Here is a 56014-nt window from a genome sequence, read left to right on the forward strand (position 1 = left end):
ACCGCTACCCCTCATGGCCAGCCTCGCGTCTCCCCAGCGGGCAGTGATGCCCGTGATCGCCTCCCGCCAGCAGCGTCTGCTGCTGTGCATCCTGTTTCTGTTGCTGCTCTTGCCCGTCGCCAGCCTGATCCAGGGCTGGCAATGGGGGCTGTTCATCCCTGTCTGGGGGCTGGGCCTGTGGCGCGCGTTGCGTCGCCATCCGGCGGCGAGCGGCGTGCTCGTCTGGGACGGGGAGTGGCTCGAGTGGCAAGGGGCGCGCCATCGGCTGGATCCCCGCAGTCGCATCCTGCCCGGGGTGCTCTGGTTGCGGCTGAAGACGGTGGAGGGCTCCGAGGGGCAGCTCTGGCTCTTCTCCGATGCCCTGGCCCCTGCACACTACCGCGCCCTGGCCCGCGCCATCCACCTCGCTGTCCGCTAGGAGCGTCTCTCTCTACCTGCCACATCTGCCGCTCATAGCAGATGACCCCGCCTGGGCGGGGTCATCTGGGAGAGGGCATACGCCCGAATCGAACGCAACGGCCTTATTCCTGATCCGGCGTCATTCCCGATCCGGGGTCAGCACGGTCGGCTTGGAGTCCGGCTGCATGTCCGGATAATCCAGGTTGTAGTGCAAACCGCGAGACTCCTTGCGCTCCAGGGCGCAGTTGACGATGAGCTCGGCCACCTGCAACAGGTTGCGCAGCTCCAGCAGGTTGTTGGAGACCCGGAAGTTGGCGTAGTACTCCTGCACCTCCTGCTTGAGCAGATCGATGCGACGCTTGGCCCGGGCCAGGCGCTTGTTGGTGCGCACTATGCCCACGTAGTCCCACATCATCAGCCGCAGCTCGTGCCAGTTGTGCTGGATCACCACCTGCTCGTCCGAGTCATCCACCTGGCTCTCGTCCCAGGCCGGCAGGCTGGGGGGCGCCACGCTGGTGGGCAGCTTGGCCAGGATGTCGGCTCCCGCCTGGTGGGCATAGACCACGCATTCGAGCAGGGAGTTGGAGGCCATGCGATTGGCGCCGTGCAACCCGGTATAGGTCACCTCGCCGATGGCATAGAGGCCGGGGATGTCGGTCTGGCCGTTGTTGTCGATCATCACGCCGCCACAGGTGTAGTGGGCCGCCGGGACGATGGGCATCGCCTCCTTGGTGATGTCGATACCGACCGCGAGGCAGCGCTCATAAATGGTCGGGAAGTGCTTGATGATGAAATCCGCCGGCTTGTGGCTGATGTCCAGATACATGCAATCCGCCCCGAGGCGCTTCATCTCGTGGTCGATGGCGCGGGCGACGATGTCCCGCGGGGCCAGCTCGGCCCGCTCGTCAAACTCCGGCATGAAGCGGCTGCCGTCGGGACGGCGCAGGTAGGCCCCCTCGCCGCGCAGCGCCTCGGTCAGCAGGAAGTTGGGGTCGTCCGGGTGGAACAGGCTGGTGGGGTGGAACTGGTTGAACTCCAGGTTCGCCACCCGGCAGCCGGCGCGCCACGCCATGGCAATGCCGTCGCCGGAGCTCACATCGGGGTTGGAGGTGTACTGGTACACCTTGGAGGCCCCGCCGGTGGCCAGCGCCACGAAGCGGGCGCGGATCACCTCGACCTGCTCGGCGTTGCGATTCCAGACATAGGCTCCCAGTACCTTGTTGCCCGGCAGACCCAGCTTGCGGGTGGTGATGAGATCGACCGCGTTGAAGCGCTCCATCAGCTGGATGTTGGGGTGGGCGCGCACCTGGTCGATCAGGGTGAGCTGCACCGCCTTGCCGGTGGCATCGGCCGCGTGGAAGATGCGGCGATGGCTGTGGCCCCCTTCCCGGGTCAGGTGATAGTGGGATTCCCCCTCGGCATCCTCTTCCTGATCGAAGGGGACCCCTTGCTGAATGAGCCACTGGATGGAGTCGCGGGCGTTGCGGGCGGTGAACTCCACCACCGCCGGGTCGCACAACCCGGCGCCGGCGTTGAGCGTGTCGCTCACGTGGGATTCGATGCTGTCGGTCTCGTCGAACACGGCAGCGATGCCTCCTTGCGCATAGAGAGTGGCCCCCTCACTGATGGGCCCCTTGCTCAGAACCAGGACTTTGGCCTGGTCTGCCAATCGCAACGCGAGGGACAGACCGGCGGCACCGCTGCCAATGATGAGTACGTCGCAAAGGTATTCAACACTTGCTTTCATAAGTATCATTGGCCTGGATTAAGAACTGGCCCCATGGTAGCCCAAGGGGGGTTGTGATGCAGCCCGCATCACATTTTTTTCAATGCAAGCGAACTTTCCCTGATTCCTCCTGTCTGAACTTGTGCGCTTAGAAGGGGCCGGAAAAGAAAAACGATAACCTGATGGGGGTTTTACGGCTCTGATGAGCGACCAGAATCTACTGGACGAACAGCTGGTTGAACGGGTCCAGCGTGGCGATAAAAATGCATTCAACCTGTTGGTACGCAAGTACCAGCACAAGGTGGTCAACCTGGTGGCCAGGTATGTCAACAATCCGGGCGATGTACCGGATGTGGCGCAGGAGGCCTTCATCAAGGCCTACCGTGCGTTGCCGACATTCCGTGGCGAGAGCGCGTTTTACACCTGGTTGTACCGGATTGCCGTCAACACGGCCAAAAACTACCTGACGTCACAGGGGCGCAGACCGCCCAGCAGTGATGTTGAAGCGGACGAGGCTGAATATTATGGTGGTGGTGAAGCCCTGCAAGAGGTGGCCACCCCGGAAAACCTGGCGCTGACCGACGAGATCAAGCGTACCGTGTTTACCGCCATAGAAGCCTTGCCAGAAGATTTGAGAACGGCGATCACCCTTCGTGAAATGGAAGGGCTGAGCTACGAAGAGATTGCGGAGATCATGGATTGTCCGGTGGGTACGGTGAGATCCCGCATCTTCCGGGCGAGGGAAGCAATCGATAAAAAGCTGCAACCTCTGATCGAGCATTAACTGGGGAAAGACAGGCAAACTTATGGCAAATAAAGAGCAACTTTCAGCCCTGATGGATGGCGACCTCAGCGAAATCGAGGTACTGAACGAGCTGGGAACGGATCCCGCTCTGCAGGATACCTGGTCGCGTTACCATCTGATCGGTGATGCCATGCGGGGTGACCTGCCGGTCAATCTGCAACTGGATCTCAGCGACAGCATCATGCTGGCGCTGGAGGATGAACCCGCCATACTGGCGCCCAAGCCGGCACAGCCTGCTGCGCCCCAGGTGCAGCCCGCCGGCAAGGTGATCCCCTTCGTTCGCCGCTTTGGCCAGCAAGTGGGGCAGTATGCCATTGCCGCTTCCGTGGCTGCCGCCGTCATCTTCGGCGTGCAGCAGTACCAGGGCAAGGATGGTGTACCGACCAGTCCGGTGCTCAATACCATACCCGTGGGTGGCAGTGCTGCGCCGGTGAGCGTGCACTATCCCCAGGATGGCAGCCGGACCGGTGTGCGTCAGCAAGGTCTGAGCGAGCAGCAGATGCAGGAGCAGCGCGAGCGCATCAATGCCTTCCTGCGCGACCATCAACTGCAACAGCGTCTGCTGCAAGACAAGCAGATTCAGGAATAACGCATTTTTAGGGATCAGATCGTGCGCCAGTCCAGCCGTATCCTGCTGGCCTCTCTCCTGTTGATTTGTGCCAAGGCCTCGGCCGACGATCTGTCGGCCGAGGCCTTGTTGCAGCAGATGCAGAGTGCCGTTTCGCAACAAAACTTCGAATTGTCCATGGTCAAGGCCCGCCAGGGGCGCCTCGAGCCTATCCGTTTCAGCCACGGGATCATCGATGGCAAGGAGGTGGCTCACTTGAGCTATCTCGACGGCAAGGCCGTGGAGTTCCTGCAACGGCAGAACGAATACACCTTCTTCGAAAACACCCATGAACCCTACACCCTCAAGGGGGCGCGTTTCCCCGGGGTCTGGTCGAGCCTGGTGAGGATGCCGCTGCCCCGGGTGATGGAGAGTTATGACCCCGTGCTGGCGGGCCGCAGTCGGGTGGCCGGCCTGGTGGCACAAGTGGTACGGCTGGTGCCCAAGGAGGCGGACAAGTACGGCTTCGTGCTCTGGATTGACGAACAGAGCCATCTGCTGCTGCGGGTGGACATGGTGGATCGAGAGGGCAATCTGGTGGAGCAGGTGCTGGGGGTGGATCTGGACAGGCAATCTGCGCCGGCCCCCTGGCTGGTCACCCTGGCACGCAGCAAGCTGCCGGATGCGCTGGCGCTGGAAGATGCCTATCCCGCTCCCCAGCAGACCCTCAACTGGCACCTGACCTGGTTGCCCGATGGCTTCAAGGTGCTCTCTCAGGATCGGCATCAGCTGGTCAGCACCAGTCTGCCGGTGGATTACATGATGCTCTCCGACGGGCTGGTGGATCTCTCCGTCTACGTTTCCCGGGTCGATCCCAAGCAGGCGGTGCGCCAGCAGTTGATTCGCCAGGGGGCCACCTCGCTGGTGAGCTTCGTCAACGAGGTCGGGGTAGAGATCACCGTGGTGGGCGAGGTGCCCGCCGAAACCGCCAAGCGCATCGCCGAGGCCGTGCAGCCGCTGGCCCGCAACGAGGCGGTGCAGTGAGTCTTTGCCGTGAGACTTGCCCTGAGGGTGCCGCCGTGCTGAGATCCGGTGTATCCACCGCCCCCTGTGAGGAGTCATCAGGTGAGTAACATGAGTGAAGAGCTGGCCACAGTAGTGGCCATCGACGGCAATCACGCCTGGGTGGAGTGCGAGCGGCGATCCGCCTGCAGCGGTTGCCACCAACAATCCAGCTGCGGGACCGGCACCGTCGCCAAGGCCTTTCCCATGAAGGCGCAGCGGCTGCGGGTCGCCCTCACCGGCGATGTGGCGGTGGGCCAGCAGATCCGCCTGGGCATCCCTCAGGCCAGCATCCTGCGCGGTGCGGCCCTAGTGTACGTGCTGCCGCTCTTCTGTCTGCTGCTGGGCGCCCTGCTCGGCCAGCTCTGGCTGGTGCCGCTCTTGTCGGCGGGAGAGGGGGTGACCATCCTCTGCTGTCTGCTGGGCGGCGCCATCGGATTTTTACTGGTTCGTTACTTTTCTGACCGGCTCGAGCAGGGGGAATACGGTCCCCGCATGCTCGGGGTGGTGCTCAATACCCGTCATCTCTCTTGAGGGGCCGGGTCTGGCGGAGGGCATCCAGGTGCCCAACGCCCGCCAGACAAGGCGCTATTTGTGGGGCCCGCCGACTAAAGATTGGCCGTCGACCGGGTTATCCAGTAAAATCCTGCCCTCATATCCGACCCTAACTTAATTTTGAGTGATTCTTGCTCGATGAAACACATTCGTAACTTTTCGATTATTGCGCACATCGACCACGGTAAGTCGACCCTGTCGGACCGTCTGATCCAGACTTGCGGCGGCCTGTCCGATCGCGAGATGCAGGCCCAGGTGCTGGACTCCATGGATCTGGAGCGCGAGCGCGGCATTACCATCAAGGCACAGAGTGTGACCCTGAACTACCAGGCACAAGACGGTAACACCTATCAGCTGAACTTTATCGACACCCCGGGCCACGTGGATTTCTCCTACGAGGTTTCTCGCTCCCTGGCTGCCTGTGAAGGGGCACTGCTGGTGGTGGATGCCGGTCAGGGGGTTGAGGCACAGACTCTGGCCAACTGCTACACCGCCATGGAAATGGATCTGGAAGTGGTGCCGGTGCTGAACAAGATTGACCTGCCGGCCGCAGAGCCCGAGCGGGTTGCCGAGGAGATCGAGGACATCGTCGGCATCGACGCGGTGGACGCGGTGCGCTGCTCCGCCAAGACCGGCCTCGGTGTCGATCTGGTGCTGGAAGAGATCGTCGCCAAGATCCCGTCTCCGGAAGGGGATCCGGAGGCGCCGCTGCAGGCGCTGATCATCGACTCCTGGTTCGACTCCTATCTCGGGGTCGTGTCGCTCGTGCGGATCAAGAACGGTTCCCTGAAGAAGAACGACAAGATCAAGGTGATGAGCACCGGCCAGGTGTGGGGTGTGGATCGCATCGGTATCTTCACCCCCAAGCAGGTGGACACCGACGGCCTGGGTTGTGGCGAGGTAGGTTGGGTCGTCTGCGGCATCAAGGACATCCACGGTGCGCCAGTGGGGGATACCCTGACCCTGGCCAAGCACGGTGCCGAGAAGGCGCTGGCCGGCTTCAAGAAGGTGAAGCCCCAGGTCTATGCGGGCCTGTTCCCCATCTCCAGCGATGACTACGAGTCCTTCCGCGATGCGCTGGAGAAGCTCTCTCTCAACGATGCCTCCCTGTTCTACGAACCGGAGAGCTCCACGGCGCTGGGCTTCGGCTTCCGCTGCGGCTTCCTCGGGATGCTGCACATGGAGATCATCCAGGAGCGTCTGGAGCGTGAATACGATCTGGATCTCATCACCACCGCGCCGACCGTGGTCTACGAGATCGAGCTGAACGATGGCTCCACCATCCACATCGACAGCCCGGCCCAGATGCCCGCCATCAACAACATCAAGGAGATGCGCGAGCCCATCGCCGAGTGTCACATCCTGCTGCCGCAGGAGTACATGGGCAACGTCATCACCCTCTGCATCGAGAAGCGCGGTGTACAGACCAACATGGTCTACCACGGCAAGCAGGTGGCGCTGACCTACGAGATCCCGATGGCGGAAGTGGTGCTCGACTTCTTCGACCGTCTGAAGTCCACCAGTCGCGGCTACGCCTCCCTGGACTACGGCTTCAAGCGTTTCGAAACCTCCGACATGGTCCGTCTGGACATCATGATCAACGGCGAGCGGGTCGACGCCCTGGCCATCATCACCCACAAGGAGAACGCCCAGTATCGCGGTCGCCAGGTGGTGGAGAAGATGCGCGAGCTGATCCCGCGCCAGATGTTCGACATCGCCATTCAGGCCGCCATCGGCAACCAGATCATCGCCCGCAGCACCGTCAAGGCATTGCGTAAAGACGTCACCGCCAAGTGCTACGGTGGTGACGTGAGCCGGAAGAAGAAGCTCTTGAACAAGCAGAAAGAAGGCAAGAAGCGGATGAAGTCCCTGGGTCGTGTGGACGTGCCGCAAGAGGCCTTCCTCGCCATTCTCCACGTCGGAAAGGATTAATCGATGGCAAGCACCTTTTCCCTGATCCTCGTCGTCGTCACCCTGCTGACCGGCATCATCTGGACGCTCGACAAGCTGGTCTGGGCCAAGCAGCGGGCAGCCAAGATTGCCGCCGCCCGTGCCAATGCCGGTCCGGATGTGGACGAGAAGACACTGGCCAAGGTGGCCCCCATGCCGGTCTGGATCGAACAGACCGGCGGGGTTTTCCCGGTGATCGCGCTGGTGCTGATCCTGCGCTCCTTCATCTTCGAGCCATTCCAGATCCCGTCCGGCTCCATGATGCCGACCCTGCTGGTGGGCGACTTCATCCTGGTGGAGAAGTTTGCCTACGGCCTCAAGGACCCGGTGACCAACACCAAGTTCCTCGAGACCGGTGAGCCGAAGCGCGGTGATGTGGTGGTCTTCAAGTATCCGCTGGATACCCGGGTGGACTACATCAAGCGGGTGGTCGGCATGCCCGGCGATCGGGTCATCTATCGCAACAAGGAGCTGATGATCCGGCCCAAGTGCGATGAGCAGGAAGGGAAAACGTGCCCCGGCTTCCAGAAGCTGGACGTCAAGTTCGAGCAGCGCGGCGAGTTCAGCCAGATGGGGATCCCGCTGGATCGCTACACCGAACAGCTGGGTGATGTCTCCCACGAGACCTTGCGCAACCCGCTGATGCCGGACCTGGTGGACCGCTACTATCGCCAGCCCGGCACCTACCCCGACGAGTGGGTGGTGCCGGAAGGCCACTATTTCGTGATGGGTGACAACCGCGACAACAGCACCGACAGCCGTTTCTGGGGTTTCGTGCCCGAGCAGAACCTGGTGGGCAAGGCGGTCGCCATCTGGATCAGTTTCGAATTCGAGCGCGAGGAAGGATCCAGCTTGCCGAGCTGGGTGCCGACCGGTGTGCGCTTCAACCGCATTGGCGGAATCAAGTAAATGAATATCAAGATGAACAGACTGCAGTCCCGTCTCGGGCATGTCTTTCAGGATCCTGAGCTGCTGACCCGGGCACTGACCCATCGCAGCGCAGGGTCCCGTCACAACGAGCGCCTGGAATTTCTGGGGGACTCCATCCTGAGTTTGGTGATTGCCGATGATCTCTTCCACCGCTTCCCGCAGGCGGCGGAAGGGGATCTCAGCCGGATGCGCGCCACCCTGGTGCGCGAGAAGACGCTGGCCGAGCTGGGCCGGGAATTCGACCTCGGGGATCACCTGATCCTGGGGCCGGGGGAGCTGAAAAGCGGCGGTTTTCGCCGCGAGTCCATCCTGGCCGACACGGTCGAGGCGGTGATCGGCGCCATCTATCTGGACACGGATTTGGAGCGGGTGCGCAGCCTCCTGCTCGGCTGGTATGCCAGCCGCCTTGGCGAGATCAAGCCCGGGATCGAACAGAAGGATCCCAAGACCCGTCTGCAAGAGATCCTGCAGGGCAGCCGTAAATCCCTGCCGACCTACACGGTGACCAACGTCAAGGGCGAGGCCCACAACCAGGAGTTCACCGTCCAGTGCGAAGTGGATGGGCTGGATGGCCCCCTGGTCGGGATCGGCTCCAGCCGCCGCAAGGCCGAACAGGCCGCGGCGCAGCAAGCACTGGAACGGCTGTCATGAGCACCATGACGGATCCGGCACTGTGCGCTCATTTCACTCCATCAGCATTGGGAACGCGGTCATGACAGATACCACCTATTGCGGCTTTGTCGCCATCGTGGGCCGCCCCAACGTGGGCAAGTCCACCCTGCTCAACAAGTTGCTCGGCCAGAAGGTCAGCATCACCTCGAAGAAGCCCCAGACTACCCGTCACCGGATCCTGGGGATCGACACCGAGGAGAACCATCAGACCATCTATGTGGATACCCCGGGTCTGCACATCGAGGAGAAGCGGGCCATCAACCGTCTGATGAACCGCGCCGCCACCAGTTCCCTGGGGGACGTGGCCATGGTGGTGTTCGTGGTGGACGGCACCCACTGGACCAAGGATGACGAGATGGTGCTGGGCAAGCTGCGCCACCTCAAGTGCCCCGTGGTGCTGGCGGTCAACAAGATCGACAACGTCAAGGAGAAAGAGGATCTGCTGCCGCACCTCGAGTGGCTGGGTCAGCAGATGAACTTTGCCCACATCCTGCCCATCAGCGCCGAGAAGGGCACCAACGTGGAGAAGATCCGCGAGTGGGCCAAGGATCTGCTGCCGGAGAACGTCCACTTCTTCCCGGAAGATTACGTGACCGACCGCTCTTCCCGCTTCATGGCCTCCGAGATCATCCGCGAGAAGCTGATGCGCTTCACCGGCGAGGAGCTGCCCTATTCGGTGACGGTGGAGATCGAGCGCTTCAAGGTGGAGGAGACCGGTCTCTACCACATCCACGGGCTCATCCTGGTGGAGCGCGAAGGCCAGAAAAAGATGGTCATCGGCAACAAGGGCGAGAAGATCAAGACCATCGGCACAGAGGCGCGCATCGACATGGAACGGCTGTTCCAGAACAAGGTGCATCTCGAGCTGTGGGTCAAGGTCAAGTCCGGCTGGGCCGACGACGAGCGGGCCCTGCGCAGCCTCGGGTATGGCGACGACTGATTGCTGACCCCGGCTTTCGTCATCCACAGTCGGCCCTATCGGGAGACCAGCCAGCTGGTCGAGGTCTTCACCCAGGATAGCGGTCGATTCACCCTTGTGGCTCGCGGTTCCCGCGGGCCACGCTCCTCTCTGAAGGGGCTGCTTCAGCCCTTCACCCTGCTCACCATTGCCTGGCGCGGCAAGGGGGATCTCAAGAACCTCACCCAGGTGGAGTGCCCGGATCACTCGTTGCGCCTCGGGGGGGATCGTCTCTTCTACGGCCTCTATCTCAACGAGCTGGTCTACTACCTGCTGGAAGCGCACACCCCCTTCCCCGAGGTGTTCGACGCCTATGCCCGTGCCATCATGGCCCTGGCGGACGGCGAGACCCCGGAGCTGCCCCTGCGCCGCTTCGAGTTCCTGCTGCTGCAGGCCCTGGGCTACGCGGTGGACTTCGAATATGCCGCGGACGACGACTCCCCCATCGACCCCACCCTGCTCTACGGCTTCGAGCGGGAGCTCGGCTTTGTCGCTTGCGAGCGGGCGCCGGATCCCCGTACCCTGTTCCTCGGCGCCCACCTGCTGGCCTTCGCCGAGGGGCGTTTCGACACGCCTCCCTTGCTGCAGGCGGCCAAGCGTTTCAGCCGGCTGGCGCTGCAGCCCTATCTCGGCAAGCGTCAACTGAAGAGCAGGGAGCTCTTTTTGAAGCGAAAAGGCAGTGTTTCAAGCTGATTTTTATTATCTGGTGATGTTTTGTGTTTATGACATCGCCTTTCATGAACAATAATGCTGTCGCCGTGGCCAGAACCGGCCTGCGGCGGCACATGGACAGAGGAGCGGGCACCACCCGCTCCGGCATTCACAGATGACCTGTATCAAGGAGTAAGCAATGAGCGAGATCTACCTGGGTGTGAACATCGACCATATCGCCACCCTGCGCAACGCCCGCGGCACCCAGTATCCGGATCCGGTACAGGCCGCCTTCGTGGCCGAGCAGGCCGGTGCCGATGGCATCACGGTCCACCTGCGGGAAGATCGCCGCCACATCACCGACCGGGACGTGGAGATCCTGCGCCAGACCATCCAGACCAGGATGAACCTGGAGATGGCGGTGACCGAGGAGATGATCGGCATCGCCTGCCGCATCAAGCCCCACTTCGTCTGCCTGGTGCCGGAGAAGCGCACCGAGGTGACGACCGAGGGTGGCCTGGACGTGGCGGGCCAGCTGGACAAGGTGACCGATGCTGTGACCCGCCTGGCCGCCGTGGGCGCGCAGGTGTCGCTCTTCATCGATGCGGATCCGCTGCAGATCGATGCGGCCGCCGCGAGCGGTGCTCCCTTCATCGAGATCCACACCGGCCGCTACGCCGATGCCACCACGGATGCCGAGCGCAACGCCGAGTTCAAGCGTATCGCCGCCGGTGCTTCCTACGCCGCTGGCAAGGGCTTGAAGGTCAATGCGGGCCACGGCCTGCACTACCACAACGTCAAGGCTATCGCCGCCATCCCCGAGCTCTATGAGCTCAACATCGGTCACGCCATCATCGGTCGCGCCGCCTTCGACGGTCTGGCCAAGGCGGTCAGCGACATGCGTGCGCTGATGCAGGAAGCCCGTCAGGGGATCTGATGCCGCTGCGCAGGTATCGCAACCACAAGGGACGCTTCGGCGTCCCTTGTGGTTTTCAGGAGTGGAGGGCGGGATGAACCCCGTGCTCATCTGGCATGGGGCCGGGCATCCGTGTGCAGAGGGCGAAAGGGAAGGGGCGCCTCAGCCTGGTTCCGGGAAGTAGCGCTCCAGCAGGGCGGTGAGGATGGCCTGGCACTCGGCATCCGGCTCGCCGGTGACCAGGGCAGGGCGAAAGTGAAGCTGGAAGGCGCGCAGGACGGCGCGGCTCTGCTCATCCCAGGCGCCGTGCTGGGGTAGGCCGTAGCCGTAACGGGCAAGCTGCTGCTGCCATTGCAGCGCATCCCAGGGGATGAGCTGCGTCTGGCGCAGCTCGGCCACCCGGGCCTCGTCGGGCCAGGCGCCGACACCGTAGCGCAGGGCGAGCTCGCGCCAGGGGAACCGGGGGCCGGGATCCTGCTTGCGCTCGGGGGCGACATCGCTGTGGGCCAGCACCTGGGTGGGGGGGATCTGGTAGCGTTCGACCAGATCCCGGGCGAGGGCGCCGAGGGCGGCGATCTGGGCAGGAGGATAGGGTTGCCAGTGTCTCAGATGGGCGGGCAGGGCCGCGTCTTTCTCGTCATACCCGAGATTCACTATCTCGATACCGAGCGAACTGGCGTTGAGCCCGGCGTAGTGATGCCAGCGACTGCGTCCGGCGTGCCAGGCCCGCTGGCTGTCGGGCACCAGCTGGTAGACCGGGAACGGTTGCTCGTCGGTGTCGCGGGGGATCAGGTAGTGGGCGCTCACCTTGTGCTCCGGTTCGGTCAGCAGGCGCAGGGAGCGGGCATCCTCTTCATCCGTGTAGTGCAGGATGAGAAAGGCGATGCGTTCGTTCTGGCTGGCGCTCTGATGCTCCTGATTGAGACGATAGGGCGCAGGCTGGCAGGCGCCGAGCAGCAGGATGAGGGGCAGTGACCAGCGCCAGCGCGCCGCGAACCGGCACGCGCCGCCGCTCGTCGGGCGTGGAGCCAGCAGGCGGCGCCAGCTCATGGTCTAGCCTCGCACCTGGCCGGAGGCGGTCATCAGGGCCCGGGCCTGTATTTGGCGGTGAGGCCAATCAGGAAGTTGCGCAGGATCTGATCCCCGCAATCCTGATAGTGCTTGTGATCCCTGGCGCGGAACAGGGCGCTCAGCTCGGACTTGGAGAGGTTGAAGTTCGCGAGCTTGAGGGTGCCCAGCATCTCCTCTTCCTTGTAGTTGAGGCCGATGCGCAGCTTGCGCAGGATCAGGTTGTTGTTGATCCGGTTCGGGATCACCTGGGGCGGGGCATCTTCCCGCACACCGCGGCGCAGGGCGATGAAGCCGTCGAGGAACTGGCTCAGTGCCGAGTCCGGGCAGGCGGCGAAGCCCGCTTCCTGTGCCTCGCCCTCTTCGGCCTCTTTCATCAGCCAGCCGTGCAACTGGGCATGGGTGATGGCCAGATTGCCCTTGGCAAAGATCTCGACCATCTGGTCGTTACTGATGCTGAGGGCATAGCGCAGGCGGCGCAGAATATCGTTGTTGGTCATGTTGACTCCTGTGGAAACGGCGCAGATGTTACCACCTGCCGCCTGTCCAGTCAGAAAAAGCGCCTCAGTCGGTCAGGGCCAGGTAGCGGGGGGCCTCCTGCCTCACCTGCTCCAGGGCATCCTGCAGCTCCAGCAATTCGGGTTCCAGATCGCTCACGGCGACCCCGTCGCGCAGCTGCTGCTCGAGCTGGGAGAGCAGGCGTTGCAGACCCGGCACCCCGGAGTAGGCGCAGCCACCGTTGAGGCGGTGGAGCTGGGCCAGCACGTCTGCATCGTCGGCACTCCCTTCCAGCGCCGCCGCCAGGATGGGCTCCACCTCGTCGAAGCTGGCCAGCAGCATGGTCAGCATCTCCCGGGCGAGGGCTGGCTTGCCAGCGGCTTGACGCACGGCAAGGGGCCAGTCTATCTGCTGATCCCCGTGATTCTGGTGCCGTCGGTGGGCGAAGTCGGTGATGAGCTGCGCCAGCATCCCCTCGTCGATGGGTTTGGCCAGGTAGTCGTCCATGCCCTGGCGAATGAGGCGCTCCCGCTCACCGGGAATGGCATGGGCGGTGACCGCGACGATGGGGGTCTCGGTGTTGAGGGAGTGGTGGCGGATCGCCTGGGTGGCGCTGATGCCGTCCATGACGGGCATCTGGATATCCATGAAGATGATGTCGAACGGCTGGCTCTGGGCCAGGTTGACCGCCTCCTTGCCGTTCTTGCACACCACCACCACGGTCACCATCTCCTTGAGCATGGCGGCGATGAGCTTGAGGTTGGCGGCGTTGTCATCCACCGCCAGCACCTTGACCGCCTGCACGCTGCGCGGCGTCGGCGCGGGCAGGGGGGCACGGCGTACCGCCTCGGGGGAGAGCAGGGCGTGCAGCAACTTGCGATGGTTGATGGGCTTGGAGAGGCAGTGGACGGCGCCGTGGGCCAGCATGGCGTCGTAGAGGGCCGGCTCGTGGCTGCTGAGCAGCACTATGGTGTTCTGCTGGCCGTCCAGTCCGTCGAGACGGGCAATCACCTGCTGCGGGCTGTGCAGGGTGCTGCTGCCGATGAGCACCATGTCTTGGCTGCTCATCGGGGGCCACTCCTCGTCCACCGTCAGGGAGTGCACATCCAGGTGCCACTCTCCCAGCAGGGCGAGCAGGGAGGCGTGAGTGAAGGGATCCGGCTCCAGCAGCCAGACCCGCTTGCCCTGGATGCGATCCAGCGGAAGCCGCTCGCTCTGGGGCAGGGGCGAGACATCCAGATCGAGGTGGAACGAGAAGACCGACCCCTTGCCGAGTTCGGATTCGAAGCGGATCTGGCCCCCCATCTGCTGCACCAGCTTCTGGGTGATGACGAGCCCGAGCCCGGTGCCCCCATAGCGGCGGGAGATGGAGGAGTCTGCCTGGTTGAAGGCCTGGAACAACTGGCGCTGCTGCTCTTCCGAGATGCCGATGCCGGTATCGCGAATCAGCACCCGCAGGCGCACCTTGTTGCCGTTCGATTCCCCGGTCTGCTCGACACGCACGTCCACGTTGCCGCGCTCGGTGAACTTGATGGCGTTGCCGGTGAGGTTGGTGAGCACCTGCTGCAGGCGCATGGGGTCGCCGGTGAGGTAGTCCGGCACGGCGGCATCCACCTGGAGGGAGAGTTCGAGCTGCTTGTCGTGGGCGCTCGGCCCCAGCAGGTGCATGGTCTCGTTGAGGGTGTCCCGCAGGCTGAAGGGGATGTGCTCGAGCTGCAGCTTGCCCGCCTCCAGCTTGGAGAAGTCGAGGATGTCGTTGATGATTCCAAGGAGGTTGCGCGCCGACTTCTCGATGGTCTGCATGTAGTCGGTTTGGCTCGGGGTCAGGCTGGTCTTGAGCAGTTGGCGGGTGAAGCCGATGACCCCGTTGAGCGGGGTGCGCAGCTCGTGGGACATGTTGGCGAGGAACTCGGACTTGACCCTGGCCGCCTCCTGGGCGCGCTTCTTCGCCATGTCGAGCTCGACGTTCTGGATTTCGATCTGCTCGAGGGTCTCCCGCAGATCCGATGTCGCCTGATCGATGTTCTGCTGCATCTCCTCGTGATATTCGGAGAGCGCCTTGGCCATGGCGTTGATGCCGTTCTTGAGCATGTCCAGCTCGCCGGTGAGCTGACCGCTGACCCGGGTATCGAGTCGCCCCTCCCTGATCCGGTGCACCGCCTGCACCATGTCGGTGATGGGCTGGGTCACGCTCTTGACCAGACGGAAGCCGAACAGGGCGCTGATGGCCAGCCCGATGAGCACGATGATGACCGCGAAGAAGGCGTCGCGGTACTGCAGGACGATGGCCCTGTCCGTGGCGAGTTGCATGGAAATGTAGCCGATGACCGGCGGCTCCAGATCGCTTGGCAGCGGGAAGCCGTCCAGGCTGGTCTCTGCCTGGATGGGGGTGCGCAGTATGATGTCATCGCCGTTGACGGAGACGCTGGTCAGGGCCGGGATGACGCTGCCGTCCGGCAGACGAAGCTGGCTGAAGTCCCTGTGGTAGTTGGACGTCACGAACAGCTGGTTCTCCTGGGTGAAGACGGCGATGGACTTGATGAAGGGCGAGTTTTTGCGATGGGTGAGCCCGATCAGCCGCTTGAGGGATTCGCGGCTGTGCTGTGTCATGCCGTATTCGCTGGCGATGGCCAGGGGCTCGATGATGTTGATGCCCTGATCGATGAGGTTGTTTTCCAGCTGCTGATAGCGGTGGAAGGTGAAATAGCCGGCGATGAGGCCGCCGATGATGAGGGTCGGCAAGATGGTGAAGGCCAGCACCCGGGCCCTGAGACCGTACTTGGTCATGCCGCCGACCCGCCTTTCGCAAGAGAAGCCATGACCCGGGGCGCATGCAGGCACCGGGGTCGGGCAGGCAATACAGTCAATGTCGCTGTACGGGGTCTCAGGCCGTATCCGGTCATATCAATGGGCCACTTTTGGTCAGAATGGACGATGGGGCGGATGCCGCGGCTGGGGCCCTCAGGCCGTATTTGGTCATACGATTATTCTTGTGGGACAATGGTCTGCCGCAGATTCCACAATCATGACATAGCCACCTATAGGCACCAAGTTTTATGGCCCAGTTTTTCAAGCCCCAAAAGAAATCCACCCAGCCCCAACGTATTGAATTTACGGTAGACAGTCTGGATCACCACTGTGTCGGCATCGGCCGTCATCAGGGCAAGGCCATCTTCGTCGAAGGGGCGCTGCCCGGCGAGGCCATCAAGGCCCGCATCATCGACGACAAGAAGCACTATGCCCACGCCGCCCTGCAACAGGTGGTGACCCCGGCGGCCAACCGGGTCGCCCCCTTCTGCGACCACTATCGCGAGTGTGGCGGTTGCAGTGCCCAGCACCTGGGAGAGGGAGATCAACTGGCGGCCAAGGAGGCGGGGCTGGTCAGCCTGTTCGAGCGCCTTGGCAACATCCAGGCGCCAGCGTTGGCACCTGCGCTGACGGGGGAGTCTCGCGCCTACCGCCGGGTCTGCCGTCTGGCCATCAAGTTTGACAAGAACGGTCGCTGCACCCGGGTGGGCTTTCGTCGTCGCCAGTCGAACGATCTGGTAGAGATTGCCGGTTGTCCTGTGCTGGCCGAGCCCCTCTCCGCCCTTATCGCCCCTCTGCGCGAATGCCTCAACCGGCTGAAGAGCCAGCGCGAACTGGGCCATGCGGAACTCATTCAGGGGGAGCAGGGCATTCTGATGCTGCTGCGCCACACCGGTCGCCCCACCGAGGCGGATCGGGCGCACTTGACTGAGTTTGCCACCGCCCAGGGGATAGACCTCTATCTGCAGGCGGCGGACGAGCAGATCGAACCTCTGCGTCAACAGTCTCAGCCAAGTTACACGCTGGATGGCCTGTCTCTTGCATTCGCTCCCGGCGACTTCATCCAGGTCAACGGGCCCGTCAACCAGCGCATGGTGGAGCAGGCATTGAGCTGGCTCGACGCGGGCAAGGATGACAAGGTGCTGGACCTCTTCTGCGGCATCGGCAACTTCACCCTGCCGCTGGCCCGTCAGGCCCGCGAAGTGGTGGGGGTGGAAGGGGAGCTCGCCATGGTGACGCGTGCACAGGAGAATGCCCGCCGCAACGGCATCGACAACGCCCGCTTCTACAAGGCGGACTTGAGCGGCGACATCGTGGGCATGTCCTGGGCCCGGGAAGGGTTCGATCTGGTACTGCTGGATCCGGCCAGACCGGGGGCGCTGGAGGTGATGAGCCACGTGGCTGCACTTTCCCCCAAACGGGTGGTCTATGTTTCCTGTAACCCGGTCACCCTGGCCCGTGACAGTCAGGTGCTGGTGCAGGGGGGCTACAAGCTGACCCGTCTGGGGATGCTGGACATGTTCCCCCACACCGGTCATCTGGAGTCCATGGCGCTGTTCGAACGGGGCTGAGTCGAGGCGACCGCATTATTCTGGATGAATCAAGATGCGGTCGTGATGATTTTTCGATGTGCATGATGCTGCCAGAGTGAGGTAAAACAGGTGTTTTTCGCTGCCTTCAACGGGCAGGGCAGAATGCGGTTATCTTGGTTTTCCAGCGGCGGCAGCGCTGTTTGAGCGGGAGTGATTAGGGTAATCTAGGTCGTCGATAGTGGATCGGATGCGGGGACGAGCCCTGTCACCTTGCGCGGTGACATGCCTTGAAAACTCTTTCATGCATCCCCATTTGAGGCAGTCATCAGTTGATGAGGGGATGAGGAGAGCATCGGCTTTCGACCCCACACTTTTAAGGATTGATACCATGGTTGCGGTGCGCGATATTCATTTGAAAGACAATTTCACTCTGGATGAGTGGGTCAGTTCCCTTACCCTGAGTGAAAGTGACAAGAATCAGTTGCGAACCGTCTACCAGTATTGCCTGACCCTGGGTGACGAAGCGCTCACCAACCGCCTGCTGGTGCGCGGGGTCGAGATGGTGGGCATCCTGCTGATGCTCAGCATGGATCTCGCCACCCTCAAGGCCGCCATTCTCTATCCCTTCGTCGAAGCCGGTCTCATCAGCCAGGAAAAGGTGAATGAGGACTTCGGCCCCAAGATCGCCAAGCTGGTGGAAGGGGTGCTGGAGATGGAGGCCATCCGCTCCCTGCAAACCCTTCACCGCAGCGAAACCTCGCCGGAGCAGGTGGACAACGTGCGCCGCATGCTGCTCGCCATGGTCGAGGACGTGCGCGCCGTGGTCATCAAGCTGGCGGAGCGCATCGCCTGCCTGCGTGAGGCGAAGAAGGCGGATGAGGAGACCCGGGTGCTGATGGCCCAGGAGATCACCAACATCTATGCTCCCCTTGCGAACCGCCTCGGTATCGGTCAGCTCAAGTGGGAGCTCGAGGATCTCGCCTTCCGCTACCTGCACCCGGACACCTACAAGCAGATCGCCAAGCAACTGGACGAGAAACGGCTCGACCGCGAGCGCTACATCCGCGAATTCGTGCAGTCCCTGCGCGATGCCCTGGCCGAGGCCGGCGTCGAGGCCGAGGTCTATGGCCGACCGAAACACATCTACAGCATCTGGCGCAAGATGCAGAAGAAGCACCTCGAATTCAACGAGCTGTTCGATGTGCGCGCGGTGCGGGTGATCACCAAGCGGCTGCAGGATTGCTACGCGGCGCTCGGTATCGTTCACACCCATTTCCACCATATTCCCCGCGAATTTGACGACTATGTCGCCAACCCCAAGCCCAATGGCTACCAGTCCATCCACACCGTGGTGGTGGGGGAGGAGGGCAAGACAGTGGAGATCCAGATCCGTACCGAGCAGATGCATCAGGATGCGGAGCTCGGTGTGGCTGCGCACTGGCGCTACAAGGAAGGGGCCCAGGCCGCTGCCAAGACCAGCACCTTCGAAGACAAGATCGAATGGCTGCGCAAACTCCTCGCCTGGCAGGAGGACCTCTCGGAGAGCGGCTCCTTGCTGGACGATCTGCGCAGTCAGGTGTTCGAGGACAGGGTTTATGTCTTCACTCCCAAGGGCGATGTCATCGACCTGCCGGCAGGGGCGACGCCGCTCGACTTCGCCTATCACGTGCACAGCATGATCGGTCACCGCTGCATCGGCACCAAGATCGACGGTCGTATCGTGCCCTTCACCTATACGCTGCAAACCGGTGATCAGGTGGAGGTGATCACCCAGAAGGAGCCGAACCCGAGCCGCGACTGGATGAACCCGAACGCCGGCTTCCTGCGCTCCAGCCGGGCGCGGGCCAAGGTGGCCACCTGGTTCAGAAAGCTGGACCGGGACAAGAACATCGCCGCCGGCAAGGAGCTGCTGGAGAAAGAGCTGGACAGACACAACCTCACCCTCTCCAAGGTGGACAAGGTAGTGCTGGAGCGCTTCCATGCGGAGGAGCTGGAAGATTTGCTGGCCGGTATCGGCAGCGGCGACATCCGCATCAACCAGCTGCTCAATTATCTGGATACCCGTTACAACAAGCCGACGGCGGAAGAAGAAGATCGCCGTCTGCTGGAGAAGCTGGAGCAGAAGGCCAATGTGCCCTTCCGCCCCAAACCCAAGGATCACATCGTGGTGGAAGGGGTGGGCAACCTGATGACTCACATCGCCCGCTGTTGCCAGCCCATCCCGGGGGACGCCATCCAGGGCTTCATCACCATGGGACGGGGGGTTTCCATCCACCGGGAGGATTGCGAGCAGCTCAAGGAGCTGTCGCGTCGCAACCCGGAGCGCCTGATCGATGCGGTCTGGGGGGAGAACTACTCCGGCGGTTACGGTCTCACCATCCGCATTCTCTCCAACGACAGATCCGGCCTGCTGCGCGACATCACCACCGTGCTCGCCAACGAGAAGATCAACGTGATGGGAGTGCGTTCGCGCTCCAACGTGCGCGAGCAGACCGCCGAAATAGACATGGAGCTGGAGATTTACAACATCAACGCCTTCAACCGGGCGTTGGCCAAGCTCAGTCAGCTCAACGACGTGATCAGCGCCAAGCGGCTGTAATGCTCAACCGACCGGCCCCAGTGGCCGGTCTGCATTTTCTCCCTCCTTGCAGAGCATTGAAGACGGATATCACGCGCCCCATCTCCGGCCGCCATGGCTCCACATCATGTGGAGCAGTGGCGTGAGCGGATATTCATGAACCCCATTTACCGAATCGAAAGTGAGTTGCCCATGTCCCAACGCTACGACCTTCCCCAACTGCTCGACATCATGGCTAGATTGCGTGACCCGAACGGGGGCTGTCCCTGGGATCTCAAGCAGAGCTTCCAGACCATAGTGCCGCACACCCTGGAGGAGGCCTACGAGGTGGCGGATGCCATCGAGAGCGAAGATTGGCAAGGGCTGAAGGGGGAGCTCGGTGATCTGCTGTTCCAGGTCGTGTTCTATGCCCAGCTCGGCAAGGAGCAGGGATTGTTCGACTTTGCCGACATCGTCGATACCGTGAGCGAGAAGCTCATTCGCCGCCACCCCCATGTTTTCTCCGATGCCGATCTCGGTGACGAGCAGGCGGTCAAAGCGAACTGGGAGGCGGAAAAGGCGAAAGAGCGTGCGGCGCTCGACAAGGAGAGCGTGCTGGACGATATCCCCCTCTCCCTGCCTGCCCTGACCCGGGCAGCCAAGATCCAGAAGCGCTGCGCCACCGTCGGTTTTGACTGGAAGACCCTGGGGCCCGTGGTGGACAAGATCCACGAGGAGATCGAGGAGGTGATGGAAGAGGCGCTGATGGTAGACGTGGACGAGACTCGGGTGAGCGACGAGCTCGGCGATCTCTTGTTTGCCACCGTCAACCTGGTGCGCCATCTGGGCAAGGATCCCGAGCAGGTGCTGCGGGCTGCCAACACCAAGTTTGAGCGTCGTTTTCGTCAGGTTGAACACTTTATTGCCGCAGAAGGTCTGAAAATGACGGATTGCTCCCTGGAGAAGCTGGACGAGGCCTGGAACAAGGCCAAGGAAACCGAGCAAAGTTGATTTGGCGCAAGACGGGGCGGCGGGGAGCCTGATAGATTTTTGTTCATTGTTTGGGAGTGGGGGTTTTGGTATACTGTTTCCCCGTCCTGCTTCATCCCCGAAGCACCCCTTAAAATTCCCTAAACTTCTTTCAGGTTCAGCATGACGACCAAATATATTTTTGTGACTGGTGGCGTTGTTTCATCCCTCGGCAAAGGCATTGCCGCAGCTTCTCTGGCAGCCATTCTGGAAGCCCGTGGTCTGGATGTGACCATCATGAAACTGGACCCGTACATCAACGTGGATCCGGGCACCATGAGCCCGACCCAGCATGGTGAAGTGTTCGTAACCGAGGACGGGGCCGAAACCGATCTGGATTTGGGCCACTACGAGCGTTTCATCCGCACCAAGATGACCCGCCGCAACAACTTCACCACCGGCCGCATCTATGCAGACGTGCTGCGCAAGGAGCGTCGTGGTGACTATCTGGGCGCCACCATCCAGGTGATCCCGCACATCACCAACGCCATCAAGGAGCGGGTGATTGCCGGTGCCGAAGGTCATCAGGTTGCCATCGTCGAAGTGGGCGGTACCGTGGGCGACATCGAGTCCCTGCCGTTCCTTGAAGCCATTCGTCAGCTGGCGGCCATCGTGGGTCGCAACAATGCCATGTTCATGCACCTGACCCTGGTTCCTTACCTGGCCGCCGCCGGCGAGGTGAAGACCAAGCCGACCCAGCACTCTGTGAAGGAGCTGCTCTCCATCGGTATCCAGCCGGATGTGCTGATCTGCCGCTCCGACCGCGCCATTCCGGCCAACGAGCGTGCCAAGATCGCCCTGTTCTGCAATGTGCCCGAGCGCGCCGTCATCTCTATGAAGGATGTCGACTCCATCTACAAAATCCCGGCGCTGCTGAAATCCCAGGGTCTGGACGGCTACATCACCGAGCGCTTCGGCATCGAGTGCAAAGAAGCCGACCTGGCCGAGTGGGAACAGGTCATCTATGAAGAGGCCAACCCGACTGCCGAAGTCACCATCGGTATGGTGGGCAAGTATGTCTCCCTGCCGGATGCCTACAAGTCCGTCAACGAAGCACTCAAGCACGGTGGCCTGAAGACCCGTCTCTCCGTCAACATCAAGTACATCGACTCCCAGGACATCGAGACCCGTGGCGCCGAGCTGCTGGAAGGTCTGGATGCGATCCTGGTACCGGGTGGCTTCGGCGAACGCGGCGTGGAAGGCAAGATCCTGGCCGCCAAATATGCCCGCGAGAACAAGATCCCGTACCTCGGTATCTGTCTGGGCATGCAGGTTGCCTTGATCGAATACGCCCGCAACGTGGCGGGCATGGAAGGGGCTCACTCCTCCGAGTTCAAGAAAGACAGCCCTTACCCCGTGGTCGGTCTCATCACCGAGTGGGTGGATGACGAAGGCAACGTCGAGACCCGGACCGAGAAGTCCGATCTGGGTGGCACCATGCGTCTGGGTTCCCAGCTCTGCCACCTGGTGGAAGATTCCAAGGTGCGTCAGATGTACGGCAGCCCGACCATTTACGAGCGCCACCGTCACCGTTATGAAGTGAACAACAAGCTGCTGCCACAGATTGAAGCGGCAGGTCTGAAGGTGACCGGTCTCTCCGCCGACAAAAAACTGGTGGAAATCATCGAGATCCCGGATCACCCCTGGTTCGTGGCCGCGCAGTTCCACCCGGAGTTCACCTCGACTCCCCGTGATGGCCACGCCCTGTTCGCCGGTTTTGTGAAGGCGGCGGGCGAGTATCAGAAGCGTAATTTGAAGTAATTGAAAATAAATGCGGTTGGGGCTCTGTGCCACAGCCGCTTTTTTTGGCATATTTTTGTTGTTTTTTTACGAAACCTGAGGAAATACACATGTCCAAGATCGTTAAAGTGATCGGTCGTGAAATCATCGACTCCCGTGGTAACCCGACCGTTGAGGCCGAAGTTCACCTGGAAGGTGGTTTTGTTGGTATGGCAGCCGCTCCGTCTGGCGCGTCCACCGGTTCCCGCGAAGCGCTGGAACTGCGTGACGGCGACAAGAGCCGTTTCCTGGGTAAAGGCGTGCTGAAAGCCATCGAAGCCGTCAACGGCCCGATCGCTCAGGCTCTGCTGGGTAAAGATGCCAAGGACCAGGCCACTGTCGACCAGATCATGATCGACCTCGACGGTACCGAGAACAAATCCAAGTTCGGCGCCAACGCCATCCTGGCTGTTTCCCTGGCCAACGCCAAAGCTGCCGCTGCTGCCAAAGGCATGCCGCTGTACGCCCACATCGCCGAGCTGAATGGCACCCCGGGTGTCTACTCCATGCCGCTGCCCATGATGAACATCATCAACGGTGGTGAGCACGCCGACAACAACGTCGACATCCAGGAGTTCATGATCCAGCCGGTTGGCGCCAAGACCCTGAAAGAAGCCGTTCGCATGGGCGCAGAAGTGTTCCACAACCTGGCCAAAGTGCTGAAGTCCAAGGGCTACAACACTGCCGTCGGTGACGAAGGTGGTTTCGCTCCGAACCTGAAATCCAACGCCGAAGCGCTGGAAGTTATCGCTGAAGCCGTTGCCGCTGCCGGTTACAAACTGGGCACCGACATCACCCTGGCTATGGACTGCGCTGCTTCCGAGTTCTACGACGCAGAGAAGAAAGAGTACAACCTGAAGGGCGAAGGTCGTGTCTTCACCTCCAACGGTTTCTCCGACTTCCTGGCTGACCTGACCACCAAGTTCCCGATCGTCTCCATCGAAGATGGCCTGGACGAATCTGACTGGGAAGGTTTCGCCTACCAGACTGCTGAACTGGGCAAGAAAATCCAGATCGTTGGTGACGACCTGTTCGTAACCAACACCAAGATCCTGAAGCGCGGTATCGACAACGGCATCGCCAACTCCATCCTGATCAAGTTCAACCAGATCGGTTCCCTGACCGAAACTCTGGCTGCCATCAAGATGGCCAAAGACGCTGGCTACACTGCCGTCATCTCCCACCGCTCCGGTGAGACCGAAGACGCGACCATCGCCGACCTGGCTGTGGGTACCGCTGCTGGCCAGATCAAGACCGGTTCCATGAGCCGTTCTGACCGTGTTGCCAAGTACAACCAGCTGATCCGTATCGAAGAAGCCCTGGGTGCCAAGGCTCCGTTCCGTGGTCTGAAAGAAGTGAAGAACCAGGCTTAATTTTCGCCTGCGTTCATGCTTCACAAAGCCCCGCCACCTGGCGGGGCTTTTTCGTTCTGCGCTTATGGGCGTGTGCGACCTGCATTTTTTATTCCGACCAACCCATCCGGCACACAGGCTTTCTTTTGTCTTGCCTGTGAATATGGGAAACTAGGCCGCTTGAAGGAGACTCAGTGCATGCGGCTACTCACTCTTATCCTGCTCCTCCTGTTGGGAGGGCTGCAATATGACCTCTGGCTGGGGAAAAACGGCCTCTCCGACTATCGGGAACTCTCCACCGCCATCGAGCGGCAGCAACAGGACAACCTGGTACTCAAGGACCGCAACAGCCTGATTTACCGGGAAATCGACGATCTTACCTCTGGCCTTGAGGCCATCGAGGAGTTGTCGCGCAACGATCTTGGCTACATCAAGCAGGGCGAGACCTTCTACCGAATCATTCCCAAAGAAAAGGATCAGGTGACGGAGCCTGATGGTGCCCCCTACGATGACTGATAGCCTGAGCGGCCTGACCGCCATCGTCCCGGCTGCCGGTATTGGCAGTCGCATGGGGGCCAGTTGCCCCAAGCAGTACCTGTCCCTGGCAGGGAAATGCATTCTGGAGCACACCCTGGAGCGTCTGCTCTCCCATCCCGCCATCGCCCGTGTGATCGTGGCGCTGGCGCCCCACGACCGCTGGTTTGAGACCTTGACCGTGGCCACTGACCCGCGGGTGCTGCGAGTGGAAGGGGGAAGCGAGCGCGCCTTCTCCGTGCTCAATGCGTTGCACGTGGCAGAAGGGGAGTGGGCACTGGTGCATGACGCCGCCCGGCCCTGTCTGACCCACGAGGATCTCGATGCGCTCATTGCTGCCGCCATGGCCTCTGGCGGTGCCATCCTCGGCAGCCGGGTGCGCGATACCATGAAGCGCACCGATGCGGCCGGCAATATCCTCGCCACCGTGGATCGCGAGCAGCTCTGGCATGCCCTGACGCCCCAGATGTTTTTGGTCCGCCCCCTCAAGCGGGCGCTGGAGGAGGGGCTGGCGCTCGGCGCTGCCATCACCGATGAAGCCTCCGCCATGGAACGCGCCGGTTTCCCCGTGCGCATGGTGGAAGGGCGGGCCGACAACATCAAGGTGACCCGGCCGGAAGATCTCTCCCTGGCCGGGCTCTATTTACAGCAACAACGTGCGTGCCGGTCGGCACGACCCGATTCATCCCCAGAGGAGTAGGCATGATCCGCACCGGACATGGTTTTGATGAGACAGATTTCCGTGTATTGAGGAGGGCGCAAGCATGATGCGGATCGGACATGGTTTTGATGTTCACAAGTTTGGCGGGGTCGGTCCCTGCATGCTGGGCGGGGTGGCGGTGCCCTATGAACAGGGCCTGCTGGCCCACTCCGATGGTGACGTGGTGCTGCATGCGGTGAGCGATGCCCTGCTGGGGGCCATCGGCGCTGGCGACATCGGCCGCCACTTCCCCGATACCGCCGCCGAATTCAAGGGCATCGACAGCCGCATCCTGCTGCGGGATGTCTTTGCCCGCGTGCAGCGCGCAGGTTATGCCATCGGCAACCTGGATGTGACCATCATCGCCCAGGCCCCCAAGATGGCCCCCCATATCGACGCCATGTGCGCCGTGCTGGCCGCGGATCTGCAATGTGATTTGAACCGGGTGAACGTCAAGGCGACCACCACCGAACAACTCGGATTCACGGGGCGCAAGGAAGGGATCGCCACCGAAGCCGTCGTCTTGCTGGTGAACAATGATGCTTGAACAACTTGCCTATCTGCACGGGACGCCCACTGCTCGCGGCATCCTCAAGGCCGAGGCCGCCGACTTCGTGGTCAATGAAGATCTCGGGTTCGAACCTTGCGGCGAGGGTGAACACATCTTCGTCCGGGTACGCAAAACCGGCGAGAATACCGCCTGGGTGGCTGGCCTGCTGGCCGATGCGGCCGGGGTTGCCCGCAATGCAGTGACCTGGGCTGGTCTGAAAGATCGCCATGCGGTGACCGAACAGTGGTTCGGCATCCATCTGCCGGGCAAGGGCGAGCCGGATCTCTCGGTCATCGAGAACGACAACATCCGGATCCTTGAGGTGAAGCGCCACAACAAGAAGCTGCGGGTCGGCTATCTCAAGGGCAACCACTTCACCCTGCGTCTCACCGGGCTGGAGCAGGCCGACGGGCTGGAATCCCGTTTGCAGGCGATAGCAACCCAGGGGGTGCCCAACTACTACGGCGAGCAGCGTTTCGGCCGAGGTGGCAACAACCTGGAGGCCGCCAAGGCGATGTTCGCCGGCAAACGGATCAAGGATCGCAACAAGCGCTCCCTCTATCTGTCCGCCGCCCGCAGCATGCTGTTCAATGCCATCGTCAGTGCCCGCATCGAGCAGGGACTGGCCCATCAGCTGCTGGCCGGGGACTGCGTGATGCTCAAGGGCAGCCACTCCATCTTCAGCGAAGAGAGCGTGACGCCCGAGCTGGAGGCACGCCTTGCCTCCGGAGACGTGCAGCTGACCGCTCCCCAGTGGGGCCGTGGCCGTCTGGCGAGCCAAGGCGCTGCTGCCGAGTTCGAGCAAGAAGTGCTGGCTCCTTATGGTGACTGGTGCGAAGGACTGGAGAAAGCCGGGCTGGATCAGGACAGGCGCCCGCTGCTGCTCAAGCCGGAGCAGATGAGCTGGCAACGGGAGGACGAGGTGCTGACCCTGTCGTTCTTCCTGCCTGCCGGCGCCTTTGCCACCAGCGTGGTACGAGAGTTAATGCAGGCCGAAGAGGCCGATCACGGTTTCAGGAACTCAACCGATGCGAATTCTGGTCAGTAATGACGATGGGGTACACGCCGAGGGCATTCGCGCCCTCAGCGAGGCGTTGCGTGCCTGTGGCGAGGTCGTGGTGGTGGCACCGGATCGCAACCGCAGCGGTGCCAGCCACTCCCTGACGCTGGAAGTACCGCTGCGGGTCACCCGCCTCGATGCGTCCAGTTTTCACGGCATCAAGAGTTATGCGGTCAAGGGGACGCCGACCGACTGCGTTCATCTGGCGGTCAACGAACTGCTGCGCCCTGAGCCCGACATGGTGGTGGCCGGTATCAATCACGGGGCCAACCTGGGGGATGACGTCATCTACTCGGGGACGGTGGCGGCCGCGACGGAAGGGCGTCATCTGGGTTTCCCCTCCATCGCCGTATCGCTGGTGGGCAAGACTCATTTCGCCAGTGCGGCCCACTACGCCGCCCAGCTGGTGCGGGGGCTGATGGTGCATCCGTTGCCTGCGGATCAGATCCTCAACGTGAATGTGCCGGATCTGCCGCTCGAGCAGATCAAGGGGATCAGGGTGACGCGTCTTGGCAATCGCCACCGGGCGGAGTCGGTGATCCGCACCGAGGATCCCCGTGGTCAGCCCGTCTACTGGATTGGCCCCCCCGGCAACCAGCAGGATGCGGGAGAGGGAACGGACTTTGCCGCCATCGAGCAGGGTTATGTCTCCATCACTCCCCTGACCATCGACATGACGGCCTACGGCAGTCTGTCGACCCTGGGCGCGTGGCTGGATCTGCAGGGATGACGTTGTGATAGTACAGCGCCTGTTGAATCAACTGATTGCCCAGGATGTCCGCGATTTCCGCGTATTGGCGGCGATTGCGAAGGTGCCGCGCCAGCTGTTCGTGGATGAAGCCATGGCCCACAAGGCCTGGGACAATACGGCCCTGCCCATCGGCCATGGGCAGACCATCTCCCAGCCTTACATCGTGGCGCGCATGACCGAGCTGCTGATCCAGAACGATCCGGCCCATGTGCTGGAGATCGGGACGGGATCGGGCTACCAGACGGCGGTACTGGCCCACTTGGTGGAGCATGTCTACACCATGGAGCGGATCAAGTCGCTGCAGTTTCAGGCCCGGCGCAGATTGCGCCAGCTCGATCTGCACAATGTGTCGGCCAAGCACGGTAATGGGTGGCTAGGTTGGCCCAACAAGGGCCCTTTCGACGCCATTCTGGTGACGGCGGCGGCCAGTGAGGTCCCCAAGGCCCTGACCGATCAGCTGGCTGACGGTGGTCGTCTGGTGTTGCCGGTGGGTGATGGCCAGCAGACCCTGCAGCTCATCGAGCGATCGGGCTCCCAGCTCACCAGCCGGATCCTGGAGCCGGTACGTTTCGTTCCCCTGATTGACGGAGATGTCGAGTGAAGTTGTTTTCCCGCCTTTATGTTCTGGTGATGCAGTGGGCACGCCACAAGTATGCCCCCTGGTATCTGGCCATCACCGCCTTTATTGAATCCATCTTCTGGCCCATCCCGGTGGATGTGATGCTGGCGCCCATGGCGCTCGGCAAACCTCATCGCGCCTGGCACTATGCCGCGCTGGCCACCCTCTTTTCGGTGTTGGGCGCCCTGTTTGGTTATCTGCTCGGCTATGCCCTGTGGGAGCCTGTGGTGCAGCCGCTGGTGACCTCGGTTGGCTATGAGGACAAGATTGCCCTGGCCGAGCAGTGGTTCGCGCAGTGGGGCATCTGGGTTATTTTTATTGCCAGCTTCACGCCGATCCCCTACAAGGTGTTTACCGTCACGGCTGGCTTGCTCCACATGGCACTGTTGCCTTTCATCCTGACCTCGCTGATCGGTCGTGGCATGCGCTTCTTCCTGGTTGCAGGTCTGATGCGCTGGGGCGGTGAGAAGATGGAGCGCAAGCTGATGCACTATGTGGATGTGCTGGGCTGGCTCTGTATTGGTTTGGCCGTTGCGGCCTATTTCTGGTTTAGTCGTTAAGGATCCACTATGTGTTCGCGTGTTTGGCAAGGTAGCGGTGTCGTCGTGTTGTCATGGCTGCTGCTTGCCTGTTCCTCCAGCAAGACTGCGGCTCCGGTGCACAGCCTGGGCAATGATCAGGTCGCTTCGACCATCCCCGTGCGTCAAGGTATGACCAAGCCCGGCATTGCAGGCAACGGGTACACCGTGGTCAAAGGAGACACTCTCTACTCCATTGCATTTCGTTCTGGCATGGATGTGGCTTCGCTTATCAGCATCAATGGCATCACTCCCCCCTATAACATTTATCCCGGCCAGCAGCTCAGGCTCGATGGGGCTTCCGCCCCCATGGCGGTGGCAACCGTCGGCAGCCCTGTCAGTCGTGGCAGTGTGACGGGGTCTGGCAGTTACGAGGTGCGCCGTGGCGATACCTTGAGCAGCATAGGTCGCCAGTTCGGTCTCTCCAACCAGGCCTTGGCCCAGCGCAACAACCTTCAGGCTCCTTATGCATTGCACGTGGGTCAGGTGCTCAATGTGGGGGGCGCGGGTTCCTCGGGTGGTCAGATGGTGGCAGCAACCACACCGGTTGTGACCAGCACGGGCCCCAAACCCCTGGCCACGGCTCCGGCAGGTACGACCACACCATTTATTGCTCAGAAAACGATTGCTCCTGCCTCGTCAACAGCATACGCTCAGGCGAAAGAACAAAAAACCGTCAGTTCCTCGTCAACACTCTCCTGGCATTGGCCGACCAAAGGGCGGATCGTTGAAGGCTTCTCCGTTGCGGAACAAGGCAACAAGGGCATCGACATTTCCGGCCAGAAGGGCCAACCCATTTACGCTGCGAGCAGCGGCAAAGTGGTCTATGCGGGCAGTGCACTGCGAGGTTATGGCAAGCTGATAATTCTCAAGCACAACGATGACTACCTCTCCGCCTACGCTCACAACGATGAGTTGAGGGTCAAGGAGGGAGACACCGTGAAGGGCGGAGCGGTTATCGCCAATATGGGTAGCACGGATGCGCCGGATGTGCGCTTGCACTTTGAAATCCGGTACAAAGGCAAGTCGATCAACCCGATGGGCTATTTGCCAAAGCGTTAACTCAGAGAGCTGAGTCTTACTCTGGTGTAGGTCAGGGAGAGATATCATGAGCCAAGAACAACTGGTAATGCAGGATGCAGAGTTAGAGTTCGACGAGGAGCTGGAGGTTCAGGAGGAAGAAGAGGTTCAGGAAGTGGCGGCCGAAGCCGAAGAGACCATTTCCGATGAACTGATGGCGCCCGAGCTGAACAAGGTAATGGACGCCACCCAGCTCTATCTGGGGGAGATAGGCTTCTCCCCCTTGCTCACGGCCGAAGAGGAAGTCTACTACGCCCGCCGTGCCCTGCGTGGCGACAAAGCGGCGCGCAAGCGCATGATCGAATCCAACCTGCGCCTGGTGGTCAAGATTGCCCGGCGCTACAACAACCGCGGCCTGGTGCTGCTGGATCTCATCGAAGAGGGCAACCTCGGTCTTATCCGCGCCGTCGAGAAGTTCGACCCAGAGCGCGGTTTCCGCTTCTCCACCTATGCCACCTGGTGGATCCGCCAGACCATAGAGCGGGCCATCATGAACCAGACCCGTACCATTCGTCTGCCCATCCATGTGGTCAAGGAGCTGAACGTCTATCTGCGCACTGCACGTGAGCTTTCTCATCGTCTCGACCATGAGCCGACCGCCGAGGATATCGCCTCTGCACTGGATCGCTCTGTGGACGATGTGAATCGCATGCTCAAGCTCAACGAGAAGATCACCTCGGTGGATACTCCCATCGGTGGCGATCGCGACAAGGCGCTGCTGGATGTGCTTTCCGACGAGCGCGGAATGGGGCCCGAGCTGGAGTCCCAGGAAGATGACATGCGCAGCAGCATAGTGCACTGGCTGGAGGAGCTGAATCCCAAGCAGCGCGAAGTGCTGGCCCGCCGTTTCGGTCTGCTTGGCTATGAACCGGCCACCCTGGAAGACGTGGGCGCCGAGATTGGTTTGACCCGCGAGCGGGTGCGCCAGATCCAGGTGGAAGGGTTGCGCCGTCTGCGGGAAATTCTGCTGGGGCAGGGGCTGTCCATTGAGGCGCTGTTCCGCACCAACTAAACGGGTATGAATACCGTCATCAAGATGAAAAAGGGGCCGCAGGCCCCTTTCTTTTTGTCGTGGATCGTCAGGATCACACCGGATCCAGAGTGTCCAGCGGCCAGCGCGGCACGGCCTTGACGACGAGGGGTTCGAAGATTCCCGCCTTCAGGCGTTGCATGCCGGCATAGGCGATCATGGCGCCGTTGTCGGTGCAGTATTCGGTGCGCGGGTAGAAGACTTCACCTTTGAGGCTCTCCATCAGCTCGGCCAGCTGGACGCGCAGATGACGGTTGGCACTGACGCCGCCTGCCACGACCAGACGATTGAGACCGGTCTCTTTCAGGGCACGGCGGCACTTGATGGCCAGGGTGTCGACCACCGCATCCTCAAACGCCCGGGCGATGTCGGCACGGGTCTGCTCGTCGTCGCCATTGGCTGCTATGGTATTGGCGGCAAAGGTCTTGAGGCCGGAGAAGCTCATGTCGAGCCCGGGACGGTCGGTCATGGGACGCGGGAAGGTAAAGCGTCCAGTGGTGCCCTTTTCTGCCAGCCGGGAGAGCAGCGGACCACCGGGGTAGTCCAGACCCATCAGCTTGGCGGTCTTGTCGAACGCCTCACCGGCGGCATCGTCGATCGATTCGCCCAGTAGCTGATAGCTGCCGATACCGTCGACCCGGACCAGCATGGAGTGGCCGCCGGAAACCAAGAGCGCCACGAAGGGGAACTCGGGGGCCTTCTCTTCCAGCATGGGGGCCAGCAGGTGGCCTTCCATGTGGTGTACGGCGATGGCCGGCTTGTCCCATGCCATGGCCAACGAGCGGCCTATGGTCGCCCCGACCAGGATGGCACCAACCAGACCTGGCCCCGCGGTATAGGCGATGCCATCGATGTCATCCTTGCCAAGTCCAGCCTCTTTCAAGGCGGCCTGGATCAAGGGGATCGTCTTGCGTACATGGTCCCGGCTGGCGAGCTCGGGAACGACGCCGCCGTAGTCCGCATGCAGCTTGACCTGGCTGTACAACTGGTGGGAAAGGATCCCTTTTTGATCATCGAAGATCGCGATCCCGGTTTCGTCACAGGATGTCTCTATGCCCAATACACGCATTGCTAAAAAATTTCACTGCTAAAATGAGACGGCTATGGTAACCTTCGCGGGTTTTTTAAACCAGAGCGATCTCTGCGGGTTTACTTTCATTCCCTGTCCAGAGTATAATTTCGCACCATTTTAAGACATGCTGATCGATTGAAGGTCAGCTAACAATTTATCACTGAGGTGAAAGGCACATGCCAGTAATCAAAGTCCGTGAAAATGAGCCGTTTGACGTTGCTCTGCGTCGCTTCAAGCGTTCTTGCGAAAAGGCCGGTATCCTGTCCGAAGTTCGTAGCCGTGAGTTCTACGAGAAGCCGACTACCATTCGCAAGCGCGCCAAAGCGTCCGCTGTCAAGCGTCACGCCAAGAAGCTGTCCCGCGAAAACGCACGTCGTATCCGCCTGTACTAATCAAGGGATCATGCCGTGTCTCTGAAGGATCAACTCAAGGATCAGCAAAAGCTCGCCATGCTTGCCAAAGACAAGCCTCGGTTGGGTGCTATCCGCTTGTTGATGGCAGAAATCAAGCAGCGTGAAGTCGATACCCGTGTCGAGCTCAACGATGAAGAGATCCTCGCTGTCGTGACCAAAATGGTCAAACAGCGTCGCGATTCCATCAGCCAGTTTGAAGCTGCCGGTCGCCAGGATCTCGCCGACAAAGAGTCCGCCGAGATCGTTGTGCTGCAGGAGTTCCTGCCACAACAGCTGACCGCAGACGAAATTGCCGCACTGATCGAGCAAGCCATCACTGAAAGTGGTGCTGCCGTCATGGCTGACATGGGTAAAGTCATGGCTGTCTTGAAGCCAAAAATTCAGGGGCGTGCCGATGTCGGCGCCGTCAGTGCTCAGGTGAAAACCCGCTTGGCGTAACAGGCAACTCTCTTGTTTGGTCGAAGAAGCCGTGCTTCCCATTGGAATGCGCGGCTTTTTTATTTTCTATGCAATGAAACAGGACGGTTATGGCTGGCAGGATCCCGCAATCCTTTATCGATGATCTGCTCGTACGCACGGACATAGTCGAGTTGATCGACTCCCGTGTGCGGTTGAAGAAAGCCGGTAAGAACTACCAGGCTTGCTGCCCTTTTCATAACGAAAAAAGCCCCTCCTTTACCGTCAGCCAGGAGAAGCAGTTCTATCACTGTTTCGGTTGTGGTGCCCACGGCAATGCCATCGGCTTTGTCATGGAGTACGACGGCCTGGAATTCCCCGATGCCATCGAAGAGCTGGCAAGCCTGCACGGTATGCAGGTCCCCCGTGAGCAAACGGCGGGTGGATCAAGCCATAGCCAACCAGCTGTCAGCAAGGATCTGTTCGAGCTGATGAACCAGATTGCGCGCTTCTACGAGAGCAATCTCAAGAACGCGCCTCAGGCGGTGGAGTATCTGAAAGGCCGGGGCCTGACTGGCGAGGTGGTCAAGCGCTTCAACATCGGTTATGCCCCTGGGGACTGGGATCAGGTGCGTCGCCGCTTTGGCGCCAGTCGGGATCACGAACAACTGCTGATTTCGGGCGGTATGCTGATCCCCCGTGACAGCGGCCCGGGCAGCTACGATCGTTTCCGCGATCGCATCATGTTTCCGATCCGGGACAAACGCGGCCGGGTCATCGGCTTCGGTGGCCGAGTGCTGGGGGATGGCACGCCCAAGTACTTGAACTCCCCCGAAACCCCCATCTTCCACAAGGGGCGAGAGCTGTTCGGCCTTTATGAGGTCAAGCAGGCACACAAGGATCCACGCCGGATCCTGGTGGTGGAAGGCTACATGGATGTGGTGGCGCTCGGCCAGTACGACATCGACTATGCGGTGGCGGCACTGGGGACTGCGACCACCAGCGATCACATCCACACCCTGTTCCGTACCACGGCAGAGGTGGTCTGTTGCTACGACGGCGACAACGCCGGTCGGGAAGCGGCCTGGCGGGCGCTGGATAACGCGCTCTCCCACCTGCAGGACGGCCGTGAACTCAAGTTCGTCTTTTTGCCGGATGGCGAGGATCCCGACTCGTTGGTACGCCAGATCGGCAAGGAGGGGTTCGAAGCGCTGCTCGACAAGGCCCAGTCGTTTGCGGATTTCATGTTCGAACGCCTCGGGCGCGATGCGGCTCTTTCCGGTGAGGCTGGCAAGTTTGAAGTGGCCAACAAGGCCGCCGAGCTGATTCGTCGGGTACCGGAAGGTTTCACTCGCGAGGGGTTGATTACCCGACTTTCCAGCATGATGCGCTGGGGAGAAAACAAGCAGCGGATTGCCGAGCTGTTTGCCCGCAACAGCCAGCCCAAGGCGGAAGTCAACAAACCCAAGGCGACCAAACTGACGCCGATCCGCAGGGCTCTGGCCCTGATGGTGCAGTATCCGGCGATCACTGCCGAGCTGCCGGCCATGCCCGAGTTGGCCGGGCTGCGCCTGCAGGGGATCCCTTTCCTGCTGCAACTGCACCAGCAGATCCTGACCCAGCCGGGAGTGACAACGGGTATCCTGCTGGAGCATTGGCGCGGCACAAAAGAGGGAGAAATACTTGCCCAACTGGCGATGCATGACCTGTTTGAAGAGGTAAAGCTCGACCAGGAGCCCGATATTCTGGGAGAATTGCAGGATACCTTTGTCGGTTTCATCAACCTTTTCCTGAAGCAACGGATCGAAGAATTGCAGGCCAAGGTGGCGCAGGAAGGGCTAAGCTCTGAGGAAACTCAGGAGCTGATGATGCTGATCAGAGAGGTGCAGATTGATAAAAGAAATGAGAGTGGGGCTTGATATTTGAGTGAGCAGTCCCAATATGAATAGCGTTGCCCGAATCGACGGGATTGAAAGCAAACACTTTATAACCACCTGGCCCCGACAACACTGCGGGCAGGGGTTTCTCATGACCGACGCCGCAACCAGACATAGCATGTCTGGCGGTTTTCTATTAGAATTGGCTATTTGCGCAGCAGCGCACTGTACGCGCAACCTAGCAACACCAACCGGATGAGTTCTATGGAGCAAACCCCGCAGTCTCAGCTTAAACTCCTCGTTGCCAAAGGTAAAGAACAGGGCTACCTGACCTATGCCGAGGTGAACGATCACCTCCCGCAAGACATTGTCGATTCAGACCAGATCGAAGACATCATTCAGATGATCAACGATATGGGCATTCAAGTGGTTGAAAACGCTCCGGATGCCGATGACCTTATCATGGCTGAAGGTGGTACCGCCGATGAGGACGCTGCCGAAGCAGCGGCCCAGGCTCTGGCATCTGTTGAATCTGAGATTGGTCGCACGACCGATCCCGTCCGCATGTACATGCGGGAAATGGGTACCGTCGAACTGCTGACCCGCGAAGGCGAGATCGACATCGCCAAGCGGATCGAAGACGGTATCAACCAGGTACAAAGCTCCGTCGCCGAGTACCCTGAAGCCATCACCTATCTGCTCGAACAGTACGACAAGTACGAAGCCGAGCAGCTTCGCCTGTCCGACATCATCTCCGGCTTCATCGATCCGAACGAAGTGGATGACGTGGCGCCGACCGCCACTCATATCGGCTCCGAGCTCAGCGAGGACGACCTCGCCGACGAAGACGAAGATGAGGACGAAGACGAAGACGAAGACGGTGACAACTCCGACGATGACGGCGACGGTGGCCCGGATCCGGAAGTCGCTCGCGAGAAATTCGGCGAACTGCGTGCCCAGTACGAGGTGACTCGTCTCTCCATTCAGCAGAATGGTCGTGCCCACGACGACACCCAGAATGCCATCGCCCAGCTGGCCGATGTCTTCCGTCAATTCCGCCTGATGCCCAAGCAGTTCGATCGCTTGGTCAACAATATGCGGGAGATGATGGAGCGTGTCCGCGTGCAGGAACGCATCATCATGAAGCTCTGCGTTGAGCAGGCCAAGATGCCGAAGAAGACCTTCGTCGCGGCCTTCACCAACAACGAGTGCGAAACTGCCTGGTTCGAATACCAGAAGCAGGCCGGCAAGGCGTGGTCTCCCCGCCTGCTCGAGATGGACGAAGAAGTACTGCGTTCTATCGGCAAGCTGCAGCAGATCGAAGAAGAGACCGGTCTGTCCATCGCCCAGATCAAGGACATCAACCGCCGCATGAGCATTGGTGAGGCCAAAGCCCGCCGTGCCAAGAAAGAGATGGTCGAGGCCAACCTGCGTCTGGTTATCTCCATCGCCAAGAAGTACACCAACCGCGGTCTGCAGTTCCTGGATCTGATCCAGGAGGGCAACATCGGTCTGATGAAGGCGGTCGACAAGTTCGAATATCGTCGCGGCTACAAGTTCTCGACCTATGCCACCTGGTGGATCCGTCAGGCCATTACCCGCTCCATCGCGGATCAGGCCCGTACCATCCGTATCCCGGTGCACATGATCGAGACCATCAACAAGCTCAACCGTATCTCCCGCCAGATGCTGCAGGAGATGGGTCGTGAACCGAACCCGGAAGAGCTGGCCATGCGCATGGGCATGCCGGAAGACAAGATCCGCAAGGTACTGAAAATCGCCAAGGAGCCCATCTCCATGGAGACGCCCATCGGTGATGATGAAGACTCCCACTTGGGCGACTTCATCGAAGATACCACCCTGGCTCTGCCAGCGGATGCGGCCACCAGCGAGAGCCTGCGCAACGCGACCCGCGAAGTGCTGGCCGGGCTGACCGCACGGGAAGCCAAGGTACTGCGCATGCGCTTCGGTATCGACATGAACACCGACCACACCCTCGAGGAAGTGGGCAAGCAGTTCGACGTCACCCGTGAGCGTATCCGTCAGATCGAAGCCAAGGCCCTGCGCAAACTGCGCCATCCGAGCCGCTCGGAAGTGCTGCGCAGCTTCCTGGACGAGTAGTCCCGGGTTCTGTCAGCCTGACATAGCAACAAAAAGCCCCGCCATGCGGGGCTTTGTTTTATCCGTGCTGGCATGGGCGTGAAGAGGGGTCATGGAACCGCTTGAATATGGATGAAATCTCGCCAAGTGGTTGATCTGACTATGGACGGGGTATCCGCCATCCCCTATAATCCACGCCGCTAACCAGCATCAATGGCCCCTTAGCTCAGTTGGTCAGAGCAGTCGACTCATAATCGATTGGTCGTGGGTTCAAGTCCCCCAGGGGCCACCATTTTCAGAAAAAGCCGCTCTTTTGAGCGGCTTTGTCGTTTCTGGCGTTCACCAGCGTCTGTCCAGATCCTCGGCATAGAGTGCCATGGCGCGCCGGTAGGGAAGCAGGGCGGGATCCGTGGTGGTGGTCGCGAGGATCCCCAGCAGCGTCTCCATCCCCTCCTTGCTGCGCCCCAGGTTGTAGCAGGTCATGGCACGAAACACCTTGAACTCCACGGCATCGGGGAAGCGGGACAGGGCCTCGTCAAAGGTGGCCAGCGCCTCGGCATGACGGCCCGTGGTGCGATAGGAGCTGCCAAGTCCAAGCAGGGCTCCGCGCAGCGACGACTCGCCAAGCCCCAGCGACACGGCCTTCTGATAGAGGGGAATGGCCTCGGCCTCTCGCCCCAGCATGTCGTGCAGTCCGGCCACTTCGTAATGCAGCTCGGCGTGGGCCGGGTACGCGATGAGTTGCAGCAGACCGTGCTGACGTGCTTCCTCGATCCGTCCCTCGGCCTTGAGGGTGTTCAACTGTTTCATATGCGCTCCTGCATGGGGATGAAGGATCAGTATGCCTGCCAACAGGCTGGCGGGGAACGGGTCATGGGGCCATGAAAAAGGCCTCCCGCCGATGGCGGGAGGCCTGGTTCGGCGCCGGGGCGCAATGGCCCTGGCGTGTGTCCAGCCTTACTGGGCGCTCAGGCTGTAGGCCAGGGTCTGGTCGTTGAAGCGCACCACATAGGCACCGACGACTGCCGTGGTAATGTCTGCCCCGGCCAGCTCGGCCACGCCATCCTTGTTGGTGTCGCCGTAGTTCTGGGTCCAGTCCCCCTTGACGTCGAACTTGAAGCGCTGGCTGCCGTTGCCATCACCGCTGCCGGTGAAGGTGACGCTGGCCTGCCAGAGGTGATCCCCGACCAGGGACATGGGGGTGATGCCCCAGTTGTTGGTGGTGCCGCGAATGTTGAGGCTGGCGACATTCTTGGCATAGGTGACGCTCACCGGAGTCAGGCTGTATTGCAGGGTCTGATCGTTGAAACGTACCCGGTACTGGCCGATGACCGGGGTGAGGATGTCACTGCCAGTCAGTTCGGCCACGCCGTCCTTGTTGGTGTCGCCGTAGTTCTGGGTCCAGTCCCCCTTGACGTCGAACTTGAAGCGCTGGTTGGTCTGACCGTCGAAGGTGACCAGGGCTTCCCACTGATTGTCGGCGACCAGCGTCATGGCAAGGGAGCCCCAGGCATTGGGGGTGCCGCGGAAGTTCAGGGTGGGCAGTACGCTGGCGTAGGTGCCGTTGTCATCGGTGACGGTCACGGTGGCGCTGGCACTGGCGGTCAACCCTTCCGCATCGGTCACGGTGACCGTCACGGTATGGGTACCCGGGGTATCGAACCGGACCGTCTCCGTGGTGGCGGTGCCCCCGCTGGACCAGCTGTAGCTCACCACGCCGCCATCATCGCTGGAAGCGGAGGCGTCGAACACCACGCTCTCCCCCGCCTTGACGCTGAGGTTTTTGGGAGAGAGGGCGGCGACCGGTGCCTGGTTGCTGGTGAGGGGGGTGACCGTGTAGCGCAGATCGCTCTCGCTCAGGGTGATGCGGTAGGTGCCCGCCCCGCTGACCAGGATATCCTTGCTGCTGCCCTTGTCGGCGATGCCATCCCCTTCGTTGTCGCCGTAGTTCTCGGCCCAGTTGCCGAAGACGTCGAACTTGAAGCGCTGGGCACCGGTGGCGTCACCGTTGCCGGTCAGGGTGAGGGTGGCGGACCAGACACGGTTGGCATCGACGGTCATGGGGGTGTTGCCCCAGGCGTTGTGGGTGCCGCGCAGGTTCATGCTGCTGAACTTGTTGCCCGGCAGGACGGAACCGCCGCAGGGGCTGGCCTTGGTGCAACCGGCGATGATGGCGGCCGCCTTCATGCCGGGGACGTTCAGGCTGGCCTTGCCGCTGCCATCGACGGTGACATAACCGCCGCTGCAGTAGTCATTGCCCCCCAGGAGGTTGCAGTACTCGCCGGCCGGCAGGCCGGTCTGCACCGAGGCCACCAGGCTGCCGCTCTCGTTGTTGATGGCGACGAAGCCCTTGTCACCGCGGCTGAAGGCTATCTGGTTGTTGCCGTTGTCCCACCAGTTGCTGACGGGCTGGCCCTCGGTCCGGTTGTGGAACAGGGCCATGTTCATGATGGTCGGTCGGCGCTGTTCGCAGTTCCACTGGCTGTCCGTGCAGGGCGTGCTGCCCGGCGCCCCCTTGTCGGTTTCATAGGTGCCCATGTTTTCAAAGCGATAGCCCGACATCACCTGCTTCCAGCCATAGGGCCAGGCCATCATGAAGGTGTTGGCCAGATCGTAGCGGGCACCGCTCATGAAGGTGAGCATGCCGCCACCGCCGTGGCCGCGTTCGCGGTCGTGGTTGACCACGAAGACGAAGGCCTTGTTGGAGGGGAGCAGGCCCCAGCTCTCGCCCAGGGTCTTGAGGTTCTTGATCTGGCCATTGAAGTTGGCGGCGAGATCGGTGCCGTATTTGAAGTCGGTGACGGTGTCGATGTAGGTGTAGCGGCCCGGCTGGATGTCGGGGGACTCCCCGCCTGCGCCGATCACCTCCAGGTAGGCCCTGGGGCTGCCTGCCTTGTCGAGGATGGCCTTCACATCGGCCGGCGCCATGTGCTTGGCCGCATCGATGCGAAAGCCCGCCACGCCCCAGCCGAGCAGGGTCTTCATGTAGGTGGCGATCTGATCCTGGACGTAGGATGAGCCGGTATTGAGGTCCGGCATGCCGTAGAGGGCGCCGTTCCAGACGTTGTTGCTGTCGCCGTAGTTGGTGATGTCGCCGCTGTGATGGAAGTCGTTGTAGCCGAACTGGGGATATTGGTATTGCCCCGAGTTGTAGCTGCCGCCGCCGGTGGCGGTGCCCGAACCCGATGCCAGCTGGTTGAAGACGGCGTCGGCATAGACCTTGACCCCGGCCGCGTTGCAGCGGGCGATCATGCTTCTGAGCTCTGCCTCGCTACCACCGAAGCTGTTGAAATTCTTGAAGCTGACCGGTTGATAGACGGTCCACCAGACCTGGCTGCCCTGCTTGTGCTCGGCGGGTGGGGTGATCTGGACGCCACCGAACCCCTTGGGCCCGAGCACGGTCTCGCACTCGTTGGCGATGTCGTTGAACTTCCATTGGAACAGGTGAACCATGACTCCTTCGGCGCTGGCAGTGTGGCTGAAAGAGCCGAGTGCCGCCGCCAGCAGGGCGGTTCGAAACAGTGTGTTGTGCATGACGATTTTCCCTTCGATCTTGTTATTGACGTATCACTGTCGTGTAGTCGAACGGACAACAAACAACCTCGTTCAGCTCCGTAGCATTCATGAAATCGACGTGGTTGAAAATCGAACAAGCTGAATTAATTAAGAAATGTGAATGAAAATGCTTTCATGCCATTCGGTGGCAGCAGGAGGGGGCAGAGGGGGGCAGATCGGTGCGAGATCCCGTCAAGCAGGTAGCGAGGGGGATGAACAGGGGCCCCGCTGGGCCCCGTGAACGTTCAGACGTTGGGTTCCTGCTGCCCGGCACTGGCCCGGGCACGACGCCCTGGCAGCATGCGGGTGACCAGGTTGCTGCGCTGGCGCCAAGAGGTGTAGGCGATGGCGCACAGGTGCAGGGCGATCATGCCCTGCAGTGCCCAGGTGCACCACTCGTGCCAGTCGTCCGCCCCCAGATCGAAGCCGGTCTCGGTGTTCTGGAACCAGCCGGTCCCTGCGGTGGCGAGTACCAGCAGCCAGAGTGCCCAGACCGCCAGCTTGCCGCTGCCGTGATGGCCCGGGGTGGGCGGGGTCCGTTCGCGCAGGGCGTCGGCCTGATGGCGAAAATCCTCCCGGCTCGGGATGAGGGCGCGCAGGCGGGCGTGGCCGCGAGCGAAGGTGAGCCCCCACAGCAGGCGTATGCCGATGAGCACCATGACGGCGTATCCCATCCGCTCGTGCCACTCCTCGCCTGCCTCGTTGAGCCAGAGGTTGCCGATACAGATGGCCGCCACACCCCAGTGGGTGAGGCGCACCAGAGCATCCCAGTGGAAGGGATCAGCCTTTTTGCTTGGCATAGTTGTGGTACTCCTTCTTCAGGTCGTTGACCTTGGCCAGGTGCTCGCGCGCCTTGGCTTCGTCACCGGCCTTGAGGGCTGCCAGGCTGGCATCCAGCTCGGTCTGCACTTCGGTCATGCCTTCCAGGAACTTCTCTTTCTTGGCGGCGGGCATGTTCTTGCCCTTGGCGACGTCCAGCTGGGCCTTCATCTCCTTGATGTATTTCTCCATGGTGGCCGCGTCGTCGGCCTTGACGGCCTGCTTGTAGTTGAAGCCGATCTTCTTCATCGGCTGCTCCAGATCGCCGGCCATGGCAGGCAGGGCCATCAGGCCGAACATCAGGGGCAGCAGCAGGGGACGCACAGTTTTCAGCATGGGATTTCCTTATGAGACGACGAGATTGCAGGTTGTTATAGCACTCATTTGAGTGCGGTTTCACGCATCATGATGCCATGAAAGGGCGATCATTGTATGAAGAAAGTGCGACCAATTGTGACGAATTGTGCAGGGGATTGCTGTGGGAATGTAGCCGAAAGAGAACGGCCACCGGATCTCGCCTCCGGCAGGTGATACAAGGCCGCGCATCTGGCCCGGGAAGGGGCCCGCAGGCAGTGCATCATGCTGCCATTTTTTATCACACATCGGTTTTTTAAAGTCAGGTGAGTTTTTCAGGTGTTTTTGTTTTTTAAAGCCACCACCCATGGACGATTCCGCTGCCTGCGCTGGCGCTGTGCAACAAAAAAAGGGCCCGCAGGCCCTTTGAGTGATCGGGATCCGGCCCTTATTCGGCCTGCTCGCGCTCGATGGCACGCCAGCCGATGTCCTTGCGATAGAAGATGCCGTCCCACTGGATGCGGCCAGCCAGGGCATAGGCCCGCTGCTGGGCTTCCTGCACCGTGTGGCCGAGGGCGGTGGCGCACAGCACGCGGCCACCCTGGGTCAGGCTGGTGTGCCCTTCCAGGCGGGTGCCTGCATGGAAAACCTTCTCCCCTGCCACTTCGTCCACCGGCAGACCGCTGATGGGGTGGTTGCTGGTGTAGTCGCCGGGATAGCCACCAGCCGCCAGCACCACGCCAATGGCGGCACGGGGGTCATAGACGGCTTCCTTCTGATCCAGCTGGCCGGCGCAGGCGGCGAGGCAGAGATCCACCAGATCGGACTGCATCCGCAGCATGATGGGCTGGGTTTCGGGGTCGCCGAAGCGGCAGTTGAACTCGATCACCTTGGGGTTGCCCTCGGCATCGATCATCAGGCCGGCGTAGAGGAAGCCGGTGTAGACGTTGCCCTCGGCCGCCATGCCGCGCACGGTCGGCATGATCACCCGTTCCATCACGCGCTGGTGCACTTCGTCGGTCACCACGGGGGCCGGGGAGTAAGCCCCCATGCCGCCGGTGTTGGGGCCGGTGTCGCCGTCGAAGGCGCGCTTGTGATCCTGGCTGGTGGCCATGGGCAGCACGTGCTCGCCGTCCACCATGACGATGAAGCTCGCCTCTTCCCCGTCCAGGAACTCTTCGATCACCACCCGGGCGCCAGCATCGCCGAAGGCATTGCCGGAGAGCATGTCACGCACCGCAGCTTCCGCCTCGTCGAGGGTCATGGCGACGATCACCCCTTTGCCGGCGGCCAGACCGTCGGCCTTGATGACGATGGGGGCGCCCTTCTCGCGCAGATAGGCCAGCGCCGGCTCCACCTCGGTGAAGTTCTGGTAATCGGCGGTGGGAATGGCGTGGCGGGCCAGGAAGTCCTTGGTGAAGGCCTTGGAGCCTTCCAGCTGGGCAGCGGCGGCGGTCGGGCCGAAGATGGTCTGATCGGCGGCGCGGAAGGCATCGACCACCCCTTTCACCAGGGGGGCTTCCGGTCCGACGATGGTGAGGCCGATCTGGTTCGCCTTGGCGAAGGCCAGCAGGCCCTCGATGTCGGTGGCCTGGATGGCGACGTTCTCGATGCCCGGCTCAAGCTGGGTGCCCGCATTGCCCGGTGCCACGAAGACCTGGGTCACCAGGGGGGAGTGTTTGGCCTTCCAGGCCAGGGCGTGTTCACGGCCGCCGTTGCCAATGATCAGTACTTTCATCGTCTCGCTCGCTTCTGTCTGAGTTCACTGGCGCTGCGGTGGCAACCTGCCAGTGGAAAGGATCCGGTGCTAAAGAGGCAGGGCCGCCATCGGCGGCCCTGGGCTGTCAGTGACGGAAATGACGCATGTTGGTGAACACCATGCACATGCCGTGTTCGTTGGCGGCGTCGATCACCTCCTGGTCGCGCATCGAGCCACCTGGCTGGATGACGCAGGAGATGCCCGCGGCAGCGGCGGCATCGATGCCGTCGCGGAACGGGAAGAAGGCGTCGGAGGCCATGACGGAGCCCGCCACGGTCAGCCCTTCATCCTCGGCCTTGATGCCGGCGATCTTGGCAGAGTAGACGCGGCTCATCTGGCCGGCGCCGACGCCGATGGTCTGGCCGTTCTTGGCGTAGACGATGGCGTTGGATTTGACGAACTTGGCGACCTTCCAGCAGAACAGCAGATCCTGCAGCTCGGCCTCGGTGGGTTGACGCTGGCTGACCACGGTCAGATCCCCGAGCGTCACCATGCCCAGATCGCGCTCCTGCACCAGCAGGCCGCCGTTGACGCGCTTGAAGTCAAAGCCTTGCGCCGGGGCAGTCCACTGGCCGCATTCCAGCAGGCGCACGTTCTGCTTGGCGGCGACCGCCTCGCGGGCTGCCTGGCTGATGCTGGGGGCGATGATCACTTCCACGAACTGGCGGGCGACGATGGCCGCGGCGGTCTCGCCGTCCAGTTCGCGGTTGAAGGCGATGATGCCGCCAAAGGCCGAGGTGGGGTCGGTCTGGTAGGCGCGATCGTAGGCTGCCAGCAGGTCGTCACCGATGGCGACGCCGCAGGGGTTGGCATGCTTGACGATGACGCAGGCCGGTTCGCTGAACTCCTTCACGCACTCCAGCGCCGCATCGGTGTCGGCAATGTTGTTGTAGGAGAGGGCTTTGCCCTGCAGCTGGATGGCGCTTGCCACCGAGCCCGGCGCGGCCTGCTCTTCGGCGTAGAAGGCGGCAGCCTGGTGGCTGTTCTCGCCATAGCGCATGTCCTGCTTCTTGATGAACTGGCTGTTGAAGGTGCGGGGGAAGCGGGACTCTTCGTCGCCTTCCTTGTTTTCGCCGTAGGAGGGCACCAGGGTGCCGAAGTAGTTGGCGATCATGCCATCGTAGGCGGCGGTGTGCTCGAAGGCGGCGATGGCCAGATCGAAGCGGGTGGAGAGGGTCAGGCTGTTGCCGTTGCCATCCATCTCGGCGATGACGCGGTCATAGTCGGAGGCCTTGACGACGATGGTGACGTCCTTGTGGTTCTTGGCAGCGGAGCGGACCATGGTCGGGCCGCCGATGTCGATGTTCTCGACGGCGTCTTCCAGGGTGCAACCGGCTTTGGCCACGGTGGCGGCGAAGGGATAGAGGTTGACGACGACCATGTCGATGGGGGAGATAGCGTGCTCGGCCATGATGGCGTCATCCCGGTCGCGACGGCCGAGAATGCCGCCGTGTACCTTGGGATGCAGGGTCTTGACCCGGCCGTCCATCATCTCGGGGAATCCGGTGTAGTCGGACACCTCGGTCACCGGCAGGCCCGCATCGGCCAGCAGCTTGGCGGTACCACCGGTGGAGAGCAGGGCCACACCACGCGCGTCGAGTGCCTTGGCAAATTCCAGGATGCCAGTCTTGTCAGACACACTCAGCAGTGCACGGCGAATGGGTCGAGCTTGTTCCATCACACTATCGTCCTCAGCATAACGGGGACCGTTCCATGGGAGGCGAGGCTCAACACACAGAGAGTCCCCAAATAAATGGAAGTGGGGGATTTCGCAAACCACTCTCGCCCGGGGCGGCCGTTGGCAAAAGCGTTTTAGGAAATGCCCGCTTGACGCGACGCTCTCTTGTGGGCGCGTATTCTACACAAAAAATGTGACCTGTGGTGGATTTTTTAAAGAGACAAACCCTTGTGGGATGCGGCGTTAAACGTTTTCTGGTGAATTTTTGTGAAACGTTTGTCTTTTCAGTGTTTTGGGGATAAATGGCCGGCAAGTGAGGGGTTAGCTGCTGCTTTCCTGCCTTTGACTGGCAATCGCCGGGCAAAGAGGTGATAGTGGAGGCCGGTTTATATTGAGTACCATGTCGGGAATGTCATGCGGGGGGAGAGGACCATGTATCGGATCGGTGAACTGGCCAAGGCGTGCGGGGTGAAGGCCGACACCCTGCGCTTTTACGAGAAGAACGGCCTCATCTCGCCGGGCATTCGCAACGAATCCGGCTATCGCCTCTACGGGGAGCAGGACAGGCGGCGGCTGGAATTCATCATCCGCGCCAAGTCGGTGGGCTTTTCCCTCGCGGACATCGGCGAGCTGCTCACCCTGGACACCAACAAGGCCAAGGTCACCTGCCAGGAGGTGAAGGCGGTGGCTGACACCAAGCTCGAACAGGTGGAGCAGAAGCTCCTGGAGCTGACCCGTTTTCGCGAGAACCTGAAGGCCCTCTCCGACATCTGCTGCGGCGGCCCGCGCTCGGCGGAGCACTGCGCCATCCTCGAGACCCTGGAGTCCGGCGCCCCTTCCCGCCACGAGCATCACGACCATGAGCACTGAGCTGCGCCGGCCCCGGGTCTCCGCCTTTCTCGCCCTCTCCCTCGACGGTTTCATCGCCGGGGAGGGGGGCGATCTGGCATGGCTGGCCCCCTATGGTGGCGACGGGCCGGAGGAGACCGGCTACAGCGCCCTGATGGCGAGCGCGGACACCCTGCTGATGGGGCGCAACACCTACGATATCGTGAGCGCCTTTCCCGAGTGGCCCTACGGGGACAAGCCGCTGGTGGTACTGACCCACAGGCCCGCCGACCCCCGTCCTCGAGTCGCGTTCAGGCAGGGGGCGCTGGCGCAGGTGCTGGACGAGTTGTGGCAGGGGGGAAGCCGTCACCTCTATCTGGATGGCGGAGAGCTGGTGAGGCAGGGTCTGCAGGGTGCCCTGGTGGACGAGCTGACCCTGTTCTGGGTACCGGTCACCCTGGGGGGCGGGATCCCGCTCTTTACCGGGCCTCTCCCCGCAGGGTTGAGACCGGTGTCGAGCGCCGTGCTGCCAAGCGGCCTGGTGCGGGTTATCTATCACCCCGCCTGACAGCTTGCACGGGGGAGGCAAGAGGTGCACAATCGGCGCGTTTTTCGCCACCAGCCCTTCCAGACAGGGACGATAGGCAAACACGACAACCCCATCAAGGAGCCCATATGGCCAAGAAGAAGGTGACCTGTGTCACCGCCGAACCCGCCTGCGAACATCAGCGCGGCATCATTCAGGACAACCACCTCAAGGCACTGGTGACCTCCCCCCTGTTCCAGGCCCGGGTCGAGCCGAGCAAGAAGGGCAAGGGCAGCTATCAGCGCAAGGCCAAGCACGGCAAGCGGTGGGAGCCCGGCCAGCAGCAGATGGCAAGCGTCTGCTGCTGAGCGGGTTTCTGCCGCAAGGCATCAGCTAACACAATCAGGGCGCCAATGGCGCCCTGATTGTTTTTCTATTCGCTGGTGCTGACTTGCGGTCTTGACGCAAGAGAGTGAACCCGTGCTCACTCGTCCATAAAGAGTTCGAGCAGCACGTTGAGGTAGCGATGGCCCAGGGACGTGAGCTGCCAGCTGTCGCCGAGATCCTCGATCAGCTCCTTGGTCCGGGCGATGGCGAGCATGGTCTCTACCCGCTCCAGCGGTAGCCCCGTGAAGGCCTCGAACTCCGCCTTGGGGGCGGGTTCAAACAATCTGAACCGGTTCATGAAGTACTCGAGCGGCAGATCGTCAGCGCTCACCTGCCATTGGCTGTCCAGATAGGGGCGGCTCGGATCCAGATAACCTTTCGGATGCTTCACCTTGGCGGTGCGCAGGATCTGCTGGTTGGCGAGATCCGTCACCTTGCCGTGGGCGCCGCAGCCGATCCCCAGATAGTCGCCAAAGCGCCAGTAGTTGAGGTTGTGGCGGCACTGATACCCCTCTTTGGCATAGGCCGAGATTTCGTACTGCTGATAGCCCTGGGCGGTCAGCATGGCGTGGCCCTGCTCGTAGATGTCCCACAGGGTGTCATCTTCCGGCAACGTGGGAGGCTTGGAGGCGAACGCCGTGTTCGGCTCTATGGTGAGCTGATACCAGGAGAGGTGCGGCGGCGCGCAGTCGATGGCCTGCTGCAGGTCGTAGAGCGCATCGTCCAGGCTCTGATCCGGCAGGCCGTGCATCAGATCCAGGTTGAAGGTGGGAAGCGCGATGGCGTGGGCCAGTTCGGCGGCCTTGCGCGCCTCCTCGGGGCCGTGGATGCGGCCGAGCCGGGTCAATTTCTCCTGCTGGAAGCTCTGCACCCCGATGGAGATGCGGTTGATGCCGGCCCGCTGGAAGCCGGCGAACTTGTCCGCCTCCACCGTGCCCGGGTTGGCCTCCATGGTGATCTCGCAGTCCGGGGTCAGTGCGATGCGTGCGCGCACCCCGTCCAGCAGCGCCTGCATGGCGTCGACGGAGAGCAGGCTCGGCGTGCCGCCACCGATAAAGATGGAGGAGAGGGGGCGCCCCTGGGCCCAGTGCAGATCCTGCTCCAGATCCTCCAGCAGGGCTGCCACGTACTCGAGGTGGGGCAGCTCCCCCTTCTGGGCGTGGGAATTGAAGTCGCAGTAGGGGCACTTCTGGACGCACCAGGGCACGTGGATATAGAGGGAGAGGGGCGGCAGTTGCAGCATGGGGTTTCCAGTATTCAAAAAATCATCAGGGGTCGGGTTGCCCTTGTCGTCGATGACAACGGGCGGGGCGCCGCGAACGAAACGGGGGCCGACGGCCCCCATTGTAGATGACAACGCGGCGGGAGACAGCGCTTTAGTTGACCGCCGCCAGGGCCGCTTTGAGCTTGGCCAGGGCCTGGCCACGGTGGCTGAGCTGGTTCTTGAGCTCCGCCGGCATCTGGGCCGAGGTGCAGTCGTGGTCGGGGACGAAGAACACGGGGTCGTAGCCGAAGCCGTGCTGGCCGCGGGGTTCGTCGATGATCATCCCCTCCCAGCTCGCCTGGCAGATAATGGGGGTGGGATCGTCGGCGTGGCGCATGTAGACCAGCACGCACCAGAAACGGGCGCTTTTCAGGTAATCCGGCGCGCCCTTGAGCTCGGCCAGCAGCTTGTCGATGTTCTCCTTGTCGCTGGCACCGCTACCTGCAAAACGGGCGGAGTAGACGCCGGGGCGGCCGTGCAGCAGATCCACTTCCAGGCCGGAGTCGTCGGCCACGGCGGGCAGGCCGGTGACGCGGGCGGCGTGGCGGGCCTTGATGATGGCATTCTCGACGAAGGTGGTGCCGGTCTCGTCGGCATCGGAGACTGCAAACTCGCTCTGCGGGATCACCTGGATCTTCATATCGGCCAGCATGGCGGCCAATTCCTTCACCTTTTTCTGGTTCCCTGTTGCCAGGACAAGCTTGTTCATCACACACCTCCGCAAAAATAATCTGCGCATTCTATGCGGGGGAGGGGTTTAGTAAAAGCGCCAATTACCCGGGATCCGGTGCCAACGGGGGATCCTGGTTCCACCCCCTGAGAGGTAGAAGAGATACATGTTTCCAGCAGGGAATAACCGAAGTGATTAAATACCATTTCAATTCATTACTCTGAGTCAGTAGACTCGCGGCCCAATCGATATTCCTAGGGCTTGAGGTGACTGATGCCATTGATTCTTTTGCTTGTACTCCTGGTGTTGTTCAGCCCGCTGGCCATCGACATCTATCTGCCTGCCATCCCCCAGATGGCCGAGCAGCTGGGGGCCGAAGTGACCCTGATGCAGGGCACCATTACCTGGTTCCTGTTCAGCATGGGGCTGGGGCAACTGCTGGTGGGGCCGCTGGCCGATCGCTACGGGCGTAAACCCATTGCCCTGGGGGGCGTGCTGCTCTACGGACTGAGCGCTCTGGCAGCCGGCTTTGCCGCCAGCCTGGGCGAGCTGATGCTGGCGCGAGTGCTGCAAGGCTTCGGGGCCTGCGCCACCTCGGTGGCCGCCTTCTCGGTGGTCCGTGACAGCTATGGCCCCAAGAAGAGCGGTCAGATGATCTCCTATCTGAACGGTGCCATCTGCTTTATTCCGGCACTGGCGCCCCTGCTGGGTGGCTGGCTCACCGCCAAGGCGGGCTGGTCGGCGAACTTCTGGTTCATGGCGGGTTACGCCGTCGTGGTCGGCAGCTGGCTGCTGTGGCGGATGCCGGAAACCCGCCCTGAGGAGACCAGCAGTGCTGGCCCGCTCATCAGCTGGTCCCGCTACAGCCCGGTGCTGCGCTCCCCGAGCTTCCTGTTCAACGCGGCGCTGTGCATGCTGGCGATGGCGGTGATCCTCGCCTACGTGACGGCGGCGCCGGTACAACTGATGGTGACCCTGGGGCTGGACATGAGTGGCTTCAGCTACTGGTTTACCGCCAATGCGGCCCTCAACATCCTGGCCTGCTTCCTGGCCCCGCGCTTCATCGCCCGGGTAGGGCCAAGACGGACCCTGCGCATCGGCCTGCTGGTGGTGCTGCTCTCCGCCATCACCCTGACCCTGGCCATGCACATCCCGCACCCGCTGGCCATGATGGGCCCGGTGTTCCTCTCCAGCATCGGCTTTGCGATGATCCTGGGCGCCGCCGCCGGCATGGCGCTGGCCCCCTTCGGCCACTGTGCCGGCACTGCTGCCGCCCTGCTCGGCCTGTTCCAGATGAGCGGCTCCGGCGCCCTGGTGGGGATCACCGGTTGGCTGATGCCGGATCCCCTGAGCCAGCTGGCCCTGCACATGTGGTTGCTGCTGCCCCCGCTGGTGATGCTGATGACCCGCCAGGGTCGCCGCTTGTGTTTGCAATAAATCCTGTGCTCTGATGAGCACACTCAGGGGGCCTTGAGCCCCCTTCTCTTTTTCAGGCGACCCGCCTGCCTCGCATGATCACAGACCCGTGGAGAAAACCGGATGAGCCACACAATCAACGCCGCCCTGGTGGGATACGGCTTCGCAGGACAGACCTTTCACGCCCCCTTCCTGGCCACGACCCCGGGCCTGACCCTGCGCTGGGTGGTGAGCCGGGATGCCGCCAAGGTACAGGCCGCGTTGCCCGGCACCCGGGTCGGCACCCTGGAGCAGGTGCTGGCCGATGACAGCCTCGATCTGGTGGTGATCGCCACCCCCAACGACACCCATGCCCCCATCGCTCGCGAGGCCCTGCTGGCGGGCAAGCACGTGGTGATCGACAAGCCGTTCGCCCTGGATCTGGCCGAAGCGAAGGCGCTGGTCGAGTTGGCGGAGAAGCAGCAACGGCTGCTCAGCATCTTCCACAACCGGCGCTGGGACGGGGACTTCCTCACTGTGCGCCGTCTGCTGGCGGAGGGGGCGCTGGGGCAAGTCGCCCAGTTCGAATCCCACTTCGACCGTTATCGCCCCGAGGTGCGCCAGCGCTGGCGCGAGGCGGGCGGCCCGGGCTCCGGTCTCTGGTTCGATCTCGGCCCTCATATCCTGGATCAGTCGCTCCAGCTGTTCGGTCAGCCGGACTGGTTGCAGGCGGATCTGGGCAAGCAGCGCCCCGGGGCCCTGGCGGACGACTACTTCCATGTGGTGCTGGGTTACGGCGAGATGCGGGTCATTCTGCACGGCAGTTGTCTGGTGTCGGCCGTGATGCCCCGCTTCGTGGTGCACGGCAGTCAGGGCTCCTTCATCAAGTTCGGCATGGACGTGCAGGAAGAGCAGCTCAAGGAGGGCAAGCGGCCTCCGGCGGCGGACTGGGGCGTGGATCCCGCCCCCGGCCAGCTCAGCCAGATCCGGGACGGTCAGCTCGTGCAGCAGACCGTGGCTGGCGAAGCGGGGGACTACGGCGCCTACTATCGCGGTGTCTGCGCCGCCATCCGGGGAGAAGGGGAGAACCCGGTGCCGGCCGACGAGGCCCTGGCGGTGATGGCCTTGCTGGACCTGGCCCGGGAGAGCGACCAGCAGGGGCGGCGCCTGCCTTGTCAGAAGCTGTCTGACTGACGGCGTAATCCGGCAGCGCGGAGAGCCTGACAGAAAGACAATGGCTGACTGGCAATCGTCAGGTAATTGGCGATTTGTTGTGCGAATCTGGTGATGAATGGGTGTTTTATATTAATATTTGTCGTTGCAGCAGTGTTTCTTATCATGCCAACGAGAAAATATCATTGTGATACGCGTTTTCATCGGCCGCATATGGGGATATATTTCGCGCGCCTTCGGGCTCCAGCGGCCGGTGTGCCGACAGGAGCCGGGGCGTACAGTGATGGTCCCTGCACCATCTCTCCATCTTTTTTTGAGGGTATGCACATGAACAAAGTACTGGTAGCCGGTATCCTGGGTCTGATGTTGACCGCCTGTGGTCAGAAAGAAGAAGCTGCCGCTCCGGCTGCGACCCCGGCCGCAGACGTTGCTGCCACTGTCGAGAAAGCCGCTAGCGAAGCGTCTGCTACCGTCGAGAAGGCTGCTTCCGAAGCTTCCGCTACTGTCGAGAAGGCTGCCGCTGACGTGGCCACCAAGGCTGAAGCTGCCGTGAGCGATGCCAAGGCCAACTAAGCCAGCACCTCATTGAAAAACGGGCCCGGCGCACTCGCGCCGGGCCCGTTTTTTTATGGCCATGGCGGGGCGTTGCCCGGTCAGCCGAGGGGTTCCACCAGCAGGATGTGGGAGTCGGCCCCCACCACCTTGACCCGGCTGCCAGCAGGCAGCGGCGCGTTGCAGCGCACCGTCCAGACGGTGTCGTCCAGATGCACCCGGCTCATCCCCTGGCTGACCTCGTCCAGCAGGGTCAGCTCGCGGCCCATGTAGCTTTGCATCCGCTCGTTGATGGGAGCGGCGGCATCCAGCCCGGAGCGATCCCGGCGATGCTGCCAGCGCCACCAGGCCCAGGTGGTGAGCAGGGATTGCAGGGCGAAGAGCAGCAACTGCGCCTGCCAGCCGAAGGGCCAGACCAGCAGCAAGAGCCCCACCTCCAGGGCGGCGATGCCGGTCCAGAGCAGAAAGCCCACCGACCCCATCACCTCGATGGCCAGCAGCACGAAGCCGAGTCCCAGCCAGTGCCAGTGGGTCAGCCCCTCGAACAGGGCTGTCATGATTTGCCCGCCTTGCCGTCTTTGTTGAACAGCTCGGCCATGCCCGCCACCGAGCCTATCAGGCTGCCCGCTTCCAGGGGCATCATGATGATCTTGCTGTTGGGGCCTTCACCGATGCGGGCCAGGGCCTCGGTGTATTTCTGGGCCACGAAGTAGTTGATGGCCTGCATGTCGCCCTCGGCGATCGCCTGGGAGACCATGTGGGTCGCCTTGGCTTCCGCCTCGGCGGCCCGCTCCCGCGCTTCGGCGGCGAGGAAGGCGGCCTGACGTTCACCCTCGGCTTTCAGGATCTGGGACTGCTTCTCCCCCTCGGCCTTCAAGATCTTGGACTGGCGCACCCCTTCGGCCTCCAGCACCTCGGCCCGCTTCTGGCGCTCGGCCTTCATCTGGGCGTTCATGGCTTCCACCAGGGCGAGGGGCGGTCGCACATCCTTGATCTCGATCCGGGTCACCTTGATGCCCCAGGGGGCGGTGGCGGCATCCATGGTGCGCAGCAGCTTCTCGTTGATGGTGTCGCGCTGGGAGAGCATCTCGTCCAGCTCCATGGCGCCGAGCACGGTCCGCATGTTGGTCATGGTGAGATTGCGGATGGCGCTGGTGAGATCGTTGACCTCGTAGCCCGCCTTGCGGGCATCCACTACCTGCACGAAGCTGATGGCGTCGATGGTGACGTTGGCGTTGTCCCGGGAGATCACCTCCTGGGCCGGGATGTCCAGCACCTGCTCCATCATGATGATCTTGTGACCGATGCGGTCGATGTAGGGGATCAGCAGGTTGAGGCCCGGGGAGAGGGTGCGGGTGTAGCGGCCGAAGCGCTCCACGGTCCAGTTGTAACCCTGGGGCACTATCTTGATGCCGGCACTCAGGGTGGCGAGTACCAGGAATATGAAGATCCCCAATACAATCAATGACTCATTCATGATTAAGCTCCTTATGAAACACTTTCACTAGCCTAGGGTCTGGTGCCATCCACCACAAGCAGATTCGCTTCTCTATTGCCGCTACACGGCTTTACTAATTACCAAAACGCATTAAAGAGCATTTTTTATTATTTTGAGGGATAAGCGCTCCTGCCTATAGTCGCCCCAGATGTCGCGATGCCGAGGAGCGGGCCCTGATGGATTATTTACCTATGTTTGCCAGGTTGGAAGGCCGCCCGGTACTGCTGGTGGGCGGGGGCGAGGTTGCCCTGCGCAAGGCGCGCCTGCTGCTGGCGGCAGGTGCCCGGATCACCCTGGTCTCTCCCGCGCTCGAGCCCGAATTCCATGAATTTGCCGGTCGCTTCACCCATGTGGCGGCGCGTTTCGACCCGGCCCACCTGGCAGGGCAGATCCTGGTGGTGGCCGCGACCGACGATCTCGAGGTCAACGCCCTGGTCTACCAGAGCGCCACCGAGCGCGGTCTGTTCGTCAACCTGGTGGATGACCCCGAGCGCTCCAGCTTTATCTTCCCCTCCATCATCGATCGCAGCCCCATCGTGGTGGCCGTCTCCAGCGGCGGCAAGGCCCCCGTGCTGGTGCGCCTGTTGCGCGAGCGGCTCGAGAGCCTGCTGCCCCGCCATCTTGGCGGTCTGGCGGAGCTCTCCGGCCGGGTGCGCCGCCGGGCCAAGCAGGTGCTGGCCTCCCTCTCCGATCGCCGCCGCTTCTGGGAGCGCGCCTTTGCCTCCAACACCCTGGCCGGTCTGATTGAGAAAGCCGATTGGCAGGGGGCCGAGCAGTGGCTGAACGAGGGACTGGACAAAGCCCGTACCGAAGTGGGAGAAGTGGTGCTGGTGGGGGCGGGCCCGGGAGATCCTGGCCTGCTGACCCTCAAGGCGCTGCAACAGATCCAGCAGGCCGAAGTGGTGCTCTATGACCAGCTGGTCTCCCCCGAGATCCTGGACCTGGTGCGCCGCGACGCCACCCTGGTGTCGGTCGGCAAGAAGGCGGGTGCCCACAGCGTGCCCCAGGAAGAGACCAATCGCCTGCTGGTGGAATATGCCAAAGCGGGTAACCGGGTGGTGCGCCTCAAGGGGGGCGATCCCTTCATGTTCGGCCGTGGCGGCGAGGAGCTGGAAGTGCTGGCCGAGGAGGGCATTCCCTTCTCCGTGGTGCCCGGCATCACCGCCGCCGCCGGTGCCACCGCCTATGCGGGCATTCCGCTCACCCACCGCGACCATGCCCAGAGCGCCGTCTTCATCACCGGCCACTGCCAGAAGGAGGGCAAGGAGCCCGACTGGCAGCAGCTTGCGGCCACCAACCAGACCCTGGTCATCTACATGGGGCTGATGCGCTCCGAGCATATCCAGCAGCAACTGGTAAGCCATGGCCGACGCGCCGCCACCCCTATCGCCATCATCGAGCGGGGCACCACGGCCCGCCAGCGGGTGCTGACCGGCACCTTGGCGGATCTGGCCGAACTGGCCCAGCAGGCGGTGAGCCCGTCCCTCATCGTCATCGGTGAAGTGGTGGCCCTGCGCCAGCAACTCGCCTGGTTTGGCGAACAGGGGCAGGAGGCAGAAAGCGGCCACGAACTCAAGCTGGTGAGCCTGGCCTGAGAGACGAGACCCGAATCGATTTGACGGTGCGGCCAAGGCGGCACCGAACTGAACCAACACCGCGCCCCGAGCAGGTGCGATAGCAATGAACCGAGGACCCAGACATGGACCGTGAAAGACTGACCCAACTGCAGCCATCCGATGCACAGAGCATCCGTGCAGGTGTCACCCGCGAGCGACTGACTCACCTGCAGCAACTGGAAGCCGAGAGCATCCATATCATCCGCGAGGTGGCCGCCGAATTTGAAAACCCGGTGATGATGTACTCCATCGGCAAGGACTCCTCCGTCATGCTGCACCTGGCCCGCAAGGCCTTCTATCCGGGCAAGATCCCCTTCCCCATGCTCCACGTGGACACCAACTGGAAGTTCAAGGAGATGATCAAGTTCCGGGACGAGACCGCCAAAAAGTTCGGGCTGGATCTCATCGTCCACAAGAACCCGGACGGTCTGGCCATGGACATCAACCCCTTCGTGCACGGCAGCAGCAAGCACACCGACATCATGAAGACCGAGGGGCTCAAGCAGGCGCTCAACAAATACGGCTTCGACGCCGCCTTCGGTGGTGCCCGTCGCGACGAGGAGAAATCCCGCGCCAAGGAGCGCGTCTACTCCTTCCGTGACAAGTCCCACCGCTGGGATCCGAAGAACCAGCGCCCGGAGCTGTGGCGCGTCTACAACAGCCAGGTCAACAAGGGGGAGAGCATCCGTGTCTTCCCGCTCTCCAACTGGACCGAGCTGGACATCTGGCAATACATCTATCTCGAGAACATCGACATAGTCCCGCTCTACTTCGCGGCCATGCGCCCCGTGGTGGATCGCGGCGGCATCAAGATCATGGTGGATGACGATCGCATGCCCATCGGCCCGGAAGACGAAGTGAAGCAGGAGCTGGTGCGCTTCCGTACCCTCGGCTGCTACCCGCTGACCGGGGCCATCGAATCCAATGCCACCACCCTGCCGGAGATCATCGAAGAGATGCTGATCACCACCTCAAGCGAGCGGCAAGGGCGGCTCATCGACCACGATCAGGCCGGCTCCATGGAGCAGAAGAAGCGTCAGGGCTATTTCTAAAAAAATGTTCTAAGGAATCGCAACATGAACAACCACATTCAGACCGCCATCAGCGAACAGGGCATTGAAGCCTACCTGCACGCCCAGCAGCACAAGAGCCTGCTGCGTTTTCTCACCTGCGGCAGCGTGGACGACGGCAAGAGCACCCTCATCGGCCGGCTGCTGCACGACTCCCAGCAGATCTATGAAGATCAACTGAAGGCACTGGAGTCCGACAGCCAGAAGCTCGGCACCACCGGCGAGAAGCTGGACCTGGCCCTGCTGGTGGACGGCCTGCAGGCGGAGCGCGAGCAGGGCATCACCATCGACGTGGCCTACCGCTATTTCTCCACCGCCAAGCGCAAATTTATCATCTCGGACACCCCGGGCCATGAGCAGTACACCCGCAACATGG

Annotated in this window: 54 protein-coding genes and 1 tRNA gene (1 of these 55 cut by a window edge); 39 read left to right on the forward strand and 16 right to left on the reverse strand. The window is 61.9% G+C overall.

Annotated features, from left to right (window positions below; genetic code table 11):
- Positions 1-46 precede the first annotated feature (46 nt).
- Complete coding sequence (locus tag AB5Y93_RS20615; RefSeq protein WP_368230400.1) at positions 47-418, forward strand: protein YgfX; 372 nt, start codon at positions 47-49, stop codon at positions 416-418.
- A 120-nt stretch (positions 419-538) separates the two neighbouring features.
- Here AB5Y93_RS20615 and nadB read toward each other — a convergent pair whose 3' ends face one another.
- Positions 539-2146 (reverse strand): L-aspartate oxidase, encoded by a 1608-nt coding sequence (gene nadB / locus AB5Y93_RS20620; RefSeq protein ID WP_048208412.1) that lies wholly within the window; start codon positions 2144-2146, stop codon positions 539-541.
- Between the two features lie 181 nt (positions 2147-2327).
- Here nadB and rpoE point away from each other — a divergent pair, with 181 nt between their 5' ends.
- The 10 genes from rpoE to pdxJ all read left to right on the forward strand — a co-directional run bounded on the left by rpoE (position 2328) and on the right by pdxJ (position 11192).
- Complete coding sequence (gene rpoE / locus AB5Y93_RS20625; RefSeq protein ID WP_010675645.1) at positions 2328-2909, forward strand: RNA polymerase sigma factor RpoE; 582 nt, start codon at positions 2328-2330, stop codon at positions 2907-2909.
- A gap of 22 nt (positions 2910-2931) precedes the next feature.
- The gene (locus AB5Y93_RS20630) at positions 2932-3519 is read left to right on the forward strand and encodes a sigma-E factor negative regulatory protein (protein WP_041211670.1); all 588 of its coding nucleotides are present in this window, start codon (positions 2932-2934) and stop codon (positions 3517-3519) included.
- Positions 3520-3540: 21 nt separating this feature from the next.
- On the forward strand, positions 3541-4521 hold the full coding sequence (locus AB5Y93_RS20635; RefSeq protein ID WP_010675643.1) for a MucB/RseB C-terminal domain-containing protein: 981 nt from the start codon (positions 3541-3543) through the stop codon (positions 4519-4521).
- A 90-nt stretch (positions 4522-4611) separates the two neighbouring features.
- A complete protein-coding gene (locus AB5Y93_RS20640) occupies positions 4612-5073 on the forward strand; it encodes a SoxR reducing system RseC family protein (protein WP_039040538.1) in 462 nt (153 codons plus the stop codon).
- A 159-nt stretch (positions 5074-5232) separates the two neighbouring features.
- Positions 5233-7026, forward strand: a complete 1794-nt coding sequence (gene lepA, locus AB5Y93_RS20645) for a translation elongation factor 4 (protein WP_010675641.1) — start codon at positions 5233-5235, stop codon at positions 7024-7026.
- A gap of 3 nt (positions 7027-7029) precedes the next feature.
- Positions 7030-7953, forward strand: coding sequence for a signal peptidase I (gene lepB / locus AB5Y93_RS20650; protein ID WP_010675640.1), 924 nt, complete (start codon positions 7030-7032; stop codon positions 7951-7953).
- Positions 7954-8625 (forward strand): ribonuclease III, encoded by a 672-nt coding sequence (gene rnc / locus AB5Y93_RS20655; RefSeq protein ID WP_010675639.1) that lies wholly within the window; start codon positions 7954-7956, stop codon positions 8623-8625.
- Positions 8626-8686: 61 nt separating this feature from the next.
- Positions 8687-9586, forward strand: a complete 900-nt coding sequence (gene era, locus AB5Y93_RS20660; protein WP_041211854.1) for a GTPase Era — start codon at positions 8687-8689, stop codon at positions 9584-9586.
- Positions 9587-10297, forward strand: a complete 711-nt coding sequence (recO, locus tag AB5Y93_RS20665) for a DNA repair protein RecO (protein ID WP_039040537.1) — start codon at positions 9587-9589, stop codon at positions 10295-10297.
- A gap of 157 nt (positions 10298-10454) precedes the next feature.
- Positions 10455-11192 carry a pyridoxine 5'-phosphate synthase gene (gene pdxJ / locus AB5Y93_RS20670; RefSeq protein WP_010675636.1) on the forward strand — a complete coding sequence of 246 codons (738 nt, stop codon included), beginning with the start codon at positions 10455-10457 and terminating at the stop codon, positions 11190-11192.
- 141 nt (positions 11193-11333) lie between these two features.
- Here the strand turns inward: pdxJ and AB5Y93_RS20675 are convergent, their stop codons facing one another.
- The 3 genes from AB5Y93_RS20675 to barA form a co-directional block, all read right to left on the reverse strand.
- The gene (locus AB5Y93_RS20675) at positions 11334-12221 is read right to left on the reverse strand and encodes an N-acetylmuramoyl-L-alanine amidase (RefSeq protein ID WP_346199060.1); all 888 of its coding nucleotides are present in this window, start codon (positions 12219-12221) and stop codon (positions 11334-11336) included.
- 32 nt (positions 12222-12253) lie between these two features.
- A complete protein-coding gene (locus AB5Y93_RS20680; protein WP_010675634.1) occupies positions 12254-12739 on the reverse strand; it encodes a DUF1456 family protein in 486 nt (161 codons plus the stop codon).
- Positions 12740-12803: 64 nt separating this feature from the next.
- Positions 12804-15524, reverse strand: coding sequence for a two-component sensor histidine kinase BarA (gene barA / locus AB5Y93_RS20685; protein ID WP_368230360.1), 2721 nt, complete (start codon positions 15522-15524; stop codon positions 12804-12806).
- A 269-nt stretch (positions 15525-15793) separates the two neighbouring features.
- On the opposite strand from barA, the gene rlmD reads away from it, so the two are divergent.
- The 14 genes from rlmD to rpoS all read left to right on the forward strand — a co-directional run bounded on the left by rlmD (position 15794) and on the right by rpoS (position 30678).
- Positions 15794-17116, forward strand: a complete 1323-nt coding sequence (gene rlmD / locus AB5Y93_RS20690; protein ID WP_316286534.1) for a 23S rRNA (uracil(1939)-C(5))-methyltransferase RlmD — start codon at positions 15794-15796, stop codon at positions 17114-17116.
- Positions 17117-17465: 349 nt separating this feature from the next.
- Complete coding sequence (gene relA, locus AB5Y93_RS20695) at positions 17466-19676, forward strand: GTP diphosphokinase (protein ID WP_010675631.1); 2211 nt, start codon at positions 17466-17468, stop codon at positions 19674-19676.
- Positions 19677-19847: 171 nt separating this feature from the next.
- Positions 19848-20645 (forward strand): nucleoside triphosphate pyrophosphohydrolase, encoded by a 798-nt coding sequence (gene mazG / locus AB5Y93_RS20700; protein WP_213320120.1) that lies wholly within the window; start codon positions 19848-19850, stop codon positions 20643-20645.
- 141 nt (positions 20646-20786) lie between these two features.
- Positions 20787-22424 (forward strand): glutamine hydrolyzing CTP synthase, encoded by a 1638-nt coding sequence (gene pyrG / locus AB5Y93_RS20705; RefSeq protein ID WP_039041042.1) that lies wholly within the window; start codon positions 20787-20789, stop codon positions 22422-22424.
- 89 nt (positions 22425-22513) lie between these two features.
- Positions 22514-23815 (forward strand): phosphopyruvate hydratase, encoded by a 1302-nt coding sequence (eno, locus tag AB5Y93_RS20710; RefSeq protein ID WP_005335583.1) that lies wholly within the window; start codon positions 22514-22516, stop codon positions 23813-23815.
- A gap of 177 nt (positions 23816-23992) precedes the next feature.
- Positions 23993-24310, forward strand: a complete 318-nt coding sequence (ftsB, locus tag AB5Y93_RS20715; RefSeq protein ID WP_010675628.1) for a cell division protein FtsB — start codon at positions 23993-23995, stop codon at positions 24308-24310.
- The gene (ispD, locus tag AB5Y93_RS20720; protein ID WP_180907039.1) at positions 24303-25028 is read left to right on the forward strand and encodes a 2-C-methyl-D-erythritol 4-phosphate cytidylyltransferase; all 726 of its coding nucleotides are present in this window, start codon (positions 24303-24305) and stop codon (positions 25026-25028) included. The genes ftsB and ispD overlap by 8 nt, the downstream gene beginning before the upstream one ends.
- 64 nt (positions 25029-25092) lie before the next feature.
- Positions 25093-25575 carry a 2-C-methyl-D-erythritol 2,4-cyclodiphosphate synthase gene (gene ispF / locus AB5Y93_RS20725; protein ID WP_180907038.1) on the forward strand — a complete coding sequence of 161 codons (483 nt, stop codon included), beginning with the start codon at positions 25093-25095 and terminating at the stop codon, positions 25573-25575.
- Complete coding sequence (gene truD / locus AB5Y93_RS20730) at positions 25568-26626, forward strand: tRNA pseudouridine(13) synthase TruD (RefSeq protein WP_103244682.1); 1059 nt, start codon at positions 25568-25570, stop codon at positions 26624-26626. The genes ispF and truD overlap by 8 nt, the downstream gene beginning before the upstream one ends.
- Positions 26607-27368, forward strand: coding sequence for a 5'/3'-nucleotidase SurE (gene surE / locus AB5Y93_RS20735; protein WP_041211067.1), 762 nt, complete (start codon positions 26607-26609; stop codon positions 27366-27368). Before truD ends, surE begins: the two co-directional genes overlap by 20 nt.
- 4 nt (positions 27369-27372) lie before the next feature.
- Positions 27373-27990 (forward strand): protein-L-isoaspartate(D-aspartate) O-methyltransferase, encoded by a 618-nt coding sequence (locus AB5Y93_RS20740; protein ID WP_010675623.1) that lies wholly within the window; start codon positions 27373-27375, stop codon positions 27988-27990.
- Positions 27987-28568, forward strand: coding sequence for a YqaA family protein (locus tag AB5Y93_RS20745; protein ID WP_010675622.1), 582 nt, complete (start codon positions 27987-27989; stop codon positions 28566-28568). Before AB5Y93_RS20740 ends, AB5Y93_RS20745 begins: the two co-directional genes overlap by 4 nt.
- 9 nt (positions 28569-28577) lie before the next feature.
- Entirely contained in the window at positions 28578-29648 is a 1071-nt protein-coding gene (locus tag AB5Y93_RS20750) for a LysM peptidoglycan-binding domain-containing protein (RefSeq protein WP_010675621.1), read from the forward strand.
- 46 nt (positions 29649-29694) lie between these two features.
- Entirely contained in the window at positions 29695-30678 is a 984-nt protein-coding gene (rpoS, locus tag AB5Y93_RS20755; RefSeq protein WP_010675620.1) for an RNA polymerase sigma factor RpoS, read from the forward strand.
- A gap of 73 nt (positions 30679-30751) precedes the next feature.
- Here rpoS and tsaD read toward each other — a convergent pair whose 3' ends face one another.
- Positions 30752-31765 (reverse strand): tRNA (adenosine(37)-N6)-threonylcarbamoyltransferase complex transferase subunit TsaD, encoded by a 1014-nt coding sequence (gene tsaD / locus AB5Y93_RS20760; RefSeq protein ID WP_368230363.1) that lies wholly within the window; start codon positions 31763-31765, stop codon positions 30752-30754.
- 179 nt (positions 31766-31944) lie between these two features.
- Between tsaD and rpsU the strand changes: the two genes are divergently transcribed.
- The 5 genes from rpsU to AB5Y93_RS20785 all read left to right on the forward strand — a co-directional run bounded on the left by rpsU (position 31945) and on the right by AB5Y93_RS20785 (position 36846).
- Positions 31945-32160 carry a 30S ribosomal protein S21 gene (gene rpsU, locus AB5Y93_RS20765; RefSeq protein WP_005309452.1) on the forward strand — a complete coding sequence of 72 codons (216 nt, stop codon included), beginning with the start codon at positions 31945-31947 and terminating at the stop codon, positions 32158-32160.
- Between the two features lie 15 nt (positions 32161-32175).
- Positions 32176-32619, forward strand: coding sequence for a GatB/YqeY domain-containing protein (locus AB5Y93_RS20770; protein ID WP_010675618.1), 444 nt, complete (start codon positions 32176-32178; stop codon positions 32617-32619).
- A gap of 89 nt (positions 32620-32708) precedes the next feature.
- Positions 32709-34496: a DNA primase gene (gene dnaG, locus AB5Y93_RS20775; RefSeq protein ID WP_324041173.1), complete on the forward strand. Its 1788-nt coding sequence runs from the start codon at positions 32709-32711 to the stop codon at positions 34494-34496.
- Positions 34497-34679: 183 nt separating this feature from the next.
- Complete coding sequence (rpoD, locus tag AB5Y93_RS20780) at positions 34680-36575, forward strand: RNA polymerase sigma factor RpoD (RefSeq protein WP_263639565.1); 1896 nt, start codon at positions 34680-34682, stop codon at positions 36573-36575.
- Positions 36576-36769: 194 nt separating this feature from the next.
- Positions 36770-36846: transfer RNA gene (locus AB5Y93_RS20785), tRNA-Ile, on the forward strand.
- Between the two features lie 47 nt (positions 36847-36893).
- On the opposite strand, the gene AB5Y93_RS20790 is transcribed toward AB5Y93_RS20785, so the two are convergent.
- The 7 genes from AB5Y93_RS20790 to purH all read right to left on the reverse strand — a co-directional run bounded on the left by AB5Y93_RS20790 (position 36894) and on the right by purH (position 44659).
- Complete coding sequence (locus AB5Y93_RS20790; protein WP_324041172.1) at positions 36894-37364, reverse strand: tetratricopeptide repeat protein; 471 nt, start codon at positions 37362-37364, stop codon at positions 36894-36896.
- 147 nt (positions 37365-37511) lie between these two features.
- Positions 37512-40088 (reverse strand): alpha amylase C-terminal domain-containing protein, encoded by a 2577-nt coding sequence (locus AB5Y93_RS20795; RefSeq protein ID WP_368230365.1) that lies wholly within the window; start codon positions 40086-40088, stop codon positions 37512-37514.
- A 266-nt stretch (positions 40089-40354) separates the two neighbouring features.
- Positions 40355-40909 carry a cytochrome b/b6 domain-containing protein gene (locus AB5Y93_RS20800; RefSeq protein ID WP_010675613.1) on the reverse strand — a complete coding sequence of 185 codons (555 nt, stop codon included), beginning with the start codon at positions 40907-40909 and terminating at the stop codon, positions 40355-40357.
- Entirely contained in the window at positions 40890-41264 is a 375-nt protein-coding gene (locus tag AB5Y93_RS20805) for a cytochrome b562 (protein WP_045521970.1), read from the reverse strand. The genes AB5Y93_RS20800 and AB5Y93_RS20805 overlap by 20 nt, the downstream gene beginning before the upstream one ends.
- A 60-nt stretch (positions 41265-41324) precedes the next feature.
- On the reverse strand, positions 41325-41591 hold the full coding sequence (locus tag AB5Y93_RS20810) for a hypothetical protein (RefSeq protein ID WP_368230367.1): 267 nt from the start codon (positions 41589-41591) through the stop codon (positions 41325-41327).
- Positions 41592-41670: 79 nt separating this feature from the next.
- Positions 41671-42960: a phosphoribosylamine--glycine ligase gene (gene purD, locus AB5Y93_RS20815; RefSeq protein WP_041211074.1), complete on the reverse strand. Its 1290-nt coding sequence runs from the start codon at positions 42958-42960 to the stop codon at positions 41671-41673.
- 106 nt (positions 42961-43066) lie between these two features.
- Positions 43067-44659, reverse strand: coding sequence for a bifunctional phosphoribosylaminoimidazolecarboxamide formyltransferase/IMP cyclohydrolase (gene purH, locus AB5Y93_RS20820; RefSeq protein WP_010675610.1), 1593 nt, complete (start codon positions 44657-44659; stop codon positions 43067-43069).
- A gap of 432 nt (positions 44660-45091) precedes the next feature.
- Between purH and zntR the strand changes: the two genes are divergently transcribed.
- From zntR to AB5Y93_RS20835, 3 genes are all read left to right on the forward strand, one after another.
- Entirely contained in the window at positions 45092-45529 is a 438-nt protein-coding gene (zntR, locus tag AB5Y93_RS20825) for a Zn(2+)-responsive transcriptional regulator (RefSeq protein WP_041213891.1), read from the forward strand.
- Positions 45519-46055: a dihydrofolate reductase family protein gene (locus tag AB5Y93_RS20830; RefSeq protein ID WP_042016332.1), complete on the forward strand. Its 537-nt coding sequence runs from the start codon at positions 45519-45521 to the stop codon at positions 46053-46055. The genes zntR and AB5Y93_RS20830 overlap by 11 nt, the downstream gene beginning before the upstream one ends.
- 107 nt (positions 46056-46162) lie before the next feature.
- Complete coding sequence (locus AB5Y93_RS20835) at positions 46163-46381, forward strand: alternative ribosome-rescue factor A (protein WP_010675607.1); 219 nt, start codon at positions 46163-46165, stop codon at positions 46379-46381.
- Positions 46382-46497: 116 nt separating this feature from the next.
- Here the strand turns inward: AB5Y93_RS20835 and hemW are convergent, their stop codons facing one another.
- Both hemW and rdgB read right to left on the reverse strand, forming a co-directional pair.
- On the reverse strand, positions 46498-47643 hold the full coding sequence (hemW, locus tag AB5Y93_RS20840) for a radical SAM family heme chaperone HemW (protein WP_041211076.1): 1146 nt from the start codon (positions 47641-47643) through the stop codon (positions 46498-46500).
- Between the two features lie 133 nt (positions 47644-47776).
- A complete protein-coding gene (rdgB, locus tag AB5Y93_RS20845) occupies positions 47777-48373 on the reverse strand; it encodes an RdgB/HAM1 family non-canonical purine NTP pyrophosphatase (protein WP_103259563.1) in 597 nt (198 codons plus the stop codon).
- A 234-nt stretch (positions 48374-48607) separates the two neighbouring features.
- On the opposite strand from rdgB, the gene AB5Y93_RS20850 reads away from it, so the two are divergent.
- From AB5Y93_RS20850 to AB5Y93_RS20860, 3 genes are all read left to right on the forward strand, one after another.
- Positions 48608-49771: a multidrug effflux MFS transporter gene (locus AB5Y93_RS20850; protein WP_029314807.1), complete on the forward strand. Its 1164-nt coding sequence runs from the start codon at positions 48608-48610 to the stop codon at positions 49769-49771.
- Between the two features lie 102 nt (positions 49772-49873).
- On the forward strand, positions 49874-50923 hold the full coding sequence (locus AB5Y93_RS20855; RefSeq protein WP_041213888.1) for an oxidoreductase: 1050 nt from the start codon (positions 49874-49876) through the stop codon (positions 50921-50923).
- Positions 50924-51229: 306 nt separating this feature from the next.
- Positions 51230-51475, forward strand: coding sequence for a hypothetical protein (locus AB5Y93_RS20860; protein WP_010675602.1), 246 nt, complete (start codon positions 51230-51232; stop codon positions 51473-51475).
- An 80-nt stretch (positions 51476-51555) separates the two neighbouring features.
- Here the strand turns inward: AB5Y93_RS20860 and AB5Y93_RS20865 are convergent, their stop codons facing one another.
- Positions 51556-52011, reverse strand: a complete 456-nt coding sequence (locus AB5Y93_RS20865; RefSeq protein WP_010675601.1) for an NfeD family protein — start codon at positions 52009-52011, stop codon at positions 51556-51558.
- Positions 52008-52931, reverse strand: coding sequence for an SPFH domain-containing protein (locus AB5Y93_RS20870; protein WP_029314806.1), 924 nt, complete (start codon positions 52929-52931; stop codon positions 52008-52010). The genes AB5Y93_RS20865 and AB5Y93_RS20870 overlap by 4 nt, the downstream gene beginning before the upstream one ends.
- A 197-nt stretch (positions 52932-53128) precedes the next feature.
- Between AB5Y93_RS20870 and cysG the strand changes: the two genes are divergently transcribed.
- From cysG to cysN, 3 genes are all read left to right on the forward strand, one after another.
- Positions 53129-54547, forward strand: coding sequence for a siroheme synthase CysG (gene cysG / locus AB5Y93_RS20875; RefSeq protein ID WP_368230370.1), 1419 nt, complete (start codon positions 53129-53131; stop codon positions 54545-54547).
- A 104-nt stretch (positions 54548-54651) separates the two neighbouring features.
- The gene (gene cysD, locus AB5Y93_RS20880; protein WP_010675598.1) at positions 54652-55620 is read left to right on the forward strand and encodes a sulfate adenylyltransferase subunit CysD; all 969 of its coding nucleotides are present in this window, start codon (positions 54652-54654) and stop codon (positions 55618-55620) included.
- Positions 55621-55644: 24 nt separating this feature from the next.
- A protein-coding gene (gene cysN, locus AB5Y93_RS20885; protein ID WP_042864966.1) for a sulfate adenylyltransferase subunit CysN crosses the window boundary here: on the forward strand, positions 55645-56014 show its start. The gene runs 1058 nt beyond the window's last position; only the first 370 of its 1428 coding nucleotides appear in the window; its start codon is at positions 55645-55647; the stop codon falls past the right edge of the window.

Source organism: Aeromonas sp. R10-1, assembly GCF_040908465.1.
GTDB classification, from domain to species: domain Bacteria; phylum Pseudomonadota; class Gammaproteobacteria; order Enterobacterales; family Aeromonadaceae; genus Aeromonas; species Aeromonas caviae.

Bases quoted from the DNA above. Each gene is read 5' to 3' on its own strand.
- AB5Y93_RS20615 (WP_368230400.1), top strand. From the start codon at position 47: ATGCCCGTGATCGCCTCCCGCCAGCAGCGTCTGCTGCTGTGCATCCTG.
- nadB (WP_048208412.1), bottom strand. From the start codon at position 2,146: ATGAAAGCAAGTGTTGAATACCTTTGCGACGTACTCATCATTGGCAGC.
- rpoE (WP_010675645.1), top strand. From the start codon at position 2,328: ATGAGCGACCAGAATCTACTGGACGAACAGCTGGTTGAACGGGTCCAG.
- AB5Y93_RS20630 (WP_041211670.1), top strand. From the start codon at position 2,932: ATGGCAAATAAAGAGCAACTTTCAGCCCTGATGGATGGCGACCTCAGC.
- AB5Y93_RS20640 (WP_039040538.1), top strand. From the start codon at position 4,612: ATGAGTGAAGAGCTGGCCACAGTAGTGGCCATCGACGGCAATCACGCC.
- lepA (WP_010675641.1), top strand. From the start codon at position 5,233: ATGAAACACATTCGTAACTTTTCGATTATTGCGCACATCGACCACGGT.
- lepB (WP_010675640.1), top strand. From the start codon at position 7,030: ATGGCAAGCACCTTTTCCCTGATCCTCGTCGTCGTCACCCTGCTGACC.
- rnc (WP_010675639.1), top strand. From the start codon at position 7,954: ATGAATATCAAGATGAACAGACTGCAGTCCCGTCTCGGGCATGTCTTT.
- era (WP_041211854.1), top strand. From the start codon at position 8,687: ATGACAGATACCACCTATTGCGGCTTTGTCGCCATCGTGGGCCGCCCC.
- pdxJ (WP_010675636.1), top strand. From the start codon at position 10,455: ATGAGCGAGATCTACCTGGGTGTGAACATCGACCATATCGCCACCCTG.
- AB5Y93_RS20675 (WP_346199060.1), bottom strand. From the start codon at position 12,221: ATGAGCTGGCGCCGCCTGCTGGCTCCACGCCCGACGAGCGGCGGCGCG.
- AB5Y93_RS20680 (WP_010675634.1), bottom strand. From the start codon at position 12,739: ATGACCAACAACGATATTCTGCGCCGCCTGCGCTATGCCCTCAGCATC.
- barA (WP_368230360.1), bottom strand. From the start codon at position 15,524: ATGACCAAGTACGGTCTCAGGGCCCGGGTGCTGGCCTTCACCATCTTG.
- rlmD (WP_316286534.1), top strand. From the start codon at position 15,794: ATGGCCCAGTTTTTCAAGCCCCAAAAGAAATCCACCCAGCCCCAACGT.
- relA (WP_010675631.1), top strand. From the start codon at position 17,466: ATGGTTGCGGTGCGCGATATTCATTTGAAAGACAATTTCACTCTGGAT.
- mazG (WP_213320120.1), top strand. From the start codon at position 19,848: ATGTCCCAACGCTACGACCTTCCCCAACTGCTCGACATCATGGCTAGA.
- pyrG (WP_039041042.1), top strand. From the start codon at position 20,787: ATGACGACCAAATATATTTTTGTGACTGGTGGCGTTGTTTCATCCCTC.
- eno (WP_005335583.1), top strand. From the start codon at position 22,514: ATGTCCAAGATCGTTAAAGTGATCGGTCGTGAAATCATCGACTCCCGT.
- ftsB (WP_010675628.1), top strand. From the start codon at position 23,993: ATGCGGCTACTCACTCTTATCCTGCTCCTCCTGTTGGGAGGGCTGCAA.
- ispD (WP_180907039.1), top strand. From the start codon at position 24,303: ATGACTGATAGCCTGAGCGGCCTGACCGCCATCGTCCCGGCTGCCGGT.
- ispF (WP_180907038.1), top strand. From the start codon at position 25,093: ATGATGCGGATCGGACATGGTTTTGATGTTCACAAGTTTGGCGGGGTC.
- truD (WP_103244682.1), top strand. From the start codon at position 25,568: ATGCTTGAACAACTTGCCTATCTGCACGGGACGCCCACTGCTCGCGGC.
- surE (WP_041211067.1), top strand. From the start codon at position 26,607: ATGCGAATTCTGGTCAGTAATGACGATGGGGTACACGCCGAGGGCATT.
- AB5Y93_RS20750 (WP_010675621.1), top strand. From the start codon at position 28,578: ATGTGTTCGCGTGTTTGGCAAGGTAGCGGTGTCGTCGTGTTGTCATGG.
- rpoS (WP_010675620.1), top strand. From the start codon at position 29,695: ATGAGCCAAGAACAACTGGTAATGCAGGATGCAGAGTTAGAGTTCGAC.
- tsaD (WP_368230363.1), bottom strand. From the start codon at position 31,765: ATGCGTGTATTGGGCATAGAGACATCCTGTGACGAAACCGGGATCGCG.
- rpsU (WP_005309452.1), top strand. From the start codon at position 31,945: ATGCCAGTAATCAAAGTCCGTGAAAATGAGCCGTTTGACGTTGCTCTG.
- dnaG (WP_324041173.1), top strand. From the start codon at position 32,709: ATGGCTGGCAGGATCCCGCAATCCTTTATCGATGATCTGCTCGTACGC.
- AB5Y93_RS20790 (WP_324041172.1), bottom strand. From the start codon at position 37,364: ATGAAACAGTTGAACACCCTCAAGGCCGAGGGACGGATCGAGGAAGCA.
- AB5Y93_RS20795 (WP_368230365.1), bottom strand. From the start codon at position 40,088: ATGCACAACACACTGTTTCGAACCGCCCTGCTGGCGGCGGCACTCGGC.
- AB5Y93_RS20800 (WP_010675613.1), bottom strand. From the start codon at position 40,909: ATGCCAAGCAAAAAGGCTGATCCCTTCCACTGGGATGCTCTGGTGCGC.
- AB5Y93_RS20805 (WP_045521970.1), bottom strand. From the start codon at position 41,264: ATGCTGAAAACTGTGCGTCCCCTGCTGCTGCCCCTGATGTTCGGCCTG.
- AB5Y93_RS20810 (WP_368230367.1), bottom strand. From the start codon at position 41,591: ATGGGTGGTGGCTTTAAAAAACAAAAACACCTGAAAAACTCACCTGAC.
- purD (WP_041211074.1), bottom strand. From the start codon at position 42,960: ATGAAAGTACTGATCATTGGCAACGGCGGCCGTGAACACGCCCTGGCC.
- purH (WP_010675610.1), bottom strand. From the start codon at position 44,659: ATGGAACAAGCTCGACCCATTCGCCGTGCACTGCTGAGTGTGTCTGAC.
- zntR (WP_041213891.1), top strand. From the start codon at position 45,092: ATGTATCGGATCGGTGAACTGGCCAAGGCGTGCGGGGTGAAGGCCGAC.
- AB5Y93_RS20830 (WP_042016332.1), top strand. From the start codon at position 45,519: ATGAGCACTGAGCTGCGCCGGCCCCGGGTCTCCGCCTTTCTCGCCCTC.
- AB5Y93_RS20835 (WP_010675607.1), top strand. From the start codon at position 46,163: ATGGCCAAGAAGAAGGTGACCTGTGTCACCGCCGAACCCGCCTGCGAA.
- hemW (WP_041211076.1), bottom strand. From the start codon at position 47,643: ATGCTGCAACTGCCGCCCCTCTCCCTCTATATCCACGTGCCCTGGTGC.
- rdgB (WP_103259563.1), bottom strand. From the start codon at position 48,373: ATGAACAAGCTTGTCCTGGCAACAGGGAACCAGAAAAAGGTGAAGGAA.
- AB5Y93_RS20850 (WP_029314807.1), top strand. From the start codon at position 48,608: ATGCCATTGATTCTTTTGCTTGTACTCCTGGTGTTGTTCAGCCCGCTG.
- AB5Y93_RS20855 (WP_041213888.1), top strand. From the start codon at position 49,874: ATGAGCCACACAATCAACGCCGCCCTGGTGGGATACGGCTTCGCAGGA.
- AB5Y93_RS20860 (WP_010675602.1), top strand. From the start codon at position 51,230: ATGAACAAAGTACTGGTAGCCGGTATCCTGGGTCTGATGTTGACCGCC.
- AB5Y93_RS20865 (WP_010675601.1), bottom strand. From the start codon at position 52,011: ATGACAGCCCTGTTCGAGGGGCTGACCCACTGGCACTGGCTGGGACTC.
- AB5Y93_RS20870 (WP_029314806.1), bottom strand. From the start codon at position 52,931: ATGAATGAGTCATTGATTGTATTGGGGATCTTCATATTCCTGGTACTC.
- cysG (WP_368230370.1), top strand. From the start codon at position 53,129: ATGGATTATTTACCTATGTTTGCCAGGTTGGAAGGCCGCCCGGTACTG.
- cysD (WP_010675598.1), top strand. From the start codon at position 54,652: ATGGACCGTGAAAGACTGACCCAACTGCAGCCATCCGATGCACAGAGC.